Origin of the sequence: Microcoleus sp. T3_B1 (genome assembly GCF_036700445.1) — a bacterium.
Taxonomy (GTDB): domain Bacteria; phylum Cyanobacteriota; class Cyanobacteriia; order Cyanobacteriales; family Microcoleaceae; genus Microcoleus.
In genome coordinates, this window is record NZ_JAUBOX010000042.1 from 1 (window position 1) to 56120 (window position 56120).

Consider the following 56120-nt stretch of genomic DNA (forward strand, 5'->3'; position numbering starts at 1 on the left):
GAACCACATAGCACAGACGACCTCCGTTTTCAAAAAAACCGCGTACTGCATGAGCAAGGTAACTTCCAGATGACGCCTGAACAAAGAATTGCTCAAACTGGGGCCAAAGCTTTAATAGATTCGGTTGATTAGCATCTTCTTCTTTTTCTTTTTTTTCCGCATTTTTAACCTTCGTCACACCCAAGAATGCAGGGACTCCTGTGATTAAGTCGGGAGAAGGGGCAGGAAATATTTGCTCCAGGTAGACACCTGCTGTTGTACGTCGTTTTTGGTCTGTCAGCATTTTAAGTTCCCCTGGAAAATCGCTACTATTTACCTGGTTCAGACCACTGGCTAAGATTGAAGATGACAAACTCTGCCGGTTTGACTATAGCCACACCTATTTCAGTTATAACTTGGCCTTGTTCGCGCAATTCAGGTGGATTGGTTTCTTCATCGCATTTAACGTAGAAAGCTTGTTCTGGTGTACTGCCAAACAGAGCACCGCTCCGCCAAACGGTCATCAGAAAAGAAGTCACATTCCGACGGATTTTCGCCCAGAGTTCCGGAGAATTCGGCTCAAACACTGTCCACTGAGTCCCGTGGTCGATCGACTTTTTCAGATAGTTAAATAGGCGACGTACATTAATATATTTGAACTCGCCATTGGCATCGCCTCCAATGGTGCGCGCGCCCCACACCCGAATATTGCCGTTGAGATTGCGAATGCAGTTGATTCCTTTGGGATTTAGACCATCTTGTTGATTTTTGCTGAGATTTTGCTTGAGTCCCCGCGCTCCAAACACAATTTCATTTGCTGGTGCTTTATGAACCCCCCTTTCTGCATCTACGCGAGCGTAAATTCCAGCAATGTGACCGCTAGGCGGTACATATTTTTCCTTTTTGCTGTCCTCCGGATCGAAAACTTGAATCCAAGGGAAGTAGAATGCACCATACTCGGAGTCAGGCGGTTTATTTGTTGGTTTAAGAATATTGGTATGGTCAGCATCCTCTGTGCAATCTAGTATGGCAAAGCGATCGCGCATTTTTTTACAATGTTCAACAATCATTTGTCCTAGGCTGATATTGCAACCCGGTGCAGCGACAATGGCTATTTCATCGATCGCTTCAAATTTTTCCAAAGCATTATTAATATCGGTGTCACCGTTGACTTGTACTACATAGCAGCGCGTCCCCCCATTTCTAAAAAAACCATAAACGGCATGAGCCAAGTGAGGGGTTTCTGTCTTTGGTTTCTGAGTGTCGGAACTTGAAAGACTGCCAAAGAATTTCTCAAATTCACTGAAGTTCGTGCATAGTTTAACCTCATTTGGTGGTACTAATATGTTCTGAGTTGTTTTCTCTACTTCACCTGATCTTGAGGTTAAGGTGGCGGTTGTGCTTTGTGATGAACTCCTAGCAGACTTTGTTCGTGTAGAACTGCTAGTACCTGAAATGCCTTGGTCTGTTGATGTGGCTACCTCACCTCCTGGGAGTTGAGAACTTGTACTCTCTACATTCTCTCCGCTTCTCTTAGCTTCTAGTTGTGAATTAGCTGGCTCTTGTGGTGCAGAAGGCTGAGAAGAAGGAATGATACCAATAAACCCAGCAGTACTTGTCCCAACTCCTGTAATGGGGGCAGAACCAGAGGGAACTTCCTCAACATATACGCCTGGAGAAGAATAATTTGGCATTGCGCTTGATTCCTTTAAAAAAACTAAACAACTACCGTTTTGGCTTTGGAAAAGCCTGGCTAGATTTTGGATTGATAATTTTCTAAGAAGTATTTATTTTTGAGGTGGCTAAATTAGTTAAATTATTAGCTTGTAAACTTAAATTTATAGGTTCAAGGATCTGACCTTGACTTATCTCTACGCTTTGAGAAACTTCCTCGTATCCTCTGGCATAAACTTTAATAGTGATAGTTTTCTTTTGTTGTGGTTTGCATACTTCTAATCCATGTAGGAAATAGTCCCCGTCTTTATCGCTAAAGGCAGATTCAGAACTGCCGGCAACTTGCACTTTTGCCATAAAAATGGGGCAATTTTTACTATCCGTAATTCGCCCCTTGATTGCAGTGGGTGGTAGGCCGATAGGAGTCCAAGTAATTCTATCGTTGTTAAAATAGACTACTTTTATTGTTTCAGAGTTAGCTACACCGTAGCGCGTTCCTGCACTTGGCCGTGAAACAGTTAATGTATAGCATTCATCAGCATCAGGCAAGTCTACGAAGTAAAACCATCCGTCAATAGCAGTTAGAGTTCGGTCAGGACGCTTAACCATTTTTTCCCAACTCTTAGCATACTGGAGAGCGTGTAAATCGAGCCAATTTTTGAATTTGCCTTGTTTTTGGCTAACTTCCACTAAGGCCCCAGCAATCGCTAACTTAGTTTCAGCATCTATAACTCGCCCTGCGATCGCCACCCGATTTTTTGTCTGTTCCTTTGCTGACATGATTTTATTCTCTTAATTGAGAATAATTTATTATCGACTCCTGCACAAGCTTTCCAGCTTCTACAGGTTCATGGACATCTACCGCAATGGTAACAGTGTAGCTCAGAATTGCTTTGGGCTTGCCTCCCATCACTTGCCAGAATTCAGACCAATTTTGGGATTGAGGTGGACGCAAAGCCATTGTTCGCAAGGGAGGTTCTTTTCCCTGGAGACTACCACGCAAAAACTCAGTGGGAATTTTGGGGTAGCGCATCAGTATCTTCATAACTTCACCTAAAAATCGGTGTTCATCTCGCTCACTTTGATCTTTTTGAACGCTCTCGCTTTTTTTCACCCAAACTGTAATTAAATAGGAACAATCAACTCTGACTGGAGGGGGATATTTGAGCGCGCTTCCATTAGTTTGACGCTCTACGATCCACTCATTGCTACGCAATTCTAGGTTTTCTCGAATGTCATAGAGAAATAAGTTAATCGTAGTAGCAACTGCATCTGTGCTGCTAGCCACCTCCTTATCAGGGGCAGCAAAGCTAATTCCAAAATCAGTAGACCTCCATTTTTTAGAAAGTTCTTGACTGAGTAATTCTTGCAGAGTTTCATCTAAGTCTTGAATCATTGATTTAAGCGATGTCTCGCACAGGTGTCACTACCGACCACTAGAACAAATTAAACAATTTAATTTTTTTCCGAATCGCCAAGAATAATATCTGACGATCGATCGCAGCCTTATGAAAAAATAGATGCGTGACAATTCAATTTTTTATCCTCAACCTGGTAATGATGCAACACCTGTTGACAGAGGTAATACTTTTTCTCGTTTAGTTGGGAACCAACTAGCTGTCTTCTATCTTTCGATAGACCAACTCTATTTTTTTAGATTGATGCTTGTCAAGGGGGTAAGACCCCTTTTTTTGGTTATTTATATTAAGAAAATCTACAGACTGTAAAAATTTAACGCCTAGTCGCAAACAATACCGTCTGAAGCGTCTTGCGATCGCTTACCGCAGGAAGTAAAAACGCCAGTTCCAGAATTCGGGGTGCATTTAAGTGGTGACAGAGGTACGATCGCTTTATGCCCCCAACGGCTGCACGCTACAGGTCGTTTTCTGCAAGCTCACTCAACAAGCGATCGCCCTCCTGACGGCCCGCACCCCAACTGTTGCCCTAAACGGGTATCCCCAAATCTTGCCCTAGTAATGGAATAGTTTTTTGAGAGTATCACATAAATGAGGCGGTGGGGACTCAGCCGTTTCCACCGACACGACTGAGGCATCATTAATCCTCGCCGATCACATAACTGGCGATCGCCACCATCACCCACAGAAATTGGTGAAGCTATCGCGCCGACTGAGAATCACCACCGATACACTCATAGGTTTCCCCAAGCCCTAAATCGCATCTGGTAATTCGCGTTCCACAAACCGCACGCGCGGATGTCGGTAAACTGCAACTGTCACCCCTATGGCTAGAATTTCCATCGTAATAAATAGCAAGCCAATACCGCGGCCCGGCCCCACGCCAATGATTTGACCGATGCTTCCAGCTAATAAACCATCAGTCGCCATTAGAGGTTCAAAGATTCGTTCAGTTAGAGGGCCAGCCACAACATAGGCGAGGGGGATGCACGAGAAACAAATCATATTAATTGTGGCAAAGACTCGGCCTTGAATATTGGGAGCCACTTTTCGGAGTAAGATGGCATCGCACCAGCCATTGATGAGCGGTAAGCTGAAGAAAAACAAGAAGAAAGCCAGAGCAAAAAGGGCGGCATCGGCGCGTAATCCCAATGCTAAAATGCACAGTTGACTGAGAAAGGCAAAACCAAATACGCCACGAATTAAAGTTCTGGGACCTCCCCAAATACTCATAACTACACTACCCAGCAGCATCCCGGCACCGCCGAGGGATTGAATGGTTCCGAGAACGGTAACAGAAGTAAAAGAAAGTACCAGTGGCGGGAATAAAACTTCAATCAGTCCAAAAACAAAATTATTGATAGCGAAAACAATTAGCAAAGCTAAAAGTCCGGGTCTAACAGTAATATAAGTCCAACCTTCAAGTGCCTCGCGCCAGAGAGAGGCTTTTCCATTAACTGGAACCGCAGCAGTCTTAGCGTCAGGAAAGCGAACCAGCAATAGGGTGGTGAGGGCAAACAGGAAGGGGGCAAAGTCAATTAAAATGACACCTTCAAGTTGGACGATTCCCAGCAAGAATCCTGCTAGCAGCGGTGAAATTAGCTGGGCGCACGCTTCTCCTGATTGAACCATACCGCTAGTACGCGGCAAGTGTTCCTTCGGTACTAATAAAGAGGTCGAAGCAGTGTAAGCTGGCAACTGAAACGCTTTGCAGAGGGAACTGAGGCTGACGGCGATGTAGATGTGCCAAATTTCCAGCCTGCCAGCGACCAGTAAGAGAGCGATCACCACTGTACTTAGACCTGCCCCGGAGTCAGACAGAATCATGCAATTGCGTCGATTCCATCGGTCAACTAAGGCACCTGCAACCGAAGAAATTAAAATACTGGGTAGGAGAGCAAATAGCAAAATTAGAGAGAATTGGGTGACTGAACCTGTACGCTGATAGACCCAAACTCCTAAAGCAAAGCTCGTCAGACCAGATCCCATCAGGGAGATCAGTTGTCCGAACCAGACGAGAAGAAAAACGCGTATCTTATGGAACGGAGGGAGTTTCGTCATTCAGCATCTTCTCTACAGTTTTTATGGAATCGTTAAAAAGCGGACATATAGCAGGTAACAGGTAACAGTGCTAAAAGCCTTTTGTTGTCTAAGTTCTAGCATTGGTTCATGTCCTAACCGCCTGATCTGTTGCTATATGTCTTATTTTTGTGAGTATTGCTGAAAAATAAGCTCTTATTTCTCAAGCCTGACTAAAAGCTCCCAATTATAAACATCAGGTTCGTCAACGCCAAAAATATCCTTGAGATTGGAGATTGCAATATCAGAATCGTCAAAAGAAACTTCAAAGCTGAGTCGTTTAAAGCCTGCTTCCTTGAAAATTCGATTCAACCGTAAGGGGGTGTAATATATCTGGCGAGAATTCCACCTGTTGTCATAGCAGGCACTATGGGCTAAATTAATTTGCCCATCAGTTAACCAATGAGCTTTAGATTGAACTAGATAAGCAATCTCCAAGTCACAAAAAATACTGGGGAAAAAACCGTAAAGCCTACCACCTGGTTTGAGAATTTTATAAAACTCATCAATCATCTGACGATTTTGATCGTCTTCCCCCGCAACAACTGAATTAACAACAAGGACATAATCAAATTTTTCTTGCCAATCTGGGTATTCTTCCACTAATTTGGTAGAATCAGCAACTTGAAAATTTAATTGTTGATTTTTTAATTTTGTATCTCCATTTGTCTCTTGCCAATTATTTTTGGCTCTTTCTATCGCATTTTCAGCAAAGTCAGTACAGTAAACTTGTCCAATCTGAGGACAGAGAGTTAGCAAGGTTTTCTGAAGTCCTATTTCCGAACCACAACCCGGAATTAGAACTTTTATGTCGGGAGAATTTGGGATTTTAAAATTAGGGGATTGAAGAGGATTGATGAGATTTTCGCAAATTTGAGGATCTTTTGTCAGGCTGTAAGTATGATTAGAATAATTTTGGTGAACTTTATTCCAAGTATCTTTTTCGTCTTCTGAAGGAGAAGAATAAGAGGGAATGAGCCATTTGTGTTCGTTAGCATTCATAATTGATTCACTTGCAAAATAGTTAGTAGAGGATGAACTTGACTTTATATTTGGGAGTAAAGCCTTTTAATTATAGCTCTTCTGAATGAGATTGTGCTACATCCAAACTAATTTTTAGTTGTGCAGCTAATTCCTGTACGTGAGGTTTTTGCATCATGGTCATGTGGTTTCCCGAAATCAGATAATTTTCGGTAGTTGTAGAAAATTTGCTCCAGCCTAATGTTGGATTTTTTAGCAAATCAGTTAGCCCCTCCATAGCCACATCAATTGCATCTATTTCGCTGGCGCGGAAAACAGAAATCCGATTGGGGAGTACCTGTTCTGGGTAATAATTACGATGGGCTTTAGTATTAGCCTTGTAAACTTCCACTAAACCCCTAAATGACTTACTTGCTACATCTTTAGGTAAGGAATTCAACTCGATCCATTTTTCTTTTAGATAATCCAATTGTTCCTCTTGGTTCAGGGAAGCAAAAGTCTCTTTGGATAACTTCCATTGAGGATAAAACATATATTCCATATAATTGGCAAACTCGGTATAATCTAGATCATTTTCATGAACTGAAATTGACTTTTTACTAAAAATTGGCGCTACAGCATCGATAATTGCCACAAGAGCGACTTCATGCCCCTGTTTCTGCAACTGCTGGGCTATCTCAAAAACAACTAAACCTCCAAACGAATGCCCTCCCAGGAGGTAGGGTCCCTGGCTTTGAACGGTCTGTATTGCCTGAATATAGTAGGCAGCCATATCTTCCACCTGTGTGAGAGGTTCTGATTCTCCGTCAAGACCTCGTGCTTGTAGACCGTAAAACGGTTGATCTGAACCCAGATGACGTGCTAGATCGTAAAAGTAAAGAACATTTCCGCCAATGCCAGGTACGCAGAAGAAAGGTTTCTTGGAACCGCTAGAGTGAATCGGGATCAAAGGAGACCATCTGCCAGAATCTCTTGACGAACGAATATGAATGGCTAACTGTTCGATAGTTGGACTGGAGAAAAGGGTTGCTAAAGGTAGATTTGTTCCAAATTGCTGTTCAAGACGCGCCATTAGCCGTACAGCTAAAAGAGAATGACCTCCCATCGTAAAAAAGTTGCCTCTAACTCCTACGGGATATACACCGAGAACTTCTGACCAAATTTGTGAAAGCTGTAATTCTAGTGTGTCGTGGGGGTCAACAAAACAGGTTTCATTCCAAAAGTGAGAACTATCTGGCGCTATTAGGGCGCGACGGTCTAGTTTCCCGTTAGGGGTAAGGGGTATTGCTTCCAAAAGGACAAACGCAGACGGGATCATGTAATCAGGCAGCTTTTGTTTGAGGTAATCGCGCAGTCTATCTGTGATTGTGTGCTGCAACGTTTTCAATAACCCCTGTTCTTCTGGGAGTTTTTTTACACTTACACACTCGGTTTGATAAAAAACGCGCTCTGGGATGAGATTAGAGACAATATAAGCAACAAGACGCTTATTACCAGGAATGTCTTCACGGGCAACAACTACTGCTTCTTGCACATCTGGGTATTGAGCTAGTACCTGTTCAATTTCTCCGATTTCAATGCGGAAGCCACGAATCTTTACCTGGTTATCAATGCGACCGAGATATTCGATATTACCATCGGGCAAGTAGCGAACCAAATCTCCAGTTTTGTAGAGACGCGAAGTGGGAGAGTCACTAAAGGAATTGCGAATGAAACGCTCATCGGTCAAATTGGGCTGATTGAGGTATCCCCGTGCCAAACCAGCACCACCGATGTGCAACTCACCGGGAACGCCAACAGGTACAGGTTGTCCATTCCGATCTAAAATATAGGTCTGGACATTACCAAGGGGACGACCGATCGGCAACTCCTTTAATGTCGTGTCCGCTACCGATAAATCATATATCGTTGCCCCCACAGTAGCTTCTGTCGGGCCGTAATTATTCACCAGACGAACTCGCTGTTCCACACACTCAAGCCAAGTTTTCAGTCGTTCGGGCAGTGCTTTTTCTCCGCCAATGATTATTAAGCGCAATGATGAGGGTAATACCACCGTTTCTTGAGTCAAGAAAGCAGTCAGTTCGTGCCAGTAGGCTGTCGGCAAAGCCATGACAGTGATTTCCCAATTCTTGCAATTTTGCAAAAATCCCTCAATGGAGTCCAGCATGGAATCAGTACGCAAGACAAGCGTCGCACCAGAAATCAGGCTGGTATAGATTTCTTCGGCACTGACATCAAAACTAATCGAGGAGAATTGCAGAATCCGATCTGCGCTTCTCCCAAAGGGAGAAGCCAAGGGCGAACGCAGCAGCGCTTCGCTATCACACTGGTCTATTTCATATTCAGCACTCGCAACCGTTGTGTAATTGACTAGCGATTCATGTTGGATTAAAACACCTTTGGGTTTTCCTGTAGACCCTGATGTGTAGATAACATAAGCCAAGTTTTCTGGCTTTACTCCGCTTGACAGGTTTTCTTCGCTGTGGGAAGCAATTTCTTTCCAGTCTGAGTCTAAGCAGATAACACGCGCTGAGTGTGCAGGAAGTTTCTCCACTAATTTCTCTTGGGTAAGCAGAACGGGTAATGACGAGTCTTCCACCATGAAAGCTAACCGCTCTTTCGGATATGCAGGGTCGAGAGGAACGTAAGCACCCCCAGTTTTGAGGATGCCCAACAAACCGATTACCATTTCCAGAGAGCGCTCTACACAAATCCCTACTAACACTTCTGGTTTCAGGCCCAAGCTTTGCAGGTAGTGCGCCAACTGATTGGCTTTTACATTCAACTCTCGATAGGTGAGTTGTTTTTCTTCAAACACCACTGCTACGGCATCGGGTGTCCGTTCCACCTGTTCTTCAAACAACTGATGGATGCACTTTTCTTGGGGATAGTCTTTAGCAGTGTTGTTCCACTCTACTAATAGCTGCTGTCGCTCTCCTGGTGTCAGTAGGGGCAATTCTGAAATCGCCTGTTTGGAATTGGCGACGATTCCTTCCAACAAGGTCTGGAAATGTTCCGCCATCCGCACGATGGTAGTCTCATCAAACAGATCCGAGTTGTATTCCCATTCTGCTACCAATCCATCAGCCGTATTCTCCATTGATAGCGTCAAATCAAACTTGGCTGTGCCGAGTTCCACGGAATACGAGCTTACCGCTAAATCAAGCAGTTCCATAGAAGGTACTGTTCCGTCGTCAAGAGCAAACATCACCTGGAATAGAGGCGTGTAGCTTAAATTGCGTGTTGGTTGCAATGCTTCTACCAACTGCTCGAATGGCAGGTCTTGATGCGTGTAACCTTGCAGCGCCACTTCCCGAACTCGATTGAGTAACTGCTCAAAACTAGGGTTGCCGCCGAGGTTGGTACGCAGCACTAAAGTATTGACAAAAAAGCCGATTAGCCTTTCAAGTTCCCGTCGGTTGCGACCAGCTACAGGCGTCCCTACTACGATGTCATCTTCCCCTGAGTATCGGTAGAGAAATGTCTGAAACGCTGCCAAAAGCGTCATAAACATAGTGACTCCCGCTCGCTTACTCAACGTGGCAAGTTCCGCGCTCAATTCTTTGGAAAGGGCTGCATAGTAATATCCTCCACGGAAGGTTTGAACAGCCGATCGCGCTCTGTCTGTGGGCAATTCTAATAAATTCGGAGCGTTCTTGAGTTGTTCCTTCCAGTAGTGAAGTTGGGTTTCTAGTATTTCTCCAGTTAGCCACTGTCGTTGCCAAAGAGCAAAGTCGGCATATTGTACTGGTAACTCTGGTAAAACTGGAGGCTTTCCTGTACAGAAAGCTTGGTAAAGTTCTGTTAGTTCTCGCACGAATACGCCCAGCGACCAACCATCAGAAATAATGTGGTGCATGGTGAGCAGCAAGAGGTACTCTGTTTCACCTAGCTGTAGCACCGTACCTCGGAGTAAAGGCTCTTGCTCCAGGTTAAAAGGTCGATTCGCTTCAACCGTAGCTAATCGTTTCGCTTCAATTTCTCGTTCGCTCTCAGAGAGGTGCAACAAGTTCACAATTGGTAGTTGAAAACTAAGAGTTGAGGCAATAACTTGAACGGGTTGATCTCCTACTATTGCAAAGTTGGTGCGTAAGGCTTCATGCCGCCGGATAATTTCGTTGATAGCCTTCTGTAGCGACGCTATATTAAGCTGACCGCTCAGATGCAACGCGAGTGGGATGTTATAAAATGCACTTTCTGGTTGTAATTGGTCGAGGAACCACAATCTCGCTTGAGCAAAGGATAAGGGGATGGACTCTGACCTGGGAATTGGTAGAAGAGGCAGAGCTTCTACAGATTTTCCGTTTTTGAGCGCTATCTCAACCCGTGAAGCGAATTCGGCAATCGTGGGAGCTTCAAACAAACTGCGTAATGGTAATTCGATGGATATCGTGTCGCGCACTCTTGAAATTACTTGGGTTGCTAATAAGGAATGTCCGCCCAAGGTAAAGAAATTGTCATGAACGCCTACAGAGTCAATTAAGAGGATGTTACTCCAAATGCTGGCTAACATTTCCTCAATCGGAGTGCGTGGGGCGACAAAAAACTCTTCCAGTTCGGGACGCAAATCTGGTGCGGGTAAGGCGCGACGATCCACTTTACCATTGGGTGTTAGTGGTAGTGCCTCCAGAACGATAAAAGCACCCGGCATCATGTAATCAGGCAGTTTTTGTTTGAGGAAGTGGCGCAGGTCAGTAATTGTGGGTGTTCCTTCTTGATACGGAACAACATAAGCCACTAATTGCTTATCACCTGCAACGAAATCTTTGGCGATAACTGCTGTCTCTCTTACACCGGAATGCTGGTTCAATATTGCTTCAATTTCGCCTAATTCGATGCGGAAGCCGCGAATTTTTACCTGATTGTCAATGCGACCGAGAAATTCAATGTTGCCATCTGGGAGGTAACGACCTAAGTCGCCAGTTTTGTAGAGTCGAGAACCTGGTTCATTGCTAAAAGTGTTGGGAATAAATTTCTCTTGAGTTAAATCGGGCCGATTGAGGTATCCTCGCGCTAACCCCACACTGGCAATGTAGAGTTCCCCAGGAACACCAATAGGAACTGGTTGGAGATGGCGATCGAGAAGATAAACTTGGATGTTGTCTATGGGACGACCGATGTGAGGCAACGTATTCTGTATGGCATCGCTTTCGACTAATCCAGAAGTCGTGACCACAGTGTTCTCGGTTGGCCCGTAGTTATTGACTACTTTAAAAGGAATTGAAGCTGATGGATGCTGATGAAGTTTATCTCCACCCGTTAACATAATTCGTAAGGCTCCGTCAGAGGGCCATTGAAGAGACAACAACTTTTCTGCTATTGGGGTGGGGACAAAAGTAATTGTTATCTCTTTGGTCAAAAGCCAGTCGCGCAGTTTTTCTGTAGACAGAAGAATCTCTGGCTTGACTAAATAAATACTCGCTCCCGATGCTAAATAAGGCCACACTTCCCACACGGAAGCATCAAACGCGGTTCCGGCTAGCTGGGTAGCTCGGTCTGATGATGTTACCTCAAAGGTTCGTTGATGCCAGAAAACTAGATTTAGCAAACCAGAGTGGGGAATCAAAACCCCTTTGGGCTTGCCGGTTGAACCAGAGGTGTAAATGACATAAGCCAAGTTTTCCGGTGTCACACCAGTGATAAGAAAAAGTTCGCGTTGAGCCGAGATTTCTTGCCACTCAGAATCCAAGCAGACTACCCGTGCTTGATGTTCTGGTAACGAGACAACCAGTTTTTGTTGAGTTAGTAAAACTGGCAATCGTGAATCATCGAGCATATAACTGATGCGATCTGTTGGATAGGCGGGGTCTATAGGGACATAAGCACCACCGGCTTTGAGTACACCTAACAGTCCTATAATCATGTCACTTGAACGTTCTACACAGATGCCCACCAAAACTTCTGGCCCTACACCCAACGTTTGGAGGTAATGTGCTAGCTGATTTGCCCTTATGTTCAGCTCTCGATAGGTCAGTTGTTCTCCTTCAAATACCACTGCTACAGCATCGGGAGATCGCTCTACCTGTTCTTCAAACAACTGATGGATGCACTTATCAAAGGGATACTGAGCTTCTGTGTTATTCCACTCCACTAATAGCTGGTAACGATCTGTTTGTGTTAGGAGAGACAATTTTGAAATCGGCTGATCTGAATTGACTGCGAGCGCCTCCAGCAAAGTTTGGTAATGTCCCGCCATCCGAGCGATCGTACTAGCCTCAAACAAATCAGTGTTATACTCAAACTGACCAATAATCCCCTCTAATCTTTCCTCTACATCCAAAGTCAGATCGAACTTAGCCGTATCAGTATTCACATTTGGGTAACTTAAAGTCCAACCCTCATCCAAAAATGACATTGAAGGTTGTGCAGTAAATGCTACTTGGAATAAAGGGTTTTGGCTGAGGTTTCGTTCTGGTTGAAGTATCTCTACCAACTTTTCAAACGGCAAATCTTCATGGGCATAAGCTGCCAAAGTTACTTCCTGTACCCTAGAAAGTAGCTCTTGGAAACTAGGATTCCCCGACAAATTAGTACGCAACACCAGGGTATTGACAAAAAAACCAATCAGTCCTTCAATTTCTGGTTTGTTGCGACCTGCACTAACAGTTCCCACCACAATATCTTCTTGCCCTGAGTATCGATAGAGCAAGGTTTTAAATGCTGTCAGCAGCGTCGTGTAGAGAGTGACCCCTTCTTGTCGCGAGAGAGCTTTGAGTGTTTCTGTTAAGTTTTTAGATAGAGCGAAACATTGCCTCGCACCCCGGAAAGTTTGAACAGGGGGTCGTGGACGGTCTAACGGTAGTTGTAGTACGGGTAAATCGGCTAGCTGTTGCTTCCAGTAATTTAATCGACTTTCCAGAATTTCCTTTGTAAACCACTGCCTCTGCCAAACAGCAAAGTCAGCATATTGTATGGGCAATTCTGCCAGAGGTGATGGCTGACTATTAGAAAAAGCTTTGTAGAGTGTTGCTAATTCTTTTAGGAATACATCGTAAAGCGAAACAGCATCGGTAATAATGTGGTGAAAAGTCAGAAATAACCTGTAGTCTTCATCTGAGAGTTGCATCAATGCAGCCCGCAGCAGTAGACCAGAACTAAAGTCAAATGGCTGTATAGCTTCTCTTTTCGCCAACCGCAAAGCTTCTGCCTCCCGTTCCTGTTCTGGCAGTTGCCTTAAATCCATTACTGCTAAATTAAAAGTAGAGAATGGATCGATAACCATCGCTGGCTGTCCGTCTACCGTCATAAAGCGCGTTCTCAAACTTTCGTGACGGTTGATAATTGCGTTCAGAGCTTTTTCTAAAGCATTTACATCAATAGCACCTGGAAAACGAATAGTGCAAGGTTCGTTATATACCGGAATATTTGGTTCTACTTGTGCCAAAAACCACAATTGTTCCTGAGAAAAACTAAGTGGAATCCTTTGGTTTCTCGAAATAGGTTGTAAAGCTATGCCTATTGGTCGTTGTTCTTGCTGAAGAACTTCCTCTACTATTAGAGCTAAACCTGCTACAGTAGGAGATTCTAGGATTCGGCTAAAAGGTAACTCTACTTTCAGGCGATCGCGTATTCGAGCGATAATTTGGGCCGCTAACAGCGAATGCCCCCCCAATTCAAAGAAGTTATCGTCAACTCCTACGCGCTCAACTCTCAAAATTTCAGCCCATATCCCTGCTAATATCTCCTCAATAGCAGTGCGAGGTGCAACAAAAGTAGATAACTCTGCTGGGTTGATTTCTGGTTTGGGCAACGCTCGACGATTTACTTTACCATTTGGATTCAATGGCAAGCTTTCCAATACTACAAAATGCGAGGGAATCATGTAGTCGGGAAGTTGTTGTTGGAGGAACTGGCGCAACTCTCGTATAAAATTTGACTCTGACTCTGGCGATGAGTGGAGTACAAGATATGCGACTAATCGTTTATCACCGGGTACATCTTCCCTAGCAGTAATAGCAGCTTGCTTAACAGATGGATGTTTGCTCAGTTTTTCTTCAATTTCTCCCAATTCAATCCGAAAACCGCGAATTTTTACTTGATGGTCAATGCGACCGAGAATTTCAATTGTGTCATCACCGAGATAGCGAACTAAATCTCCAGTTCTATAAAATCGTTCTTGTGAGTTTTCCTGAAAAGGATTGGAAATAAATTTTTGCGTCGTTAATTCTGGACGATTGAGATATCCTCTTGCTAGTCCCCATCCCCCAACTAATAACTCTCCTTTTTCTCCTTCGGGAACAGGTTGCAACTCTTCGTCAACGACATAAATTGACAGGTTGGGAAATAGGCGACCTTGAGGGCAGCCAGATAAATTTTCTTCTGACTTGCAAAGCCAGTAGGCCACTACAATATTTTCTGTAGCGCCAAAAAGGTCGTAAAGTCTGCAATTAGGAAATTGGTTAAAAAATCGTTTTTTTAATGCCGCAGTTACAGGCTCTCCCCCTGTAAATACCATTCGGATATTTCGGCAATTCTCCAATCCCTCTTCGGAAAGAAATACTTGCAATACAGAAGGGACAAAAACAAGGACACTGATTTCTTGTTGAGCGATCAGCCTAACTAAATAAGCGGGATCTTTTTCACAGCCTGGTTTGGCAAGCACAACCCTAGCCCCAGTCATTAAAGGCCAGAATAGCTCCCAGAATGAAAAATCAAATGTTAAAGGTAATTTTTGCAAAATCCGGTCTTGCTGCGTGATGGGAAAAATTTCTTGCATCCACAAAAAGCCTTGACAAATTGCTCGGTGGCTTACCATCACACCTTTTGGTTGTCCTGTAGAACCCGAAGTATAGATTGTGTAAGCTAAGTTCTTAGGCTGAACACCACTCACAGGATTACTCTTGCTTTTTGCAGAAATATTCTCCTCTTCAGCATCCAAGCAAACAAAATGACCTGGAGGTAATGGAATTCCTGCTACCAGTTTCTTGAGAGTTAGCAATACCTCAACTTTTGTATCCGCTAGAATGAACGCCAAGCGCTCTTGAGGCTGCGATGGGTCGAGCGGAACAAATGCAGCACCTGCCTTGAGGATACCCAGCATTCCCACTATCATCTCAATAGAACGCTCAAGACAAATGCCTACCAACATTTCTGAAGCGACATTTAAAGAGCTTAAATAATGTGCCAGTTGGTTGGCTTTCTCATTGAGTTCGCGATAGGTCAATTGCTCTGAATCCAAAACAAGAGCGATTGCTTCTGGGATTTTCTCTACCTGTGCTTCAAATAACCCATGTAGAGTAAGACTTTTATCGGAAACGAATTCTGGTATTGACATGACAAGCTTCAAATGATATTGGCACGAAAGGTGGCTTGAGAAAGGTAAAACCTTTCTCATAAATTTTTCCCACGCAAGTTTATAAAGTCACATCCATGTAAATTGGTCTAGTCATACATCTAGGGCCACCAGTACCTTTTACTAACTCTTGACCCTTCACCTTAATGACTTCCACATCGGATTTCTTTAATAAATCCTGCACTCTTTCACAGAGGTCGTAAGCAAAGATTCTTCGCCCTCCCAAACAAAAACAGTTACAAGCTTGCTTGTATAGAGATTCTTCCTGTGTGACTTCAATGAAATTGAAACCTATATCTTTAAAAAAGTTAATAGGATTGATTGCTGTTTCACTCCCATCTAAAAGCACGCCACTTATTAGGCTCTCGGGATGGGCTATAATGCAATCTTCAGCTACAGGAACCATCCCACCGTCAAGGTTTATACGCCATTGGGCCAGTTCAATGCCAATAATGCCGTCTATAATTCCCTTTGGCAACAACTCTGAAATCAAGAAATCTAAGGTTTCTCTGGTTGTTCTTCTGCCATACCCGATTGCTAAATATTTTTTCTCTTGGTAATAAATAGGGATGACATCTCCACCTTCTAGAAATAAACCTTCGGGAATTTCCAGGATTGGTTTGAGTCCCAGCAATTTGGCTACGCTCGACATAAATTCCGGCTCTTTCTGCCGAATTTTTTTGACCATCCTTCCTACTATATATCCGTCTGGAATCCAGGGCAGAGTGATGATCGCATCGCGAGTGTAAACTAAATTAGGGTTGGTGGATAGGTAGCTGCTAAATTGCTGGTAAATCTCTTCACCTTTCAATCTCAGTATGTCTGATACATAGAAAGTTTTTAGTTCCTGATTGAGAGAATTTGCAAAATTCTGATGAGCTTCCCGAAACTGTTGAGCATCAGGAAGCGCTCTGAACAGATAGTTTTCTTGAAGTTCCTGACTTGACAAGTTCTTCAAATGACTAAATACGTGATAGTCGGTTGGGTCGTGAACGACAACTGCTTTCGGTGTTAAAGAAAACTCGCTAAGTTGAAAATTAGACAGTTCAGGCATACTTGAAAAGCTATTGGTATTTTGGATAGAAGGGCGATCGTTGATCGTTTAAAATAGAGAAAAGTCTGATGGCTATTATGATGTAGACATTTAATCAGAGTTCTCAGATGTTTTAGGAGTTAGGGTTTTACGATCTGCCAACCCCTAACTTATATTTTTTACTTCGACTCGATCTTTCCTGATTCAGAGCGATATTTATTAACCGTTAATTACGAAATAACCGTCCACAGGATGTCCATCTTTTTTACATTTTGCACCAACAATAATAGGGAGCCTCTATCGGTGTTACAGTGCCTTTAGCTTCGTTGTCTCCCACTAAAGGGCATGACATTTCAAGCTTGACAGTGACCTTTTGAGAATTAACAATTCCTTGAAATTCCCCGTAACCTTTAGCTCCCCTTGATGTTCCTCCTTTATCATTTAAATCAAACCGATAAGTAACTCCAGAAACTACATCCTTTTTTTCGAGCTACTACCCTCTGTAGATTCAATTTAATTTGTCGCTCATCCTTTTTCCTCGGTTTGTTTATTTGTCATCTATCTCTAGACATACTTAGTTTAATTTTTTGGAGAGATGCCTGTCAAGGGAAATCAATAAAATTTGTGTAAAGGAAACGTCATGGAAGGTAAAAATTCAACATTTCCTGGTTTGGACGTGAGTAACGTAGAAAAAGCTTGAGAAGAAATGCCCCAATTTACATTCACTTCGAGAGCAAATAGTTCTGGAGATAATTGGTACATCCTTATATCCCTCCATCCATAGGGAATTTACTGATATAAAAATGATGGACGCACTATTCTGTAAATTACGAGCTAAACAATAGCCGTAATTTCACGCTCGACGTGCGATCGCCCACACTCAGAACAATAGGTCAGTAATTAAGTAGAAGTCCCTTTTGTAGCGTTAAACCCTGATTATAACTGTATCGTTCAAAAGCTATGAAAGTCTATTAATTGCTTCCACAGGTTGTGAAACGGCATCTTATCTCTATAATACTTCCTCTCCCCCATCTTTGTAAGTCGGAAAAGTCGGATCGTAAAGTCGGAAAAGTCGGATCTTGCATAATCTAGTGACAATGCGCTGGGAGTGACAACCCGCCTGAAACCCTTATGGGATAAAGATTTAGCCCACTTGCTGAAGCTTTGAGAACAGCTATATCTTATAGATTTGTGCGCTGGCTGCAATAAAATATAAACGCCCAAGCGGCATATAAAGCCAGTTTTGGCTTGGTTTGGGCGTGAAACGCAGTTTTTGTCGCGTTAAGGCAATCATTTCTGGGACGCAAGAAACTCTAGAACTGCTAGAGAAACAGCCAGAGTATCAGGCGATGGCTTACGCCTACGGACAAAGTAACGATTTTGCGATTCCCAACGATTTGGTTTTGGCAAACGCAATTCAAGCTTTACGGGAAATTTATCACGCAATAGTTGAATCAGAATGCTATTTTCCTGGTTGTGAACGTGAAATACCCTCAACTCACGAAAATATTAACGTCTTTGATTTACTGGGCAGTTAAAAGATATCACTTAAAGCGTCTTACCGTAGTGCTTCGCTTTTGGGCAATGATGTTTTTTCTCCATAACTATGACTATCTCTCATCAATCACATCTAAATCTAATGAGCAAAATAGCCAAAATAACTAAAAATCACATCGAATGGTTTAAGGAACCGAAGGACTGCTTTTTCTACTACGGCAGCAATTGGTGTCCGGGTTGGGCGATCGCGCTACGCGCCCCGCAAGCTACGGTAAAATTGAACTTTCGTTGGCGCAGCCCTCGCAGAGGATCGTTCCTCAATGTTTCTATCTGGTAAGAAATGCTTCCGGTGACTGTCATTGGCTTCCTGCTAACAAAGCTTCTTGTCGTGGGGAAGGTCAAAGTCATCTGTTTGACAGTAGTTATATGGTCAATTCCTTTGATAGGCTTAAAATCAAGAAATTCAAGCCTATCTCCTGAAATTTTATGCACTTTCTCGCCACTAATAGCGTTGAACCAGTTCGCTACTGGTTTTTCTTATCCTCAAGTTTGTTGTGTGTTTCGCTTACTATTTTGTTGACCCGCTACAGAAAATGGTCAAATTGTTTTCTTAGGTGACAAAAACAGTGATAAATGGGTAAGCAATTTTGAAAGTGCCTAGTTTTTTGATACTCAAAAGAGTGCAAATATTAAAACAACAGTTTTAAACACTAATTCTGTAGCTTGTGGGTTTTTTGCTGATTCTATGTTTGTTATTGCCGTTTTCTGGTTAGAACCCCATTAGTCAATTTTAATTTTTGCTCATATCTTATTTGTAAACAAAAGTCAAATTTTTGCCGTCAAAAAGAGAAATAAAATTGAGATGATATACTAAAAAAATAATTTATCGATCGATACCCAGCTCGATTACCACCATGACAATAACAGCAGGATTCGCAACAAAAATGCTGCGGGCAACACTCGCTGACTACAACTTCTGGCCCCAATCTGAAAGCGATTCACCGCTTTCAATTAAAAGAGCTAAACTGCCATTGGATGAAGCAGCAATTCTTAGCAGAGATGCTTCAATGCGGAGAGCTGCAATCAAGGCGATGAATCCCCTCGCTCCTAGTTACAAAGCTCCGGCGACACGACGCATTGAATACAAAACTTTAGATGAGCTGTTTCAACCTTTGATCAGAAACTCTTTGACAGAGTTAGTAGGGATGGCAACCCAAAGTTTGGCGATGGAAGAGCCTGTTTTACCAGAGACAGTATTTAGCATTTTGATGCCGATCGAACAGGTTGAATATCTAACTGAGCTTTACCAAACATTCACTCAGTTGCAAAATACTAAAGTCATCATGGTTCACGACGATGACGGTGACAACACAAGCCCTGATGCTTACACAACTCTGATGATTACTGGAGAATCAGTGGAATCAGAAGTTATCGTGGCTCAGGCTCTGCTGATTCAAACCTGATAAGCGCCAAAGTTCTTTCTCTCTCTTGTTTTTAATCTCTTCTCTGGTAGTGACTACAGAGAAGAGATTAATTCTCGTGTATTCACAAATTAAATAAATAATCATGGCTATTAGAATAACCGCTCCAAGTCAGCCAAGTATTCAAGTAAACTCTTTGCCTTATTCTCTAGCAGTAACAGCGATCGCAGACAGTAACACAAATACTGACGTTCGATTTAAACTCAACGGCACAGTGGTTGGGACAGATACATCCGCAACTAATGTCGGCACGACGGCAGCACCTCAATATCAATTTGGGCTAGTTATTCCTATTAATAGTGCTGGCGTTCACGTCATTGAAGTCGAAGATATCACCGGCACAATGCCTCCGGTAGTTCGATCGACAGCTCAAGTCACTTTTGAAGTCAAGGTCAACTCACCAACAATTGCGCTACGAAATCCTATTCTTTATTCAGGGCAAACTGTAGTAGTTGCTGATGTAGAATATCCGCCAACCAACTCTTTTGTCCGCTTCACTCTCAACGGCTCAATTATTAAAGAAAGTCCGTGGATTCCTTATGAAACAGCCATCACCCAAAATGGAACTCTACGCGCTGATTTGATGGTTGGCACGAGTGTTGTTGCGACCGCTTCTCGTGAGGTTTCTCTTATTCCTCCAGAGCCGGCAATCGTTGGGCCACAAGGTCCGATCGGCTTAACCGGCCCGGCTGGCCCGATCGGACCTCAAGGCGTTCCCGGCGAAAAAGGCGATCGTGGTGATGTTGGTCAGTCAGGAACTCCCGGCGCAACAGGCGCTCAAGGAGCAACTGGAGCTGCTGGTAGTCCTGGCGCTCAAGGAATTCAGGGAAATCCCGGCGCGACTGGTGCGGATGGTATGCCCGGTGCAGCAGGTACACCCGGTGCTACCGGCCCGGCTGGTGCTACCGGTCCGCAGGGTATTAAAGGTGATCCAGGAAATCCCGGCACTCCCGGTGAACCCGGTACAGCAGGTGCGATCGGGCCCGCTGGTGAAACAGGAGCACCAGGTCAGAAAGGCGATCAAGGAATTGCCGGTGCTGCTGGCGCGACTGGTGCGATCGGTCCGATCGGCCCGAAAGGTGATCAAGGAAATCCCGGTGTTGATGGCGTAGCAGGTTCTCCCGGTGTAGCCGGTGAAAAAGGCGAAGCAGGCAGTCAAGGAATTCAAGGCATTCAAGGTTTGACGGGCCCGGCTGGCAATCCTGGCCCTCAAGGAAATCCAGGCATTCAAGGTGAACCGGGCGAACGTGGTTTACCAGGAACTCCCGGCGCAACTGGTGCTGAAGGTTTACAGGGTCAGCCTGGGATTGCCGGCCCGCAAGGCGAGAAAGGCGATATTGGTAATCCAGGAATGCAAGGCGTTCCCGGTGAGAAAGGCGATCGAGGCGATCAAGGTCTAGTTGGCGCTACTGGCTCTCAAGGAAATCCAGGTTTAACCGGTCCACAAGGCAGTCCCGGAATAAAAGGCGATCGTGGCGACCAAGGCATTCCCGGTGATATGGGCGCAACCGGCCCGGCAGGTTTAACCGGCCCGCAAGGCGCTCCCGGCATAAAAGGCGATCGAGGTGATCAAGGAATTCCCGGCACGGTCGGCCCGACTGGCGATCAAGGTTTAACCGGCCCGCAGGGTGCTAAAGGCGATCGTGGAGATCAAGGTTTAGTTGGTGAAGCTGGCGCAACGGGCCCGATCGGTTTAACCGGCCCTCAAGGTTCTAAAGGTGATCGGGGCGATCAAGGTATCGCTGGCGATCTCGGCCCTGTTGGTCCGATCGGTTTAACCGGCCCGCAAGGTTCTAAAGGCGATCGTGGCGATCAAGGCATCGCTGGCGACATGGGTTCTGTCGGCCCGATTGGTTTGACAGGGCCACAGGGTTCTAAAGGCGATCGTGGCGATCAAGGAATTGCTGGCGATATGGGCGCTACTGGCGCTACTGGCCCGATCGGCTTAACCGGCCCCGCAGGTCAAAAAGGCGATCGCGGTGATCAAGGAATTCCAGGCGAAATGGGTTCGCAAGGTTTGCAAGGTAATCCCGGCACTCCCGGCGAACGTGGAGAGCAAGGGATTCAAGGCACACCGGGTGATATCGGCCCGACTGGTCAAATGGGGCCGGCTGGTGCAATAGGGCCACAAGGTGGAACAGGGCCACAAGGTCCTCAAGGACGACCCGGCTTGATTTGGCGTGGAAATTGGAGCCCAACATTCCAGTACGCCATGTTTGATGCTGTTGCCTACAACGGAAGCAGTTATATTGCCACCGGCCCGAGTTTGAATAATCCACCGCCGTCGATGTTCTGGACTTTGGGAGCTAAACAAGGCGATCAAGGTTTGCAAGGACTTCCGGGAGCTAAAGGTGACACAGGAGCGATCGGCCCAACTGGTTCAACTGGCGCTGCCGGAATTCAAGGTGCAACTGGTCCCGCTGGAACACAAGGGCCTCAAGGTTTGAAAGGTGATACTGGTTCAACAGGTGCAACTGGAGCTACTGGTGCAACTGGTGCGATCGGTGCAACTGGAGCGCAAGGAAATCCAGGTGTCGCTGGTGCAACTGGTGCGATCGGTCCTAAAGGTGATGTTGGGGCGGCTGGTGCGACTGGTACTCAGGGAATCAAAGGTGATACTGGCGCTCAAGGAATTCCCGGCGCTGCGGGTGCAACTGGCGCTAAAGGTGAGGCAGGAGCTACTGGTGCAACTGGCGCAGCGGGAGCTACTGGTGCTCAGGGTGTTATGGGTCCGAAAGGTGCAACTGGTGATACTGGTGCAGCGGGCGCTCAAGGAATTCAAGGCGTTGCTGGACCAACTGGACCAACTGGAGCTACAGGAGCTACGGGTGCAACTGGCGCTACTGGTCCGGCTGGACCAGCAGGAATTGTTTGGTCAGCACCAATTTCTTTGCCTTTATCGTGGAACGTAACAGGCAATGTAACCTATCAAACCTGTGGCAAATTAGTTCGAGTTAACGTAGATGTGCTTATCCAATATGCCAACATTTCCGGCATGATTATCTGTGGAAATATGCCAGCTACTGTCTTTAACACCTGGTTCCATTCCACAGCATTGATTTTCAAGCCTGACTTAACAATTGCTGCTACTGGTCAATGGGGATTGATGAGATTCCAACCAAATAACCGAGAGATTGCTCTTATGTTTGACAAAATCGTGAACGAACAAATCCGATGCGTCAGCAATTTCATCATGGCGGTTAACTAATTTCTGAGTTCTGTAGTTTCATAGCTCTGTTTTCTGATAAAGCAGGGCTGTGAAGCTAAGACTATTGAATTACCACAAAAATTAAAATGCTTCCACAATTACCAAACACTTACAGTCCAGCAAAGGAATATCCTACAGGTTTCTGGTTTAGCAGTCCTAAGCTCAACGGAATTAGGTGTATTTATCACAGATTTGGTGCTATAAAGGGATTAAGAAGCCAGACTTTGACTACGCGATTCGTTGGTATCGATCGGCTTGAGTTAGCTTGTCAAGGTATCTGTGATGCTAACAATCTCTCCTTTATGGATGGTGAGTTATTTATTCCCGGCAAAACACTGGATGAACTTACGGTATTGGTACGCGATCGAACCAACTATGACCTTGCTGATAAGTTTGCTGTAGAGTTTAGAGTTTCTGCTGTTGTTGAAACAACAAATCCTAATCTGACAGGGCATCAAATGATTACTTTGATGCGACAAAACTTCCCTCCGCTGGGAATGGTGAGCTTTATACCTCAAGAATTGATTCGCAGTACACCGCTCGGAATTCTTGATGAATATACAAAAATAGTGAATTCTGGGATTTCTGATGAAATATTTCTCAGAAATCCTGATTCAGTTTATTCAGAAGTGCGATCGGATAACTATCTGAAAGTGAAGGGCATCACAAGCGGAATTTTTACTGTTGTTGGATTCACTCAAAATCCTGTAGTAAATTTCGTAAGTTATATGTCAGTTGAAGGCATGGTGAATGGAGTTAATAAAATTACTCGTGTTTACGGCTTGAACGAGGAAGAGGAACAGGATTTGTGGATAAATAGAGATTCCTATATGGGTAAACAAGTCCAAATCGTTTATATGGGGTTAAGTGCTACAGGGAATTTACGAACCCCTGCTTTGGGTCGATTCGTTTAAGGAGCAAGTTTGAATTATGTTGCCACAATTAGCAAATACTTACAGCCCAGCGAAAAACTATGGTGTTGCTGAATGGTTTAGCAGCCCTAAACTAGATGGAGTCCGCTGCTTATATGAAAATATGACGAGTGGATTGAGAAGCCGATCGGGATTGACTCGATATTCAGGACTGACTGAGATTGAGGAAATATGCGAAAGTATCCGAGCGAGTAATAATTTATCTTTTATAGACGGTGAGTTGTACATCCCTGGAACTCTTTTTGATGTTATCTCAGGAATTGTCCGCAGTAGAAAAACTGTAGAATCTGTAGTAGCAAATAAACACAAAGTTCAGTTTCGCATCTTTGCGATCGGGTTCAATCAATTTCCGACAATGGAGACAGTTCATGAAGTAGATCAGGTCAAGCAAATTTTCCCGACAATGGGGAAAGTTAGCTACGTCCCTCAGAAATTGATTGAAAATAATCCTTTGGTAATCCAAACTGAAGCTGAATTGGTCAAAAGTTCTGGACTCTCAGATGAAGGGATAATGCTGCGGAATCCGAACTCTGTTTACTCCGGGGTTCGATCGAACAATCTCCTAAAAGTGAAAAACTTTGTTAAGAACAACTTTACGGTGGTTGGGTTTACCAAAGGTAGTGGCAAATATGCCAAGTCTCTGGGTAATTTACTGATTCGGGGAATGATTAACGGTCAAATTATCAATAGTCGAGTCGGCACAGGATTTACTGACCTGGAGCGATCGACAATATTTGCAAACCAAGCTGATTATTTAGGCAGAACGCTGGAAGTAGTTTATCTTGGCGTGACCGCTACAGGCTCTTTACGGCATCCAGTATTCTCGACATTTGTGTGAGCCAAAATAGACGCAGAAAAAAGCTTGAGTAGTGTACATCTACTCAAGCTTTTTTCTGTCTGGTTCAAAACTATTTGACGATTCCTACCAGTTCCGGGATTTTCCCCGCTAATTTCCAGCCTGTGCTAGGCGAGTAAACCGGAGTGCTAGCGTTAACTCCCCAGCCCGCTAGTTCACTTGTTGGTACTTCAACGAAGGAACTATCAGGGGCTTTGATTTGCCAGGTTTGCTCAGGATGACTCAAGGTTTTTTGCGGTAGCAATTCGGCTGGAATAGGAGGAGGCTGAATAGCAGCAACAGGAGCAACAGGAGCGACTGATTGAGCAGTAGATTCAGCAGCAGGTGCAGGCTGTGGTTGGCTTGGATCTGGCTGAACTAAAGTCAAAAAGTTTTTGCTGAAAGTCAACTTAGGTCTGCGAGAAGCTTTAAAAGTGGTAGCTTCTCCAGTCCGAGGGTTGCGCCCTTGACGTTCAGGTCGATCGCTAGCTTTTAAAATCCCTAACCCTTCCAACGGTAATTTTTCACCGTTGCGGAGAGTGAGTGACATGAAGGCTACGGCTGAATCCCATACCGCGCTGATGGTACTTTCAGCAAATCCAGTTGACGCTTTTACGTGGTCAGTTAAGGCAGACATAACTAATCTGTTCGGATGACTAATGAATATTTTAATTATGCACCATCAAATGATTAATTTGGTGGTAAACCAAAATCTTCTGGCTTATAAAGACCTGCTGGGAACTTGCCTTCTAAGAAATCAATTTGTTCTTGAGAGAGCGATCGGTTATAGAGCCGAACTGTTTTGGTGATGATTTGTCCGCTATCTTCCATATACTTGCCGTTGGTGTAACAGCGCATCTCACGAGTTTCCCCGATCGCAACTTTACTTTGGTACTCTTTCGGTATCCATCCAAGGGGGAAGTATCCGACATTTCTGGTACTTTCAGGAAAGCTCATATCTACCGCAAGTTCCATTCGTGCTGCGACTTCTCCGGCAGCAGGCTTCATTCGTTGGACAACGCGAACAAGTACATTTTGCCCTTTCCATTCACCTCGACTCCAGACACTTGGAGTTTGTCTGTGAACGTTGTATGCGTTGAAATAAGGCAAGGTGTCGGGGTTTTCTTGTAAATCTGTCACGATTTCTTCCCTGAATAAGTTGAATACAAGTGATCCGGTGCTGAGCTCAGTAGCATTAGTATGAACAGCTCGCCAATATGCAGCAGCCCAACTTTTTGCGCTGAAAGCCTCACCGTTGGCATCAGCTAATTGTTCAAGAGCAGAGTTTTTGAGAGCTTGAAATTTTGCCGACACCTCACGGATTTTGGTAGTATCCCCATCATTTTGGTTTTTCCATTCGATCGCAATGCTCATTTCTGCTCGATATGCAAAGCGTTGTTCAAAAGCAAAGTCTGTTTGCTTTTGATCGACTACAACACCGACAAAAAGCGCATTCTCAAAGGAGTTGATGTCGATGTTGGTTTCCAATTGAGCTGGTCGCCAGTAGGTATTGACAACTCTGACCAGGCGGGAAATAGTATCGATCGCATCGTCGGCAACGGCACAGGGGCGAGACAGATAAACCGCATCCTCTTTAAAATCTTTGAGCCACGGAATTTTGCCCGCGTCTCCGAGAGTGTTGAGATAGTCAGTAACAGCCTGCAAACCCTTGTCATTATTCGGATATGCCGATTTTAATGAGTCAACCGCAATTTGTAATTCCTGACTGAGAAAGTCAATGATTGACATTTCAGTGGGAGCTGTCTGCATCCCACCAGGAGGAATCAGCAGCACTATTCCTTCAACTCCCGCACCTCGCGCCCGACCGAGAAGTGAGGCAACAATTCCAGTGCTATCGTTCATGCTGTTGATGGCGACTTCCTGAAGAGTTCCAGGCAGTGCCATTTTTGGAAGCTTGTCAACCGATGGAGGTTTGTCAAAGTTGGCGATCGCATCTCTCAGAGCTGGATACTCTCTGGATGCGATGAGCTGAACAAAGTCGCCGTCAAAGTCTCTGCCCAAATTCAGCATGAGTTTTGTCGAGGCTGCCATCAATCCATAGCCTTTGGCATAAGTGCCTTCATGACGGTTGATCCAGAGCTGACAATCTCCCCAATGCCTCATAGGATTGCAAAATACGATGTATTCGCCGATCGCCATCCCCGGTGCACAGAAAACTTTTTCCGTAAAAGTGGTTACGTTGTTCTCATCCGTACTTTCGTACTTTTGGAAATACTCATCAGGTTGGGACATGAGTGACCAGAAACGAACTCCGGCTGCTTTGGCTAAGTTGAGCCAAACTGCGCGAAGTCTTTCTGCTACCTTGCCAGTTATGTACGGATGCAGTAACAGTCTGCCTTTTATGTCATATTTGATAATCTCCATTGCAGTATTGATATATTCAGCTTCGGACTGAATACTATCGCCTTGTTCACGTTCTTGTGCTGCTTCTTCTTGATGGATTCGGAGTTCTTTAGCCAAGGCTTGAATTGAGTTAGTAGCAGCAGCTAATTTCTGACATTTCTCTCGTAGCTTGGTAATAATATTGTCTTGTTCCAGAGTTTCAAATTTAAACCATTGAAACAGCATCCAGCCTGCTTTTGCGGTGCGCTTTTCTGCTTCAAATACCAGCCCGCATAGCAGTTTATCGGTATAGTTTCCGAGTGCTGGTTTTTTGCCTTTTAACGAACTCCAAGGAATGACCAAATCATAGCCTGATTCATCTAACAGAGGATTGTAGGCGATCGTCCCTTTTGCTACCCATTTTTTAAATGCAGCTATCCTAAACTGAATAGGAATATCAGCATCAATTTCATCAGTGTCAAATTCTACTGTTCCTGCGCCTAATATCTCCATAAATTCTCTGGAAGCTTTGGCGTGACTGTCTCCGCTGTTCCAATGCCGTTTATTTACTGGATCATCTTGAGGATTGCCATTAGCATCTCTGGCTGTATCATCAACAATCACATAATTGAATTCTCGACCTATTAAATGTTTGCATCCTGTGTGAAGAATACTGCCGTAAATGATTCGTTTCCATTGTTCTGTTACTAATCCTCCATAGTAATCACTCCCGATCGGAGCTAGATTGAATGTAAACCTACCATGATTGCGAGAGTTACTAGCTAAATCCAGTTGATATCGATCAGTTTTATCCACAATAAATGGATTCAGCAGTGTAGGACTTTTTGTATTTTCTGGGATTTCACCAATACAAAATCTATCTTTGCCAACATCTTTGTGTAACCCTGAAAGCAGAGTATTTCGCAAAGTTACTTTGGGAGTATTTGACCATTCTTTTGCAACACAGTCCCACACTGACCAAACAGCAGTTGTTGCTACTTTTGCCAGTGTTTCGTCTGCGCCGTACCAGTCGTAATTTAGCTCATAAATTGTTGGCATCTGTTTAAATGAAGTCCATAAAATTGAGTCTACCTGTTGCTATTCTAGCAACTTTGTCAGGTCCTAATAATGCTGCAATTTCTTCTTTTCCAGTGACTTGAATTGGATTATCAGGATTAGTTAAATTATAACAAATTGCATACTCATTTTTTGGATCTAATCCGAGTCCTATGATTTGGCTCATAGCAAGTTTGGCATTGTCGCGCATATTTTTAGCTGAGAGTTTGAACTGATCCAATATTTCGATCGCATTAGTTTCGTACATGGTAGCTACTCTCAGATTGAATCTGTTAGGATTATCCACTAAATCTCCAAAGACATAGAGAGTTTTCGACAAAGCAGTTTTATTTCGCATCGCTAAAATGATAATGATTGAGACAATTAAAATCGGCCCTGCCATTGCAATCAGAAACATCCAGGCAGTAACATTCATATTACTGGTTCCAAAAACAGTCATCAACAAAGCTTCGTTAATTTTCAAAGCAGAAGCAGCAAAAAATCTTAGTGCTTCAGCCCCTGAACTGCCAGAGACTTTGAGAACGATCGAAGTTACGCAATGAATAAGAGCTGTAATTAAACTTGCTGGAATTCCTGCCAAATTCATGCAAGTCGTTAAAAACCAACTTGCTATGCTAGAAATTATGCCTGCTGTAATTCCTACTGTCGCTAAACCACTTCCTACAGCAACGATCGGCGCTATCACCGGGACAATTATCAAAGCACTCGCATTTACTTTGATACTTCGCATTGATAAGATTTGATCGTTGTAAATTGAGTTGATCTCGTAGTTGCTATTACCTATTACTGTACCTGTACCTGTACCTGTACCTGTTCCTGTTCCTGTACCTGTTCCTGTACCTGTCGTAGAGCGTACAATTCTTGGAGAAGGGATAGGTGCATCACCCATAGCAACTAAACTTCTAGCCACATTGTTGTATTTAGATCGCGTTCTACGTCGATCGTCTAATTTTAGTCGTTCATCTTGCAATTCTTGGTAATATTTATCTCGTAATCTTCTAGCTTCTTCCTGCATTAGAAGCTTTTTTTGATTAATTGATCTCCAAGCCTCATCCATAGCGTAGTTAATTTTTACCCCGGTTTTGGACAATTCTGGGAGATTTAAGCTATTGTTGAAAGCATTTATGACATCACCATAGATACCTTTCTCTGTACTTGTAGAAATTAATCCAGCCAACGCTCTTTCACCAGCACCCGCTAAATTGGGATAAAGTTTGCTGTTGTAGGCACGGTTGATGCCGTGGGATGTTTCCAAAAATGCTGTTCCACATTGAGCTATCAGAAGAGGAAATGCTGCTACATTCTGCGATGACTGAAGCCAACCTAAAAGAACTTTAGCCGTTGGATGAGCCAACAATCCCTGAGTCAGCGGTTGCTCCAGGAGCCATTGCTGAGGAGCCTCCATTATCTTTTTGACTTCACTAACTCCTTTTAGTGATTGAAAATTAGCCCAAACATCATCGAGTGGATTGGTAGGCATAGTAAGTGTGGTTTGAGATATTTTTAACAATATTATAATTCAATTCACACACTTAATGCCTACCGTCATTAGCTAATTTTAAGAATTAGACTTTTTCAAACTTTCTAGTTTAGCAACTCTATCGCATTCAGTCAGTTCAGGAGTAGAGTTTCGGGCTAGCCAGATCCATGTCACCTCATGAACTTTTGCTAATTTATCAAGTTCTTCCCACAAGTCTTGATTAGCGTTACGTTTCCAACCTTTAGCCATTGTGTTTACGACGTAGCTTGAATCCGAAAACAGTGTCACCTTACAAGGCTTCTTGAGAGCTTTCAACGCTTCAATCGCTGCTGTCAATTCCATTCGATTATTGGTAGTGGTTGTATCAGATTGACCACTAATCATTTTCTTGTTAGTTTTGTCTGGAATTGTGAGTAATGCAGCCCAACCACCTGGCCCTGGATTCCCTGAGCAAGCACCATCACAATGAATATTAACCACACTTTTTGTTTCAGTTACAGTTGTCATTACTTTTAACCAAAAAGAACATCAAAATCTAAAAGCGAAGCTACCTAAAACCTGAATTATTGCTATAATATAACAAAGAATTGGGTGGATTTATGTCAGAATACACAGATTTGTTGAGAGAATATGCGCGTTTATCGGTTATCAATTCTGGATTGTCGATCGAGAATTCGGAATTATTGAGCGAGAATTCTGAACTGTTAATAGAAAGTTTGAGGGTAAAAGCAGAAAATCTAAGACTGACTGAGCGGTTGGAACAAATGAACTATTTAGCAAGAGCAATGTATAACGATTTCAAACTCGATCAACCACATGGAAACTTGACAGAAAATAATAGAGAATCCTTAGAGTTGGAGAGTGGCGGGACTATCTATTTAGTTCAGTATCTCGATCGAAATGGAAAATCCTACATATCAACAGAAGGTTTTACACCAGAAGGTGACATAGCCCCTAAGCTTTATTATTTCGGCTATGCGGTCTTTTTCATGGTAGAAGAACTGGTACGACAAGAATTTAATAGTCTGCCTGAGAGATTTTCAACGTTGTTCGATCGAAACCCAAAGTTTATGAACTATGTAGTCAAAGAATTTGAACGGGTGATGGCATATTATTTATAAGTCCAGCGAAGAAGTTCAGCAGTCAAAGAACAAAAATTTGATATTCATTTAGAAACTAAGGAAGTTTTACTTATGGACGATCGTACCAAACAACGGTTTGAAACAACTTGACGACCAATCGCTTTCATAGATAACCCCTGACTCCGCAAACTACGAATGCGTTCTCTCAAAGCTTCAATTTCAGCGGTCGATGGCGCTACGCCCTTCGACTACGCTCAGTGCAAGGCCCCGCAAGCTACGAGTAGATGGTTCGACTTGCTTAGGCTGTAAGTCCCATGCTCTGATACTGCGCTGTACCTTTCCTGCTGTCGTGTGGGTATGTTTGGCTATCTCGGAATAAGATAGCCCTAGACGGTACAAACGGATTTGTTCTTCTAGATTGCTCATCTCTTTCGCAGAATTATTAATATTGAAGTAGAGAAGCTAGAAACTGGAGACGCATCAAAGGAACAGTCGCTTGGGGAACGCAGATCGACAGACCTGCTAAGTTGATTGCTTCTGCCCTGCCTGGAGTTCTCCGTTTTACTCCTGGCTCGGCTGGCGGGGGATTGAATCGCCACCAGTGGTCATAATGCAATCCAGCCATGTACTCGGGAACGCCATCATCCAAAGGCATAGTTCTGGGTTTAGTTTCTGGGTAGCTGGTAAACGATTTTGCGATTTCAATCTGTGTTCCAATGTGTTTTGACCAGCCCTCCCACCTTTTCCGTTGCTGGATGCCAAAGTGGTTGGCGTAGGCAATGATAAAGACTCTTTGCCTCTCATGTACCGCACCGCACTCCGACGCGCTGATAACTTCAACTTCTGTTTCGTAACCGCCCATTCTGAGTCCGGCAATAATTGTTCGTAGCCCTCGATCGATAAGCCCGACAGGATTCTCCACCAATACAAAACTTGGTCTACCGAGTATGACGCATCGGAGTGCTTGGAACCATAAACTTGATTCGATGTGAACGAGTCCGGTTTTTGTTCCGGCTCTGGATGTACCTGTGCAAGGGAACGAGATTGTATAGACATCGGCTTTATTTTTGATTGGTAGGTAATCACAAATATCGGAATGGATTGGAATATTAGGGAAGTGAGTTTGTAGAACTTTTTGAGAATATGGGTTTTTTTCTACGAATTCGATCGTCTCTAATTTAATCTGAGAATTGGCGTTAACTAAACTCCCTGCTAATTCCCAAGCTCCTATTCCCGCAAACAAATCAACGCATTTCAGTTTCATTTTAGTAACTTTATTTTAATTCTATCATTTTCACTTCGTGTTTGGGAAGTAGTTTCTAATCAACAACTGTGACTAATATGACTAAAATTGTAATGATTTCTGGCAGTCGCTCAATCAAAGATATCACCGCTGGATTACCATCAATTGATCGAATAATGGAGCTAAAGTTTTCGATAATAGTTGGTGATGCGGGAGGCGTAGACAAGTTAGTTCAAGAATATCTGCGTCGATCGAATTACCTGAACGTTAAGGTTTACTTTGCTTTGTGGAACGGCAACGGAAAACCGAGAAATACGACGGGGTATGAAACGGTTGGAGTTGCAGGGAACTATGTCGATCGAGACAAGATGATGTGCTCAGTTTGCGATTACGGTTTGGCTCTCTGGGATGGCAACAGTCGTGGAACCAAGGATAACATCGATCGAACTGAAAGGAAAACCAAAATTATCAGAATTTGAGGCAATTGAGGTTGGTTGGTGAGGGTCGCTTCGCGATAAGGGAGTGACCTATCACTTGTAACTATCATGACTATTGCTGTAGAACAATTTGATTTCGATAAATTCACGACTGAGAAAGTTAAATTTGCGATCGATATTGACCGCGAAGTTTTCAATGTTAGTGAAGGTCTAACCGATCATTATGACCAACTTGACAATTCTCCGCTTTGGCGAGGCAAGTTTTCTGTTGAGGAATATCGGCAAATGTTATGGCAACAAATCCAGCAGCATTTACCCAGATATTTCAAAGTCAGATTAAAAGGTTTCTATGAGCCTAATTTAGTTCCTGATTCAGATATCTTTCGATCGGTCATGGAATTAGCTCATGCTTATCGGGATACAGGTCGGCTCAAGCTGATTTATATTTCCGATCGCTCTCATGCTGAACTTGTCGCCAGATGCGTTGATTATTTGGCAAATCAGGTTCTAAATTAGATCGGCTGTACCAGGAAAGGAATTTATGTCTTTTCCTGGTAAGAAGCCGAGGTTTTCAGCGATACCGGAAATTAATCTTGGGTAAGAAGCTGTTATCTGACTATTCTACCACGCAACATCACAACCACAATTCTAATATTAAGAAAATCATGTCAGACATTCACATCAATCCAATGAACCTTTTTCCTTATGATGTCAACAGACGACAAGGAACTTACTTCGATCGAAACGGCAAGCGAGTTAGCGATGAGTGTTTGAAATGGCATTATGCTATTGCTTATGAAGGCACAGACATTCGCTTGGCAACTTGGGCTTGTAAACAGCGGAAAGAATTGACCAATTTAGCTACTTATTTTGATGGAGCAACAGTCGAAGAAAAACGTCAAATTATTTGGCACAAAATTCACACTCAAACAGTTAATAGACATTTCCTTCGTTTCTGTGAGAGACATAGAAATGAACCTTTATTTCTTTGGTATGTGAGTTCTTACGACTTACCTACTGCTCAATTCATCAAAAGATTTCTGGAATGGTATTGGTCAGAATACCCGATAATCAACGCTTAATCGAACTGTGGCTTCTTGCACGCTCGCGGAGTCGAAGGGCGCTTCGCGATAGAGACAAGAGTTTTTATTGCGGAGTTTGCCATGAGTTTAGTTACAGTTAAACCAACAGGAAAGAAAGTAGTTACCCTGATTTCCCGCCCTCGCCCTGACCAGTCTCAGTTTGATTTGTCGGTTAACGAGAATTTGGTTTGGCGAGGCGGTGTCTATGTTTGCGTAGATGGTAGGAAGGAATATCCTTTCTCTTGCGAACTCCCGTTATCTGTCAATGGCGATCGCATCCAGGTAGGTAGCCTTTATTCGACTGTCTGCGGGGTAGTTACGGTTAAGTCGATCGTCCGTTCAGTAACAGTCAGTCAATATTTTGAGTATATTGTCGAAACTGAAGAAGGAACTGAAGAAAAACTTCTGTCCTGGGAATTCGATAGCGCTGTCTAACTTTCATTTCAAGAATCTTAAGATGTTTATCCAGACAGTTTGAGGTTCTTGAATGCTTCGCTGAGGAGTGCAAATTTGAGGCAACTATTATGACAGTAATCGCAATTGATAGACTACAATCTGCTAATTTTGGTATCTCTGACACAATTGGCAGACATTGTAAATGGCGCGATGGTGTGTTTATTTACAAGAACAGTGACGGGGAAATGTATTTTCAATGTGAATTGCCGTTGTGTCAGAATGGCGATCGAATTGAAATCGGTAGTTTATACAATACCTCTGTTGGAATTGTCCAGGTTCTAGCTATGAATTTAACTAGCCACGTCAATCAAGCTTTCATCTACATAGTTCTTGATGAAAATGGCGATCGCACTGAAACTCTTCATGGTGATGAGTTTATCAGTATTTTCTGGTAATTCTAACTAGGGGAACAGGAATTCAAACTGTTTCTGTTTCCCTCATGTGATGCTCATGTCATGCTCATGTGACGGTCATGTGCGCTATGTACAGGTACATATAAGCAGATACAGGCTATGTGTAAGAGTTGAAGTGAAGAAAGAGAGATGAAAATACTTCGTTTTGGGGAAGTGATGTTGTTCCCCAAAATGAAATGCAAAACGTATCACTGTTTGACTGGATTGTGAAAAACAATTTGCCTGAAGCAGATTTCTGGTTAATCAACAAGGGTAGCAAACATAAGTTAGGGGAACCAGTTAAGAAATTTCAGCCTTACCTAACTGGCATCAAATGTCCAGTGTTGGTTTTCCCAGATTACGGCTTTTATCTGTGCCTGCACCTGCACCAGCAAGGATTCTGGCAACAGTATTCGCAAGGTTCATTAAATCTTCAGCATCTTCGCCTCAAGAATGTTAAAGAAGTTTTTCGATCGATCGGTAATCAGCACAGAATTCAACATCAAGCCTGTTTCAAGTCGTTTGTTCCATATCCTGTATCTGCTACTACAACAGAGACAGAAGAGGTGTATGCTTCGCTATAAAACGTTGACTTATTGAATTGTTCAATTACAGGATTAGTGAAATGGAAAGAATAAATTTCGGTGGAATTCAAGCTGAGGTGTTGGCGTTGTCTCCACACCACGGCTGTTTTATTTTCCGACTGTCCGATCGAATTGCTATCAAAGGCATTTACACAAGCCGATTTACTTGGGATGAAACAACAGATAATCTCGCAGGTTTTCTATCAGAGCGGTTTGTCTTGTATGTAGGGGCACATACCTACAACGAAGCTGAATTTATCAAAGACACAATCACCAAAGCTGGCGGAACTCCGAATGATGATGTCTCTTTTTCCAGGTTCGTCCGTGGCTATCCCCATGAAGTAAGAGCGATCGGACTACAACCTGAGTATCTTCTCCAAACTCTACAGCATTTTCCTCATCCTGCTTAGCTACAAAAACATTAACAATCCTAGAAACAATCCTAGAAACAATCACAGAAACAAAATCAAGAAACTGTTTCCAAGGTTTGTTAATGTTTTGCTTCGCTTTGAAGTGTTGAGTTATTTACTTAGTAAGGAATCTTGGTCATGGAAACAGTCAATTTTGCAGGTGTTGAAGGTAAAGTAGTGGAAACATCACCGCACGGCAGTTACGTTGTAGTAAGATTGAGCGATCGAATCACGATTGTCGGCACAACCAATAATCAATTCAATTGGGAAGAAATGCCCGATGCAGCTTCAGGATTTGAATCGTTCATCACGTACATAGGGATTCGATCGAAAACTGAGGCTACTACATATCTCAATCTCGTAGCTACAGTTGGCGGTTACACACTCCCGAAAGAAGCCGAACCGAGAAAAGCTAAGCGGATTAAAGATTTCCCGTTTGAAATTAAAATACGTGGGCTAAGTCCTGAGTTTGTTGCTGAAGTAATTCGCTGCAAGAAAAAGTAGCTGACTATTCAACTACCTAAAAGCTAAGACCTAAGTTTCTCTTTACTACTTCTGTAAGGAGAAACTTAGACTATCCACATTACCTAATTCACCCACAATTCTTATGTCGGACAAAATAGTTTACGATGTGATTAAACGATTTGAAGTTATTGACGGTGTACCTCAATTGATTTCTACTGACATTAAAACAATTCAAGGTGGAACAACTTTGTTTTCGTAGCTTGCGGGTCGCGTAGCGACATCGCAGAAACTTGGTTAGCAAAGAATACTCAGTTAGTCCGGTGCTACACAGAACAATACGTTGGCTACAAAAACAAACGTGACAAAAGATATCAACTGGTTCTCACTCCTAGAGCAACCTCTCTTCAAGTAGCATTTCCCGCATCTAATTTGAGTGGCAAAGTTAAGTTTCTTACCGAAAACGATGCGCTGTTTCCTTACGCATTGAAGGTGTCGATCGAGAACAAAGAAACTCTTTTCAAGCTTCTTAATGACCTTTTTCCACAACACCAACAACAGCAGTAACAAAAGATGTCTCTAAATGAACGTGAAGAACGTGAACGACAAGTCTTTGAATCTGAACGTGAGAAATCTGAAATTACTAAAAAGCTCAAGTTGGCTTTCAAATCGTTAGCTTGGCAACATTACCACGAACAGATGAGTGAAGACGAGTTTAACAAACGTTGGCAAATCCATCAAATTCATTCGATGGATTACTATCGAACTGTTTGGTATCTCATGGAGAAAGGCTTTTCTATCCAAGCATTACTAAACAGCCAGTCAGAAACCTAACCTACTTCTACTTCTACTACTACCATGATTCAGATTGATTCACAAACAGAACAGACAACTCTACGCCTACGTGATGCCTTCCGTGTACTCGCATGGGAGGTGTTTGAAACTAATCCTGAGATTCGTGAAGATTTAAACCAGCGTTACACCAGATTCTACAGTCGCTGGAGACAGTGCAAAATTCGATCGATGGATCTAACTGAACTTTCTCTCTTAGCAACAGAAAGAGGTTTCTCGATCGAACAACTGTTGACTATCAGAGAATGTTACTACTCCATCGCTCAACCTTATCCAGACACTTTTGCTGATGATTAACGGCTAACCTAAACAGTGATTGGTGATGGCAAGTTTATCTTTCCATCATCAATCGTAGGCGTAAACCGGGCTTGCACTGAGCGTAGTCGAAGGGCGTAGCCATCGAAAGAGAAGAAGCAACAGTAATTTTTCTGTAAGGGTCGCTTCGCGATAAGGAAGTGATTTTTAGTGATGGATAATTCCAATGAAACGACTAAAGAAAGAGATCCCTAACCTTGAGCTTTTTCGCGATTACTGCCGTAGCTTAGTAGAGCTAATGAAGCCTAGCCACTCAACGCTGACGACTCGACGACTAGAACTTTGGCTTTTTAACGAAGTGCATCTAGGCAACGGCACAGTAAAGCCAGCTTATTTTGACGATCGACTCTATAACTTCTGCCAACGAATCTATCCCGGCAGTAACATAGGCTTGCTCACCTATCACGGCACTGAGAGAGGAGGCAGTAGTGGCTTAATCCGACCTCACAAGGATCACGGCTACGCAATGCCTCACGCAGTAAGCATAAATCTTGGCGAGGCTGAATTTGCGATCAATGGCAAGCTTCATAAACTCAATGATGGCGACATCTGCGAATTTAACTGCAAGCTTACTCACTCAGTCCCACGAATCCTGACCCCTGAGCGCTTCTCCCTAGTCCTTTGGACTTTGAATGAGAAGAAAGGCTATAAATCACAAATGGTAGAACCGATCGAATGGTAGAGGAAAGGCTGCATAGTAACAAATTCTATGCAGCCTTTATTACTTATTCAACACCAATTGAAATGAAAGAACCTACAGTAGTTTTTCTGTCAGGTTCGCTTCGCGATAGGGAAATGAGATAGGTTTTCTGCTTATTTCCAAAATTACTGTACATTTATCAAAGGAATTTCATCATGGCTATTGTATTTATGTCCAAAACTGCCAAAAAGCGTAGTTTGTTGATTGATGCGCTTCGTATTCTTGCCTGGGAAGAGTACAAGTCTACCAACAAAGAAGCACTCAAGAATCTTCAGTATGGCGGTTATGCTGTCTTTGACAAAGAATGGCAAGTTGATGAAATTCATGGCAAAGGTTATGAGGATCTTCTCGCTTTTGCTAAGAGTCTAGAGTTTTCTGAGGCAGAATTGCTTTCGATTCGATCGAAATACTACGCCAAGAAAACTAATACTCCTAGTACGACTGCTTCTGTCAAGAATAACAGTTCGTCTAACGGTAATGGCAATGGTAACATTCCTGAAGATGTTAGTGCTGTTGAAGAAGAAGAATATGATGTTGGTGATGCCTTTTAGCCTTGACTAACAGAGATTGATGGTGGAGAGTTTCTACTTTTCATCATCAATCCTATCATCTATCGAAAGAGAAGAATCTACAGAGAGTTATCTGTTAGGGTCGCTTCGCGATAAGGAGGTGAGTGAAATATTGTCGTTTGGAGCATAGTATCATGGAAAAGATGAAGAAAGTTATCCCAAATCTCTCTGAATTTAAAGAGTATTTGAGAGGTTTAGTTGCAGAAATGGAATATAGCCATAGTAGTTTGACCAATAAAAGGTTAGAACTTTGGTTGTTTAATAAAGTCCATCTTGGCAACGGACAAGTCAGCCTTGGGTTTTATGACGAAAGGTTGTATCAGCTTTGTCAGAGGCTTTATCCAGGCTGTGACATAGGTTTGTTGACTTATCATGGCAAGAAAAGAGGTGGTAGTTGTGGATTGATTGCTGATCATCGCGATCATGGCTATGCACAACCGATCGCAGTTTCCCTAAATATTGGCATTGCAGAGTTTGTCGTTGATGGCAAAAGCTGTGTGTTAGATGACGGTGAAATTGTGAAGTTTAATTGTAAGCAAATCCATTCTGTCCCTCGGATCATGAGTGAGGAAAGATTTAGTTTAGTTTTGTGGCAATTAAATCAAGCTAAAGGTTATCTATCGAAAATGGTTGAGTCGATTGAATGGTAAGATTAAGTTAAATATTTTGGATTCGATCCAAAGTGTTTAACTTAATCTACTAATCGGTCAATAAAAAAACAATGGTGAAGGTAAGCGTTTTGTAGGGCTTCGCCATAAGGAATTGAGTTAGATTTTCTGTACTTTACTTAGAGGTTTATCATGGCTATTCACATATTGACCAAATCTGAAAAAGAAGCATCCAATCTGAGAGATGCTATTCGGATAATGGCTTGGTCACAGTTCAAGGCTGACAATGATACCGATCTCAAAGGTTTAGATTTGTACGAAATTTTCAAAAAGGACTGGGAAACCTATGAGATTCATAAAATGGATCTGGCAGGAATTCGTACATTTGTCGGCAAGTTGGGATACACATCCGACGAATTGATGCAAATTCGATCGGAATATTATGCCAACAAGAAAGAATACAACAACAATAGAACCGATGAATTTTAGTTCTAGCGATCGATAGCAAAGAAAAGCCTCAGTATCTGTAAAGGATATTGGGGCTTTAAAATTAAGAGAAAGAGTAAGTGAAGATTTTTTGTGAGGGCGCTTCGCGATAAGAGAATGAGTTGTAAATTTACAACTCATTAACCCTTATCTAGGTATTTCTCATGGCTAATTTAACTGAGACTTTGGTATCGATCGTAATTGCTGGTGAATTAGCAGCAATTGGATTATTAGCAGGAACCGGATTAATCGGTTATGCAAAAGTTACAGCAGCTCACGTTCAGTTAGTTCAAACAGCAAAGCAAAGCAGATATGATGCAATCGTAAATTATGGCGAAGTTAGAAGTGTAGCCATCTATACGGGTGATAAGCCAGCAATTGCAGAGTGTTTGAGCGGAGTTTGTGGAGCTAAAGTTCCATTACCCAGCGGTTTAAACATCAAATCAACCTTTAGAGGTATTGATGCGAAAGTTGCAGGTAAAGCAGGTAGCAATTTAGCAACCTTGATTAGTTGGAGTAGTGAAACCAATAGCGGAATTGGTGGTAGTTACGGCCAGCATGGAACGATAACCATTAGCCATCCCTGGACTAGAAAGAAATTTTGTTTAGTTAGGGGTGGAGCTAATGGCAATCTCGGTGAAGTTGTAATCAAGCAAGATAAGGAGTGTAAATAGCCATGTTGAATCAGAAAGGAAATCTCTAGCTAATGCTAGAGATTTTTTTTTAGACCTACTTAACTATCATCCATTACCCAAAAATTACTCATCATGAACAAGAAAATCGTTGCTTTAGCAGTTTTGATTCTCGCTGGTTTCGCTTCCTGTCAGCTCATGAAACCAAAAGCAGTTGAAGAAATTCCCGCAGCTCCAGTTGTCAAAGCTTTGCCTCAAGATCCATCACTTCAGGTTTATTTCAATCAGTCTCAGACTTCTAGCTATACTGAGCCATATCGTCAGGTCACTCGATCGGGACATGATTTAGAACAGCTCATGGTCTATTCCATCAACAGCGCTCGTGAAAGTGTCGATGTCGCAGTTCAAGAGTTACGTTTGCCTCGGATAGCGCAAGCTCTAGCGCATCGTCATCGCTCAGGTATTAAAGTTCGCGTCATTATCGAAAATCTCTACAATCGTCCCATCGCTCTTTCTGCCTCACAGATAGCATCATTGCCCAAACGGGAACGCGATCGATATGCCGAACTGGTTAACCTCGCAGATATTGATAAAGATGGTTCGCTGTCAGATGCGGAAATCTCCAGCGGTGATGCTCTTGCGATCGTCCGTGAAGCAGGAATCCCCATGATTGACGATACCGCTGACGGCAGCAAAGGCAGCGGATTGATGCACCACAAGTTCATCATCATTGATGGCAAAACCGTTATCGCCACTTCTGCCAATTTCACTACCAGCGATATTCATGGCGATTTCAAGAGCGCTGAAAGTCGCGGAAATCCCAACAATTTGCTGAAAATGCAAAGTCCAGAGCTAGCCAAAGTTTTCACAGAAGAGTTCAGCCTCATGTGGGGTGACGGCCCCGGTGGGAAACCAGACAGCAAGTTTGGTGTAAAGAAGTCGATTCGCCCGATCGCCAGAGTTCAAGTCGGCGGTGCAACCGTCGCGGTTCAGTTCTCGCCGGCGACAAGCAAAACTCCCTGGCAGCAGACACCGAATGGATTAATCGATCGGACTTTAGCCACCGCATCCAAGTCCGTCAATCTGGCGCTGTTTGTCTTCTCTGCTCAGCAGTTGGCTGACACACTCGAAACCAAATCTCGAACCGGAGTCGGCATCCGAGCTTTGGTTGATTCCAGTTTCGTCTACCGCCCCTACAGCGAGGCGATGGACATGATGGGTGCTAGCCTACTGGACGGTTGCAAATTGGAAGTCGAAAACCGTCCCTGGAGTCAGCCACTGGCGACGGTCGGAATGCCAAAACTTCCCGTAGGCGATCGACTGCACCACAAGTTCGGTGTTGTTGATGGAACCAAAGTCATCACCGGTTCTCACAATTGGAGTGAAGCCGCCAACCGAGCAAATGATGAAACGCTGTTGGTTGTGGAAAGTGCCACGGTCGGCGCTCACTTCGAGCAAGAGTTCGATCGACTCTATCAAGGCGCAATTCTCGGTCTGCCACAGCGCATCAAGCAGAAGATGGATTCTCGCAAATCTGAATGTAAGTAGATAATTCTCCAGCCCTCGCTGGAGATTTTCTGTTACCTAGCGCTTCGCGTTAATGAGTTGATTTCTAACTAAAAACTATGCTGCACCTCAAAAGCTATTTCTCTGTTTCTGAACAACAAGCTTTAGTTGAGCTTATCCGAAATATAGCCAGAGCCAACGGCGGGGTAACAATTTCTGTGATGCCCAGTGGCCAGAAATTCAACTGTAGCCAAACCAGTTGCGGAATAGTTGGTTGGCTATCCGATCGAAATGGCTACCGTTACTCATCCATCAATCCAGTAAATAATCAGCCATTCGCAGCAATGCCAACAGAGTTAATAGACATTGCTCAAAGTTTAGCCAAATTAGTTGGTGAATTTGATTATCAGCCCGAAACTTGCCTAATCAACTTTTACCCAGCCACCGGGAAAAGTAAGTTAGGTTTGCATCAAGATAACACCGAGAGCAACCTCAAACCCTGCATCATTTCGATATCTCTCGGTGATGATTGCAGTTTTGTCATCGGCAGCAACCGCAGTCGGAAAGATCCATTAGAAGGCATCCTCTTACGATCGGGCGATGTCGTTATCTTGCACGGTGACAGCCGTTTAGCCTATCACGGCGTCCAAAGAATTCTTCCCAAAACCTCGGACTTATTGAAGAACCACGGCAGATTAAACTTAACCATTCGCCAAGTTTATTAGCCAAGAAATAACACATAAATAAGTAATGCTTCGCCATGAGTTGTTGATTCTTTTTCAGAGAAACAACTCATGGCAGCAAGCAATATTCCTGCTTTACAACAACGAGTCAATCGAAGTCTTAACCGCGAGACTCAATACAATTTTCATGAACCGTTTGATGTGAAAGAGTACCACACGGCGATGATTACTGGACATCGCTGGTTCGATTACAACATTCCGATCGATAAACTTATCAAAATGGCAGTGAAGCAAGGCGTGACTAAATTCTTGTGTGGTATGGCGCTCGGCACTGACCAAGTTGCAGCAGAGATTTTAGTTCGGCGTAAACTCAAATGGACAGCCGTGATTCCTTGCGCTGATCAACATCTTCTCTGGAAACCTCGTGAGCAAAGTCATTACAAAAAGTTGCTGGAGCAAGCAACTGATCAAGTCTGCCTTTACAAGAATTACAGTCCAGGTGTCATGCAGGCTCGGAATGCTTGGATGGTGAAACGATCGGACATTTGCCTAGCAGTTTTTTCCGGCGATCCTCACGGCGTTGGGGGTGGAACTGCCACAACTTTTGAGATGGCCCGCAATCATAATCTGCTCATTTATCAGTACGTCCCGGCTGAATCTCAGTTCTTAATTGTTGAACCTGCTCACCGTCAGTTACGCCTCTTCTAGCTGTTTTTCCTCACATCCCCCCTTATTAAGGGGGACATCTGACCAACCGCAAACTTAACCAAAAACTCAACCAGAAACTCAAAATGAAGAAAAAAGCAGTTATAGCGCATATTCACAGTCGCATCACCAAACTTGCGAAGGGTGCGATCGAACGCGGAGACATTCTCACTTGCGATCGCATCTCCGACAGCTCTTACTTAATCAAGCGTTCTGTTCCTGATAAAAATGACGGCAAACCACAGACTACCAAATATACTACCGTCGCTGCTGCTAGCCTGCTTTATCTTCTCAATTCCTACGCTTTAGCTAATTCCATAGACACAGAAACAAAAACAAAATAATGCTTCGCTGTAAGGGAGTGTTCTGTTTTTGTTTCTGTGTCTAAATGCAAAACCATTCAGCTACCTTCAGAGCACCGCAAACTTGGTCAGAAGAAGACATCGACTATCTTTTACTAATTGAAAAGATAGTCGATGTTGATGCGATCGTAGAAACGCTTAAATTTCGCTGCATCTGTGACTGTCAGATGGACAACGATTCTGATGTCAAATTAGCGTTTGTGCGTTGGTTTAAAGCCAAAGTCGAACACATGAGCAACGATATTTACAATGTCGTTGAATCTGAAGCTAAAGTTTTCCGAATTAATTTACCTTCGCTCTGACAAACGCTCTGACAAGAAAACCCCGGCGACGCTTCGTGAAGGCTTCGCCGGGGGGTACTGATTTCTCTATCACTCTGTCAAACAATCTATCAAAGGTAAAATATGTCCATCCAATTTTCAACTACTTTAGCACAAACTCTTCAACAATCAGCAATCGATTCTAATCTTGATTGTGAAACTGTTGAGATATTAGTTCCTGAGAAAGCTTATGACCGGATGCTTCTAGAAGCGATCGGCAAACTGATTGATCTGGATCAAATTGTTGAAAGACTTCTGGCTTTGGATTGTCAGCAGTGCAGTTTATTTACACCTGACCAAGTTAAGTTTGCCTTCCTCAAATGGATTGAGAATCATGTTGAGTCGATCGAACTGCAACCTGAATGGTATCTTCACAAGGATTTCAAGCATTTCGATCGACATCTGCCGTTTGACGAACTGCAAGAAGCGGTTGAACAAGAGTTTGATGTTGAAGCCGTTTATGATGAAATCGGCGCTGCTCATGAAGCTGGATTATTCGATAATTCTAGTCTTGAAGATCAGTTTAGTGGTACTGCACAACAAGCAGCAGCAGATGCTTTAACTTGGTAGCTAAATAGTCAACAAAAAAAGCGGTTAGCGTAGGACTAACCGCTTTTGAATTCAGTTTCAGGTATTTTCCACACAACAATTCTATCATGGAACATCTCAAAAGACTTGCCGAAATTCGCAATCAAATTGAAAGATTAAAAGTTGAAGCTGAAGCGATCGAACCTGATGCTATTCTTGAATCTTTCGAGATTATTGAGTCTAACAAAGCTCGCAAAAACGTAGTCTTTAACGATGACAATGCCAAAATCGTTATCCAACTTCGCACTCGCTACGATAACGAAAATCTTAGTGTCGCTCGACTTGATGAGGATATCAGCCGTGAATACGATAATTTATGTCGATCGAATGCAATCCCTCTCGCTAACAGTCAAGCTTACATTAACGATTTGAAGGAAATGCTTGCAGAAGCAGAAACAAAACACGAAGCGCTTCTCAGTTCTGTCTACTTACAAAACTTAGAGAAACAGCGGGCGAGCGCACTTAAGAAAACTGAACATAAAGTGCCAGCATTAGCCGTTTATGTTCACTACTTGAAGCATTAAAATAAACCTAAAGCGATTGTACTCTCTTATTGTGCTTCGCTTTAGGATGTTGATTTCAACAACTATTTTGTACAATGACAATAATCACTGTCAATCAATCCAGTTTTCAGGTAGAGCGATTTCTTCGTTACAAAGAAAATCGAGTCAAAGGACACTTCACCTTAGAAGGTCTAGAATTTCCATCGCTCAATATGGCGATCGTAAAAATCAATAGCCGAATCTTAAAGATTAATTCTGTACTTGGTGTGCTGCCAGTAACAGAAGTCTGGGGATTTGTCATCAATGATTCTGGCGGAACTCTCTCAACTTTCCTCACTGCACAGAGAGAAATTCCCCCGATAGAACCTGAGAAAATCTATGAATTAGACTTTCTCCCGTTTAAGTCTCAGCTAGGGAAAGGCTTCATATTAAACACTTTTCCTCGTAATCCGAGCAATGATCATGAGAAATTCGGACTAGAAACAGCTCAGGATATTCTCAATTCTGCAATAGATTACTGTCGTGATGAAAGATTGAATGAAATCCAATTGAATTAACTTAGTAATTTTGATTGCTGTTAGCCGAGCGATCGCCCACAGCAATCAAAAATTACGGTAAATTTAATAGATAAAGCTAAAGCAATTGTAGTGCTTCGCTTTTAAGTATTGAGTTTATTTTTTACAGAAACTTAACCAGAAACAAAAACAGAAACAGAAACAAATCCCAAAATCAACCAGAAACAAAATCATGAAAAACCCAATCATTGTTGACGGATTCGCTTTTCACATTCCTACAATCCCCAGCCGTTACAGAGCGAACTGTTCCAAAGAATTTTCGGTGATGCTATGACTACTCGCGGTTTGACAGTCAAGCAACGAATCGAGCTTCACATCATTTCAAAGGACGGCTGCTGGATAACTGACTACCATAGTGCAGGCAGCAGACCCAAGATTATCATCAACGGTAAGTCATATCAACTTTCCCGTGCAGCTTATGAAGCTTACAAAGGTGCAATTCCTGAAAAGATGTGCGTTTGTCATACTTGCGACAATGGACTCTGCATCAATCCTGACCATCTTTTCTTAGCTTCTCAGGTTGATAATATAGCCGATCGACAGCAGAAGAACCGTCAAGCAAAAGGCTCGGTTGTAGGTATTTCTAAGCTTATGGAATCTCAAGTTGAAGAAATTCGAGATTTGTTAGCTGAAGGTAAACTTACAACCCGAGAAATTGCTGAAAAGTTTGGGGTTTATTCTTCTGTAATTTCTGCTATTAACACAGGCAAAATCTGGAGTCATGTCGAAGGAATTGGAGCTAAAATAAACACAAGAAGAGTTAACGCAAAGCTTGATGAATCCAAAGTAAAACACATCAAAAAGTTACTTTCTGAAGGAATGAGTGCCAGTAAAATCGGTAAATTATACGGTGTCGGGAAATCGACGATCGCAGCTATTAAGCAAAATAAAACTTGGACTCATGTAAATCCAGAGTGATAGTAATGCTTCGCTGTTAAGTTTTGAGTTCCTTTGATTTTCTTAGTCAAAGGAACTTCAATGAAACAAAACCTGAAACTAAACCACAAACTCAACTAGAAACTAAAACTAAAATGCAAAACCCAATTGTCATAGACGGATTCGCTTTTCGTATTCCCACTATTCCTAGCCGTTACAGAGCAAATTGTTCGCGCGAGTTCGGAATGTTCGTCACTGGCGAAACCAAAGGAATGAACAGCAGTAAAGCAGAGAAAGCAGGACTGACCCGTGGTGAATTTGTTGAGATGGCGATTTGTGCGATCGGACAGAAAACTCTCACTTTCAAACCTCACTACGAAAATGAGCAATTCACCGAAATCTGGGGCATTCCAGTAGGCGGGGGAATCAAGACTCACTTTCATGAAAAATGTTCTGAATTAAGTACCTTTCTCATCCACCGTCAAAGTCAGGACAAAATGAAAGGCTTAGTTGAATGTTTTGGGCGAGAAGCGTTCAATTCTTGGGTTGCTGAAGGTATGCAAGGCGATCACAGTCAATATGCACTCAACAAAGCATCAGATGCTTATTTCGCAAACATTTTCCGATTCGAGATGGTACAAAGTGAAGGCAATTACGGCCCTTACTACTACTTAGCCATCACCACTCGTCCGATCGGAAATCCTTTTGAAGAGGCTGCCGTAAAAGCTGCTCGTATGATTTTTGAAGATGAGAAAAACGGTATCCGTCATTGCAGCGATCCTCGACTGATTGAGAATCAGGCAATGTGTTTGGGTTCTGCTTCTGATTCAGGTTTAGCTCTTGCAGCGGCTAACGGCGCTGAAGTTGTTGAAGCTGAACAACAACCTGTCAAGCAACTCAAAGGCAAATAATTCAACATTCAGGGGAGTAATCCTCTGAATCTCTGTTCAGTTCGATCGTCCTTATTTATGGCGATCGAACTGACTCCACTATTCACTCAATCTCTGTCAAAGAAAGGTAATCTCATGCTCAAAACAATCAAAGTAACTAGCGCAACAGGCAATCAACAACACATTCTCAAACTCTTCAAAGAGTATGTGATAGATTTTCTCAAAAAAGCTGTTGCTGTTGCCGAAGAAAACGGTCAACGGTTTTTACCTCAATTTTACAATTCTGACTGGCAATGGGTAACAGATTCCTCTCCCGCTGAATTACTGGAAACAGTGTCTTGGGCATGGCACAGTCGATGCGCTACGCGCCCGCAAGCTACGAACGGCAACGGAACCGATGGCGATTGCACTATCTACCTCAAGTCCGAACAAGCGATCCGAAGCCACACCACAGAAAGATTGCTTGAAGGTAATGCCGTCTATGACCTGGATATCACTGTAACCAGCTAGTCTCCCATTTCTCTACATATATAGGCGCGCGTTAATTAACACGCGCGCGTGATTACCCCAACATCTAAAACACATGAGTAATATTCAGTGGACTGGCATCACGGCTAATCCCATCCATTTGGTCAAAGCCGATGGCAAACACGGCGGACACTGGTGTCATAAAATCAGTCCAGGATGCCTTCATTGTTATGCCGAAACAATGAATCTAAGCAACTACTTCGTCTTTGCCAGTGGCTTAGCCTACAGCGGGACAGCCCCTGTCAACATGGTTTTCTCCTCAATCATCATGGAGAAACTGGTGAAAATGAAGAAAGGTGAGAGAATTTTCATCTTCTCCATGACTGACTGCTTCGGGCATTGGGTCAGTAATGATATGTTGGATTTAGCTTTTGCTTATATGGTGATAGCGTCCCAGCATACCTTTCAAGTTTTGACAAAAAGACCGGAGCGGATGCCGGACTATTTTCGATCGGCAAAAGAACCCATCAGAAAACACGTTGAGGATTTGAGACGACAACTCAAGCTACCCCCGGCAGAGTTTGTCTGGCCGATTCCGAATCTATGGCTTGGCACGACGATCGAGAACCAAGATTCTACTAAAAGAATCCCTTACCTTTTAGAAACAGAATCAGTAGTTTGGTTTCTGAGCTGTGAGCCTTTATTAGAACGGGTAACGATTAAGAAAGAATGGCTAGATCAAATCGACCAAGTAATTATCGGTGGTGAATCCGGGCCCGGTGCGCGTCCCTGTGACCTCGACTGGATTCGATTCATGATCAACCAATGTCAAAGTGCTGAAGACGTGGCGATATTTGTCAAACAACTTGGCTCAAACCCCATTCTCAGCGCCTGCTATATCGACGGAGTAGCAACTACTTACCAAAAACTGAAGCTTAAAGATAAAAAGGGCGGGACGATCGAAGAATTTCCCGAAGATGTGAGATTTCGTCAGTTTCCTGTTCCGAGACAAATGTTGCCGTCTTCTCTCTCTCTCTAATCCTGCTTGAGAAAAAACCTCTGACAAACTATTCGCATAGGTCAGAGGTTTTTCTTTTAGTTACTACCTATATCAACAAATATGGCACTCACAAAAATCGGCGGACAAAAAATCGCTGCTGCCAAGATTGGAATTTCTGTTGAAGAATATCAGCAAAATGTTAAGTCTGGTCTGAAATGGTGTTTCTCTTGCAAATCCTGGTTAAAGCTGAACTTGTTTAATGACAGCAAAAATGCCCGCGACGGCAAAGACAACCGTTGCAGAAGCTGTCGTAGAGCCTTCGATGCGCTACGTGCCCGCAAGCTACGAAAAAGGTATCAGCCTATTCCGATCGACATACGCAAATCCCGAGGCTTTCCCCCGGTTCCTGGCAGAGATGGCGACAAAACCCAAGCCCGGAACCGCGTAAATTACGCAGTCAGACGTGATAAATTACTCCATGCCCGTAATATCCCGTGCGTGGATTGTGGTCATTTAGGGCCCGATGGCGTACCGCCCCGCAAGCTACGACAGCATGAATATGACCACTACAAGGGGTACGATGCCGTCAACCATTTAGAAGTTGAATGCGTTTGCGTTCCTTGCCATGTCGATCGGGAACGCCAACGGAAACAGGAACGGCAATATCATAATCACACTCGGCGTTCTAATGGTAATGGTTAGTAGAAAATTAGTTGGTTTTGCTTCGCTGTAAAGCTGTGAAATTGTAAGTTTGGAGAATTAATATGCCGATTCACATTCCCAAGAAAAATGAAAAGTTCCCTGAGCCTCAATCTGAGCGTGAACCTAAACCTGAATCTAAACCTGTTGCTAAATTTGATGCAGACTTAGCATTTCAGGAATTAACTGCAAAACTTCGTTGGGAAAAGAAACATATTAAGCCCGTATTGGGTGAACTGTTCCCTTCCTATGACGATCGATGTTATATCTTTCTAACATTTGGATGTGATGAAGGATATGTAGGAGAAGGTTATGGTTTTTACCACTCTCGCATAGAAGAATATGATGAGATTGGTCGGCGTTTGGCTAAACTGTGGTCGATCGAACAAGAAACAGAAGAGAGAAAAGTAAATCACTACAGTCGTGGTGCCAAGTAGCCAAGTAAATAGTAATAGTGCTTCGCTGTAGGGTAGTGACTTTTTGGAACAATAATATGTCACTGCCCTATCTCCTCAAAATCAACAATTCAGGCGATCGAACTGATTCTTATCGGTTCATCGATCCTTCAGCTATTCCCGACGATCGACCAGCTCTGAGATTAGCTAACCGACTACAGTGGGATAGACTCAATATCGCACCAGAGTTAGATAAACTGTTCCGATATTACCGCAACACCTGTTCGATCCTCGATAAAACCCAGGGCTTTGAGGCTGCTAAGTCTCCCGAAACTTACGATGAAATAGGTCAATTGTTAGTCAAGATGTGGTCGATTGATCAACTTACAGAAGTGAAGCTATTGAATTATTACAATCGTGGAGCTTCGCTATAGAGTAGTGTCTTTAAGCTAACCACTGACCCCATGTACACTCAGACTTTAGAACTGTTGGGACAAAACAGCCAGCAACAGTATGAAAAACTAACAGCGAAAGCTTTGTTTGAAACGGAATATATTGAGCCATATTTAGGCTCAATATTATTCCCTTATTACAGTCACTACTGCATCATCTCGGTATTGGGCATCAACTATTCTGATAAACAGTTTGGAATTTTTGATAACGGTTGTCATGCCGATCGGTACGATCGAATTGCCATGCTTCTCAAAAGGATTTAGCAAAGTTGTCAGAAAAAGTGACTGTTACATCGCGCTTGTAACAGTCAATTAGATCAGTAAAAACCAAATCAATTATACCCTAAGTCAATGCAAGTATTTCTCACGGGAACCGAAAGACTTGAGAAAATGAACGCGGAAATGTGGACGCGAATTCATAATATCACAAAGCTAAATGCTACCATCTTAATCGGGAACTATCGGGGTTTCGATCAACTAGCTTTAGCATTCCTAAATGTTCTGGAATATCGCAACGTTAAAGTTTATGAAACAGGAAGCGGTCTAAGTTTCGGTCATCAAATCATTGATGTAGGTCGATATCCACGTCAAGATATTGAAATGAGTCGATCGGCAGATTATATGTTGGCAGTTTATGACGGTCTAAGTTATGGAGTTAAAGCCAACTTGAGACGGATGCCAGCGGAGAGAACTCGAATCATTTACGTTAACATTTGAAGCCAAATCATGAAAGTAAAATCAATCATCTTTGACGAAAACAATCCTAATCGCGATCGCAGCCTGAAAATGTTTGAGAATATCTACAAAGGTTTACTCAAAGAAATTAGGGGCGATCGGGCTTACAAAATGCCTCCGAACTACATCAATTGGCAGACTTTAAGCGGAATTATTTCAGTAGCTTTGTCAAGTTGCACAGTTGAATATTTCAGAGTTGATTTATCTGCATTCATCCATAGCTACCGAACAGCTCTCTGGTTTATCAAAGATGCTCCTATTTATTGCTTGACTGAGCAGCTAATTACAGCATTCGATCAGACAGATGTACTTGCTAAACCTGGTATCCTGAGAGGTTGGCAACCATCCTTACCTAGTTTCCTGCTAGCCATACCCAAAGGCTTAATTCACACGCCCGATGGTGCTGAAGTGGATTATCTGACGGTTTCGTGTAGTGATTGTGATTATCCAAGCTGGAATTATGGCAAGTGGAGTAACATCGAAATTAAACCATTTGCCTTGAAACACGGTCGATATTTTCAGATTTGCACAGTTGATTCTTATGAAACTGTGTGGCCTTCAGGAACTGGTGTTAAAAGTGATGGTACTTTGATTTAGGATGAAAACGCAAACTTCGGTAAACCTACTCTTTCGATCGATGATAAAGTTTTTCTTCAACCCATTCGCAATTTGGTAATTAATATACTCTTGATTTGGGAATTGACACCAGCGTTATTAATGCCTGTAACTGACTCCAAAATAAAAATTAAAAGTAAGAAATTATGCCGAGGGATCGGAGTTTTTTTAATGTCAGATTTCCCCGATGTCTGGGTGAAAACTATCAAACTTTCTCGGTATTATCCGCAGAAAAAGGAACTCATTTGTCTCCGTGTAGCCACTGGAGACAAGGGCATTAGAGGGTGTTAGAATCAGGTCATGGTAAGCGCTGGAGAGATAGTAAACGGCTTTGGATTCAACCTATTTGGGTTCAATTCTAATACCAGTTCATCAGCCTAAAAAGTAAATTACAATAAATAAAATACTTCTGAGGCTGAGCCCATGATTACTCCAGGAACTGCATATAACTGTTTTTCAAAATTTATATTTGATGGTGATACTTTAACCCTAGACTTTCGAGGTGCTGATTTACGAGTTCGACTCCGCTGGATAGATACTCCTGAAGCTCAAAGACCGGGAGTAACTAGCACAGACCCCAGAGTTCTTAAACATTGGGAATGGGCGCAAACGGCAAAAACTGCATTGATGAATATGGTGGCAAATAAACCAATTATTGCCATTCCGATCGAGAAAGACCAGTTCGATCGCTGGATATGCGACTGTTACTTTGACAAAATTTCAGCAGCAACAAATATCCAGATTCTTCAATGCAAGAGCGGAATGGGGGTAAGTTTCCTCCCATATAACCGCTTTGCTTACAACACCAGAGAGTTGACTGTACTCCGAGGAATTATTACTGAAACTGCCAGTGCTAACCGTAAGAAATTAGGTCTTTGGTCAGAGCCTGACCTAATTCTTCCTAACGAGTTCAAAAAATTAACCTTATCCTGAAAAACTATGAACTTAGCTGAACGAATTGTCAGATACATGGAAGCCAAGAAATATAGCTTGGCTCGGAAAGAGGGAGAAAAAAACATTATTTATGTGGAAGGGATGAACCCGGACGGAACCCTTAACGCTGATACTCCCAACCATTTCAACGATGCCCGAATTCTTTTAATATTTCGGGATGGGTTGCCGGTGATCGAAGCTGCTTGGGAAGCGACAACCGAACCAGGCTTCTATTACACCGACAACCCCATGAACCCCAAGGGTGCTGCCAGAATAGCTTTTGGACAGTATCGAGCATGGCAAGTCGGCATCCACGGCTACTCTGAACCGCACGAGTCTCTTATCCAGGTCGGGCTAGTCAAAGTGCATCGCGACTGGAACCGGGACATGATGAGAACCGGTGATTCGATCGATGAGGGTTACTTCGGCATCAATCAACACCACGGTTTCGATCATCCAGTAAATGATATTCATACAGCCGGAGCTGGCTGCTTCGTTGGGAGACTTAGACGGGAGCACTTTGACTTCATGAAGAGGCTTTTGACTGACCCTCGCTATGTTGCTGATCAAGAGTATATTTTTACGACAACTATCATTCCAGGTAATAAACTTTAATTTATGGGGAAATGAAACAAGAAACTTTGGATTATATTGCTGCTTCGATCGGAACTGTTGCTATCATTTCTACCTATATTTTCTGGTTAGCTTCTCGGCAAATTAAAGATAGTTTAGTGCGTAGAATTGATCAGTTTGCCTATGATTTAACTAAAAAACAAGAGAGTGACACGATTACTGCCGGGTACAAAATGCGACGCTGGCAAGATATAAATAGACTTCGAGACATTACTTTGGAATGCAGAATCGAAGCTATTGAACACAAACTACAAATCGCTGCCTGCACTATTATTGAATCGATCGAAAGTCATTTTGACGATGATAAAGACTGATACTTTTAAACTCAATCAAAAACGATGAACTTAAGATTTAGAAAGCCTACTATTGATCAATTAGACCTTATTTCTAGTATTTTAGGAACGATCGCTGGTGTTGCAGAATTACTTGTGGCTACTGGCAAGATTAGTAATGAAGATGGTCAGTTAGTCGCTGGCTTTGCATTAATTGCCTGGGGATTTTTTAGTAATAAAGCACCTCGGACTCCCAAAATTAGACAGCAACAACAGCAACCATATTTACGGTCAGAGCGCCATGAATTATTAGTGAATGAGCTGGGAGAGTAATAGTATCAGTAAAACTCCGATTAATCCGCACAAAATACCGAATAGAAAAATCGTCAACTGATTCATAAATCTCACTCAGAATCTCATAGTAAAATCAACTTAACATGATTTTACTATGAGATTTCTTTTTTTGGTTATGGATTACGGATTACGGATTATTCATCTTTTCCGCGATAACCTTCAGAGTTACTGCTGAACCAGCTACTATACCGAGAATTGCTCCAGCGGTAAAACTATCTACTGGATGTATCAACTTTTGCTCGGCGTACAGTTGAGCTGTTTTTTGTGCATCTTCTGCTAATTCTTTGGCAATATCTGGAACAATTTCGACTGTTGCTAATACAGATGCTGTCAATGTTCCCGCAAAAAATACCGATTCGGTTGCTGTTGGTTTACGCATTTTGTCTCCTAATTCTCTCTTAGTTTTGGTTGACTGATTGTTAAGATTGATTATCGATCGAATAAATGATCGATTTGGCTTAGCTCTTTTCCAAGTAATCCTTGAATTTAGCTATTAGTGAAGGTGTCCCATGTTTCATTACAAGGTATTGAAAACATCTTTTACCTACATCTGAATAACTTTTTGGCTTCCTCCTTCCTTGGGTGAAACCCAAACCGACTTGAATGAGTTTACTTGGACTTGTATATTTATCGGATAATTTCAAAATGCGCTCAAAAAGGGCTGTTTCTGACTCATTTGGCAGTAATCGTGAGAAATCTTCGGCATTCCAGATAACTGGATAATCCTCTCTGGGTAAGGGTTTTGGAGTTATCTCGCTTTTGATAAGGTTATCGGACTTGGATAATTCTTCACCTGAGTTATCTGCCGAATTATCTGGTAAATTATCTGAGTTTTGACCAGCTTGCGAGCGATGTAACTCTATTTTTTGATCGAGTTCTTCAGTGGTTGATTCGGCTAACCAATAATCCCACGATACTGACTGATTTAATGCCCGATTTAGTTTGTCTATATCCGATTCTATTTCAGGTTATGTTTGAAATTCTGTTTGAGATTCTGTTTGAAATTCTGCTTCAGGTTCTGTATTTTGCAAGCTAAGATTTACATTCTGGTCAACTGCTGAATTACTAATAACTTCATTGTCAGGTTCTACACTAAAGCCATTAAATAACTCGTAAACCCATTCAGGACGTATCCAGTTCGGCAGAATAGAAATAGGTAAATCTTTGATGCACTCTCCCTCTTCATCTTTGATACCCGAAATAGTTCCTTTGAAAAGTGGCTGATATTTGCTGTCCGATCGTAATTGAAGTTTGATAACTCCTGAGTTGACAGATTTACTGAAACCGTCACCCCCGCCGAAAGCAGCGTTAGTATCATTGTGAGCAATGAAGATAGGCGCTTCTTTGCCTTTGCGAGGGTCGCCAACAACTTTTCGGGTTAGTTTGCTGGCAGGTTCCACCGTACCTTCTTCAAAGCCATATTGTGTCATTTCATCAAAGATAGAGGTCAGCCAATCATCTTTCAAAGTTCGGACTTTGAATCGATCGTACATAGCGTTAAGTTGTGCGCCAACCTCCTCAAAGTTTTGATTTGCGCCGTAGCCGGGAACGCCTAACTTAACCAGAGTTTTCCAGCATTCATCATAATTTTGGTGAAAGTGAGGGTCAGCGATCGAGATGATTTTGTGACCATACAAATAATGCCGACACAGTGCTAAAAAAGCTCCGAAGTAACTTTTAAAGCTACCCATATCCCCATAAATTAGGAGGGGTTTGTGCATCAGTTGTGCAATCCATCCGCCTTCATGCTCCTCAATCAATTTCAACAGCTTCGATCGGGCAGCAGCTATATACTCCGCTCTCTTCTCTTCTACTGTTTTCTCTCTTGCCACACCGCCCGGAACACTATCAACAACAGAATCAGAAATAGAATCTGTTTCTGTTTCTGATTGAGAATCAAAAACTGTTTTTGTTTCTGGTATTGGGGGCTGTGAAGTTTTGAGAAGATGCTCAAGAATGGTGGGGTGATCGTGAGCCATGACCCGGACATAATTCTGCTGAGTCTCGGCTTTGTAGACCTCAACAGAGGCATTAGCCCGAAGCTTCTCTTTGACCACTACCTCCTCAACTAGAACCTCAGTGAGGGCGGAGTTAACAGCAGCATCAAGAGCTAGTTGTTTCAGTCGCTGCTCAAATTCCCAGAGCTCTTGCCGTTCAAGCTGCTCCTTTTTTTTCTGGCTGTCGTGCCAGCCAAAATATCCGCAGCCGATCGCAGCGATCGAGCTGGCTTGCCGAACTCCCACCCAGCGATCGAACGGAAGCGGCATCAATGCCAAACCGAGACAGCAAAATGCTCCGAAAAATGACCCGACCGTTACCCTGTTACCCATGACTGATGACTCCTATCCTTTACCCAGTCCCCAATACCCAAAATCCAATGCCCGATGCCCGATGCGCGCGATTTCCAATCTGATGCGCGAGATACCCGCGCGATTTCCGATGCCCGATGACTGATGACCAATGACTAATGACTGATGAGTGAGGAGTGATGCCAAGACTTAAATCTCCCTGCTGCTGACTCAAATCAGTACAGCCGTAGCAACAGGGAGGTAAGTATTATTTACTACCAGCACCAATGATCCACATGGCGACGATGATAAAGATTGCGATCGCCAAACCATGCTGCCAGGTCAGGAGATAATACAAATCCCAGAAGCAGAGAATGCCTCCGATCGCCAGTGCTGCACCGCCAGTCCGCCAGAGTCCGACATAAGCGCGATCGGCTGGCGACATGAAAAACAGACTGAGAGAGCCGATGACGATCGCCACGATTCCTAAGAAAATATGTGACGGAAAGAACCGAAACACATTTGCTATGCCGATGCCTATCGCAAAATTCACTACCAAAAAATGCCAGTTGTTGACATTCTTAAGGCGTTTCAGTTCGGCTGAGGGCTTATAAACGATCGACTCTACCTGTGGCTGTTGTTGCACAGCAGG

The 56120-nt window shown here is 43.1% G+C and carries 63 protein-coding genes and 1 pseudogene (1 of these 64 running past the window's edge); 45 read left to right on the forward strand and 19 right to left on the reverse strand.

Annotated elements, in window-relative coordinates:
• The 4 genes and pseudogenes from QT990_RS21110 to QT990_RS21125 all read right to left on the reverse strand — a co-directional run.
• A pseudogene (locus QT990_RS21110) lies at positions 1–283 on the reverse strand (hypothetical protein); the annotation flags it as partial.
• A 25-nt stretch (positions 284–308) separates the two neighbouring features.
• Positions 309–1673: a phage tail sheath subtilisin-like domain-containing protein gene (locus QT990_RS21115; protein ID WP_333142302.1), complete on the reverse strand. Its 1365-nt coding sequence runs from the start codon at positions 1671–1673 to the stop codon at positions 309–311.
• An 82-nt stretch (positions 1674–1755) separates the two neighbouring features.
• Entirely contained in the window at positions 1756–2433 is a 678-nt protein-coding gene (locus QT990_RS21120) for a carboxypeptidase regulatory-like domain-containing protein (RefSeq protein ID WP_333142301.1), read from the reverse strand.
• Between the two features lie 4 nt (positions 2434–2437).
• Positions 2438–3049, reverse strand: coding sequence for a DUF4255 domain-containing protein (locus tag QT990_RS21125; RefSeq protein ID WP_333142300.1), 612 nt, complete (start codon positions 3047–3049; stop codon positions 2438–2440).
• A gap of 431 nt (positions 3050–3480) precedes the next feature.
• On the opposite strand from QT990_RS21125, the gene QT990_RS21130 reads away from it, so the two are divergent.
• Positions 3481–3627: a hypothetical protein gene (locus QT990_RS21130; protein ID WP_333142299.1), complete on the forward strand. Its 147-nt coding sequence runs from the start codon at positions 3481–3483 to the stop codon at positions 3625–3627.
• A gap of 194 nt (positions 3628–3821) precedes the next feature.
• On the opposite strand, the gene QT990_RS21135 is transcribed toward QT990_RS21130, so the two are convergent.
• From QT990_RS21135 to QT990_RS21155, 5 genes are all read right to left on the reverse strand, one after another.
• The gene (locus QT990_RS21135) at positions 3822–5129 is read right to left on the reverse strand and encodes an MFS transporter (protein WP_333142298.1); all 1308 of its coding nucleotides are present in this window, start codon (positions 5127–5129) and stop codon (positions 3822–3824) included.
• Positions 5130–5303: 174 nt separating this feature from the next.
• Positions 5304–6149: a methyltransferase domain-containing protein gene (locus tag QT990_RS21140; RefSeq protein ID WP_333142297.1), complete on the reverse strand. Its 846-nt coding sequence runs from the start codon at positions 6147–6149 to the stop codon at positions 5304–5306.
• 70 nt (positions 6150–6219) lie between these two features.
• A complete protein-coding gene (locus QT990_RS21145; RefSeq protein WP_333142296.1) occupies positions 6220–15402 on the reverse strand; it encodes an amino acid adenylation domain-containing protein in 9183 nt (3060 codons plus the stop codon).
• A gap of 79 nt (positions 15403–15481) precedes the next feature.
• Positions 15482–16474: an arginine deiminase family protein gene (locus QT990_RS21150; RefSeq protein ID WP_333465721.1), complete on the reverse strand. Its 993-nt coding sequence runs from the start codon at positions 16472–16474 to the stop codon at positions 15482–15484.
• A 591-nt stretch (positions 16475–17065) separates the two neighbouring features.
• Positions 17066–17215 (reverse strand): hypothetical protein, encoded by a 150-nt coding sequence (locus QT990_RS21155; RefSeq protein ID WP_333142294.1) that lies wholly within the window; start codon positions 17213–17215, stop codon positions 17066–17068.
• 497 nt (positions 17216–17712) lie between these two features.
• On the opposite strand from QT990_RS21155, the gene QT990_RS21160 reads away from it, so the two are divergent.
• Positions 17713–17991 (forward strand): hypothetical protein, encoded by a 279-nt coding sequence (locus QT990_RS21160; protein WP_333142293.1) that lies wholly within the window; start codon positions 17713–17715, stop codon positions 17989–17991.
• A 172-nt stretch (positions 17992–18163) separates the two neighbouring features.
• Here QT990_RS21160 and QT990_RS21165 read toward each other — a convergent pair whose 3' ends face one another.
• Complete coding sequence (locus QT990_RS21165; RefSeq protein ID WP_333142292.1) at positions 18164–18310, reverse strand: hypothetical protein; 147 nt, start codon at positions 18308–18310, stop codon at positions 18164–18166.
• A 554-nt stretch (positions 18311–18864) separates the two neighbouring features.
• Between QT990_RS21165 and QT990_RS21170 the strand changes: the two genes are divergently transcribed.
• From QT990_RS21170 to QT990_RS21185, 4 genes are all read left to right on the forward strand, one after another.
• The gene (locus QT990_RS21170) at positions 18865–19413 is read left to right on the forward strand and encodes a hypothetical protein (protein WP_333142291.1); all 549 of its coding nucleotides are present in this window, start codon (positions 18865–18867) and stop codon (positions 19411–19413) included.
• Positions 19414–19516: 103 nt separating this feature from the next.
• A complete protein-coding gene (locus QT990_RS21175) occupies positions 19517–22639 on the forward strand; it encodes a hypothetical protein (protein ID WP_333142290.1) in 3123 nt (1040 codons plus the stop codon).
• 86 nt (positions 22640–22725) lie between these two features.
• Entirely contained in the window at positions 22726–23553 is an 828-nt protein-coding gene (locus tag QT990_RS21180) for a hypothetical protein (protein ID WP_333142289.1), read from the forward strand.
• A 16-nt stretch (positions 23554–23569) separates the two neighbouring features.
• A complete protein-coding gene (locus QT990_RS21185; protein WP_333142288.1) occupies positions 23570–24409 on the forward strand; it encodes an ATP-dependent DNA ligase in 840 nt (279 codons plus the stop codon).
• 70 nt (positions 24410–24479) lie between these two features.
• On the opposite strand, the gene QT990_RS21190 is transcribed toward QT990_RS21185, so the two are convergent.
• Genes QT990_RS21190 through QT990_RS21205 form a run of 4 tightly spaced genes read right to left on the reverse strand, consistent with a single transcriptional unit; the run spans position 24480 to position 29813 of the window.
• Positions 24480–25043 carry an HU family DNA-binding protein gene (locus QT990_RS21190; protein WP_333142287.1) on the reverse strand — a complete coding sequence of 188 codons (564 nt, stop codon included), beginning with the start codon at positions 25041–25043 and terminating at the stop codon, positions 24480–24482.
• Positions 25044–25096: 53 nt separating this feature from the next.
• Positions 25097–27808 (reverse strand): hypothetical protein, encoded by a 2712-nt coding sequence (locus QT990_RS21195; protein ID WP_333142286.1) that lies wholly within the window; start codon positions 27806–27808, stop codon positions 25097–25099.
• Positions 27809–27812: 4 nt separating this feature from the next.
• On the reverse strand, positions 27813–29336 hold the full coding sequence (locus QT990_RS21200) for a hypothetical protein (protein WP_333142285.1): 1524 nt from the start codon (positions 29334–29336) through the stop codon (positions 27813–27815).
• 48 nt (positions 29337–29384) lie between these two features.
• On the reverse strand, positions 29385–29813 hold the full coding sequence (locus tag QT990_RS21205) for an RNase H family protein (RefSeq protein ID WP_333142284.1): 429 nt from the start codon (positions 29811–29813) through the stop codon (positions 29385–29387).
• Positions 29814–29905: 92 nt separating this feature from the next.
• On the opposite strand from QT990_RS21205, the gene QT990_RS21210 reads away from it, so the two are divergent.
• A complete protein-coding gene (locus QT990_RS21210) occupies positions 29906–30427 on the forward strand; it encodes a hypothetical protein (RefSeq protein WP_333142283.1) in 522 nt (173 codons plus the stop codon).
• A 180-nt stretch (positions 30428–30607) separates the two neighbouring features.
• Here QT990_RS21210 and QT990_RS21215 read toward each other — a convergent pair whose 3' ends face one another.
• Both QT990_RS21215 and QT990_RS21220 read right to left on the reverse strand, forming a co-directional pair.
• On the reverse strand, positions 30608–30814 hold the full coding sequence (locus tag QT990_RS21215; protein ID WP_333142282.1) for a hypothetical protein: 207 nt from the start codon (positions 30812–30814) through the stop codon (positions 30608–30610).
• A gap of 16 nt (positions 30815–30830) precedes the next feature.
• Positions 30831–31652, reverse strand: a complete 822-nt coding sequence (locus QT990_RS21220; RefSeq protein ID WP_333142281.1) for a DNA cytosine methyltransferase — start codon at positions 31650–31652, stop codon at positions 30831–30833.
• Positions 31653–31729: 77 nt separating this feature from the next.
• Here QT990_RS21220 and QT990_RS21225 point away from each other — a divergent pair, with 77 nt between their 5' ends.
• The 37 genes from QT990_RS21225 (at position 31730) to QT990_RS21405 (ending at position 53159) form a co-directional block, all read left to right on the forward strand.
• Positions 31730–32110, forward strand: a complete 381-nt coding sequence (locus QT990_RS21225; protein WP_333142280.1) for a hypothetical protein — start codon at positions 31730–31732, stop codon at positions 32108–32110.
• A 66-nt stretch (positions 32111–32176) separates the two neighbouring features.
• Entirely contained in the window at positions 32177–32584 is a 408-nt protein-coding gene (locus QT990_RS21230) for a hypothetical protein (protein WP_333142279.1), read from the forward strand.
• 77 nt (positions 32585–32661) lie between these two features.
• Positions 32662–33150: a hypothetical protein gene (locus QT990_RS21235; protein WP_333142278.1), complete on the forward strand. Its 489-nt coding sequence runs from the start codon at positions 32662–32664 to the stop codon at positions 33148–33150.
• 81 nt (positions 33151–33231) lie between these two features.
• On the forward strand, positions 33232–33585 hold the full coding sequence (locus tag QT990_RS21240; protein ID WP_333142277.1) for a hypothetical protein: 354 nt from the start codon (positions 33232–33234) through the stop codon (positions 33583–33585).
• An 89-nt stretch (positions 33586–33674) separates the two neighbouring features.
• Complete coding sequence (locus QT990_RS21245) at positions 33675–34001, forward strand: hypothetical protein (RefSeq protein ID WP_333142276.1); 327 nt, start codon at positions 33675–33677, stop codon at positions 33999–34001.
• 194 nt (positions 34002–34195) lie between these two features.
• Entirely contained in the window at positions 34196–34582 is a 387-nt protein-coding gene (locus QT990_RS21250) for a hypothetical protein (protein WP_333142275.1), read from the forward strand.
• A 41-nt stretch (positions 34583–34623) separates the two neighbouring features.
• Entirely contained in the window at positions 34624–34992 is a 369-nt protein-coding gene (locus tag QT990_RS21255) for a hypothetical protein (RefSeq protein WP_333142274.1), read from the forward strand.
• Between the two features lie 138 nt (positions 34993–35130).
• Positions 35131–35496, forward strand: coding sequence for a hypothetical protein (locus QT990_RS21260; protein ID WP_333142273.1), 366 nt, complete (start codon positions 35131–35133; stop codon positions 35494–35496).
• Positions 35497–36027: 531 nt separating this feature from the next.
• Positions 36028–36288 carry a hypothetical protein gene (locus tag QT990_RS21265; protein ID WP_333142272.1) on the forward strand — a complete coding sequence of 87 codons (261 nt, stop codon included), beginning with the start codon at positions 36028–36030 and terminating at the stop codon, positions 36286–36288.
• A gap of 24 nt (positions 36289–36312) precedes the next feature.
• Positions 36313–36603: a hypothetical protein gene (locus QT990_RS21270; RefSeq protein WP_333142271.1), complete on the forward strand. Its 291-nt coding sequence runs from the start codon at positions 36313–36315 to the stop codon at positions 36601–36603.
• Between the two features lie 256 nt (positions 36604–36859).
• Positions 36860–37303 (forward strand): hypothetical protein, encoded by a 444-nt coding sequence (locus tag QT990_RS21275; protein ID WP_333107486.1) that lies wholly within the window; start codon positions 36860–36862, stop codon positions 37301–37303.
• A gap of 173 nt (positions 37304–37476) precedes the next feature.
• Positions 37477–37872 (forward strand): hypothetical protein, encoded by a 396-nt coding sequence (locus QT990_RS21280; protein WP_333142270.1) that lies wholly within the window; start codon positions 37477–37479, stop codon positions 37870–37872.
• A 152-nt stretch (positions 37873–38024) separates the two neighbouring features.
• Positions 38025–38540, forward strand: coding sequence for a hypothetical protein (locus QT990_RS21285; RefSeq protein WP_333142269.1), 516 nt, complete (start codon positions 38025–38027; stop codon positions 38538–38540).
• A 150-nt stretch (positions 38541–38690) separates the two neighbouring features.
• Entirely contained in the window at positions 38691–38987 is a 297-nt protein-coding gene (locus QT990_RS21290) for a hypothetical protein (RefSeq protein WP_333142268.1), read from the forward strand.
• Positions 38988–39148: 161 nt separating this feature from the next.
• Complete coding sequence (locus QT990_RS21295) at positions 39149–39658, forward strand: hypothetical protein (RefSeq protein ID WP_333142267.1); 510 nt, start codon at positions 39149–39151, stop codon at positions 39656–39658.
• A gap of 93 nt (positions 39659–39751) precedes the next feature.
• On the forward strand, positions 39752–41164 hold the full coding sequence (locus tag QT990_RS21300; RefSeq protein ID WP_333142266.1) for a phospholipase D-like domain-containing protein: 1413 nt from the start codon (positions 39752–39754) through the stop codon (positions 41162–41164).
• Positions 41165–41241: 77 nt separating this feature from the next.
• Positions 41242–41847 carry an alpha-ketoglutarate-dependent dioxygenase AlkB gene (locus tag QT990_RS21305; protein ID WP_333142265.1) on the forward strand — a complete coding sequence of 202 codons (606 nt, stop codon included), beginning with the start codon at positions 41242–41244 and terminating at the stop codon, positions 41845–41847.
• 69 nt (positions 41848–41916) lie between these two features.
• Positions 41917–42513 (forward strand): SLOG family protein, encoded by a 597-nt coding sequence (locus QT990_RS21310; RefSeq protein WP_333142264.1) that lies wholly within the window; start codon positions 41917–41919, stop codon positions 42511–42513.
• Positions 42514–42596: 83 nt separating this feature from the next.
• Positions 42597–42854, forward strand: a complete 258-nt coding sequence (locus tag QT990_RS21315) for a hypothetical protein (RefSeq protein WP_333107496.1) — start codon at positions 42597–42599, stop codon at positions 42852–42854.
• Positions 42855–42898: 44 nt separating this feature from the next.
• Positions 42899–43174: a hypothetical protein gene (locus tag QT990_RS21320; RefSeq protein ID WP_333142263.1), complete on the forward strand. Its 276-nt coding sequence runs from the start codon at positions 42899–42901 to the stop codon at positions 43172–43174.
• Positions 43175–43276: 102 nt separating this feature from the next.
• Positions 43277–43762 carry a hypothetical protein gene (locus QT990_RS21325; RefSeq protein ID WP_333142262.1) on the forward strand — a complete coding sequence of 162 codons (486 nt, stop codon included), beginning with the start codon at positions 43277–43279 and terminating at the stop codon, positions 43760–43762.
• A gap of 86 nt (positions 43763–43848) precedes the next feature.
• On the forward strand, positions 43849–44304 hold the full coding sequence (locus QT990_RS21330; protein WP_333142261.1) for a hypothetical protein: 456 nt from the start codon (positions 43849–43851) through the stop codon (positions 44302–44304).
• 74 nt (positions 44305–44378) lie between these two features.
• Positions 44379–44840, forward strand: a complete 462-nt coding sequence (locus QT990_RS21335; RefSeq protein WP_333142260.1) for a hypothetical protein — start codon at positions 44379–44381, stop codon at positions 44838–44840.
• A 288-nt stretch (positions 44841–45128) separates the two neighbouring features.
• Positions 45129–45776 (forward strand): HNH endonuclease, encoded by a 648-nt coding sequence (locus QT990_RS21340; RefSeq protein WP_333142259.1) that lies wholly within the window; start codon positions 45129–45131, stop codon positions 45774–45776.
• Positions 45777–45889: 113 nt separating this feature from the next.
• Positions 45890–46645 carry a hypothetical protein gene (locus QT990_RS21345; protein WP_333142258.1) on the forward strand — a complete coding sequence of 252 codons (756 nt, stop codon included), beginning with the start codon at positions 45890–45892 and terminating at the stop codon, positions 46643–46645.
• A 114-nt stretch (positions 46646–46759) separates the two neighbouring features.
• Positions 46760–47134, forward strand: coding sequence for a hypothetical protein (locus QT990_RS21350; RefSeq protein WP_333142257.1), 375 nt, complete (start codon positions 46760–46762; stop codon positions 47132–47134).
• 73 nt (positions 47135–47207) lie between these two features.
• The gene (locus QT990_RS21355; protein WP_333142256.1) at positions 47208–48131 is read left to right on the forward strand and encodes a DUF5131 family protein; all 924 of its coding nucleotides are present in this window, start codon (positions 47208–47210) and stop codon (positions 48129–48131) included.
• Positions 48132–48212: 81 nt separating this feature from the next.
• Positions 48213–48794: a hypothetical protein gene (locus QT990_RS21360; RefSeq protein ID WP_333142255.1), complete on the forward strand. Its 582-nt coding sequence runs from the start codon at positions 48213–48215 to the stop codon at positions 48792–48794.
• Between the two features lie 62 nt (positions 48795–48856).
• Entirely contained in the window at positions 48857–49228 is a 372-nt protein-coding gene (locus tag QT990_RS21365) for a hypothetical protein (protein ID WP_333142254.1), read from the forward strand.
• 56 nt (positions 49229–49284) lie between these two features.
• Positions 49285–49620, forward strand: a complete 336-nt coding sequence (locus QT990_RS21370; protein ID WP_333142253.1) for a hypothetical protein — start codon at positions 49285–49287, stop codon at positions 49618–49620.
• A gap of 30 nt (positions 49621–49650) precedes the next feature.
• Entirely contained in the window at positions 49651–49902 is a 252-nt protein-coding gene (locus QT990_RS21375; protein ID WP_333142252.1) for a hypothetical protein, read from the forward strand.
• 87 nt (positions 49903–49989) lie between these two features.
• Positions 49990–50355 (forward strand): hypothetical protein, encoded by a 366-nt coding sequence (locus tag QT990_RS21380; protein ID WP_333142251.1) that lies wholly within the window; start codon positions 49990–49992, stop codon positions 50353–50355.
• Positions 50356–50364: 9 nt separating this feature from the next.
• On the forward strand, positions 50365–50970 hold the full coding sequence (locus QT990_RS21385; RefSeq protein ID WP_333142250.1) for a hypothetical protein: 606 nt from the start codon (positions 50365–50367) through the stop codon (positions 50968–50970).
• Positions 50971–51411: 441 nt separating this feature from the next.
• Positions 51412–51921, forward strand: coding sequence for a thermonuclease family protein (locus QT990_RS21390; protein WP_333142249.1), 510 nt, complete (start codon positions 51412–51414; stop codon positions 51919–51921).
• A gap of 6 nt (positions 51922–51927) precedes the next feature.
• Positions 51928–52536: a hypothetical protein gene (locus tag QT990_RS21395; protein WP_333142248.1), complete on the forward strand. Its 609-nt coding sequence runs from the start codon at positions 51928–51930 to the stop codon at positions 52534–52536.
• 11 nt (positions 52537–52547) lie between these two features.
• Entirely contained in the window at positions 52548–52868 is a 321-nt protein-coding gene (locus QT990_RS21400; protein ID WP_333142247.1) for a hypothetical protein, read from the forward strand.
• A 24-nt stretch (positions 52869–52892) separates the two neighbouring features.
• A complete protein-coding gene (locus QT990_RS21405) occupies positions 52893–53159 on the forward strand; it encodes a hypothetical protein (RefSeq protein ID WP_333142246.1) in 267 nt (88 codons plus the stop codon).
• A gap of 148 nt (positions 53160–53307) precedes the next feature.
• Here the strand turns inward: QT990_RS21405 and QT990_RS21410 are convergent, their stop codons facing one another.
• From QT990_RS21410 to QT990_RS21420, 3 genes are all read right to left on the reverse strand, one after another.
• Positions 53308–53559 carry a hypothetical protein gene (locus QT990_RS21410; protein ID WP_333142245.1) on the reverse strand — a complete coding sequence of 84 codons (252 nt, stop codon included), beginning with the start codon at positions 53557–53559 and terminating at the stop codon, positions 53308–53310.
• Between the two features lie 589 nt (positions 53560–54148).
• Entirely contained in the window at positions 54149–55510 is a 1362-nt protein-coding gene (locus QT990_RS21415; RefSeq protein WP_333465722.1) for a hypothetical protein, read from the reverse strand.
• Between the two features lie 226 nt (positions 55511–55736).
• Positions 55737–56114 (reverse strand): hypothetical protein, encoded by a 378-nt coding sequence (locus tag QT990_RS21420; RefSeq protein WP_333142243.1) that lies wholly within the window; start codon positions 56112–56114, stop codon positions 55737–55739.
• On the opposite strand from QT990_RS21420, the gene QT990_RS21425 reads away from it, so the two are divergent.
• Positions 56099–56120: the 5' portion of a hypothetical protein gene (locus tag QT990_RS21425; RefSeq protein WP_333300439.1), read on the forward strand. The gene runs 251 nt beyond the window's last position; the window shows 22 of its 273 coding nt (coding positions 1–22); its start codon is at positions 56099–56101; the stop codon falls past the right edge of the window. The genes QT990_RS21420 and QT990_RS21425 overlap by 16 nt on opposite strands.

What these genes read in the sequence shown, in the direction of transcription:
- QT990_RS21115 (WP_333142302.1), bottom strand. Translation starts at nt 1,673, where the DNA reads ATGCCAAATTATTCTTCTCCAGGCGTATATGTTGAGGAAGTTCCCTCT.
- QT990_RS21120 (WP_333142301.1), bottom strand. Translation starts at nt 2,433, where the DNA reads ATGTCAGCAAAGGAACAGACAAAAAATCGGGTGGCGATCGCAGGGCGA.
- QT990_RS21125 (WP_333142300.1), bottom strand. Translation starts at nt 3,049, where the DNA reads ATGATTCAAGACTTAGATGAAACTCTGCAAGAATTACTCAGTCAAGAA.
- QT990_RS21135 (WP_333142298.1), bottom strand. Translation starts at nt 5,129, where the DNA reads ATGACGAAACTCCCTCCGTTCCATAAGATACGCGTTTTTCTTCTCGTC.
- QT990_RS21140 (WP_333142297.1), bottom strand. Translation starts at nt 6,149, where the DNA reads ATGAATGCTAACGAACACAAATGGCTCATTCCCTCTTATTCTTCTCCT.
- QT990_RS21145 (WP_333142296.1), bottom strand. Translation starts at nt 15,402, where the DNA reads ATGTCAATACCAGAATTCGTTTCCGATAAAAGTCTTACTCTACATGGG.
- QT990_RS21150 (WP_333465721.1), bottom strand. Translation starts at nt 16,474, where the DNA reads ATGCCTGAACTGTCTAATTTTCAACTTAGCGAGTTTTCTTTAACACCG.
- QT990_RS21155 (WP_333142294.1), bottom strand. Translation starts at nt 17,215, where the DNA reads ATGTACCAATTATCTCCAGAACTATTTGCTCTCGAAGTGAATGTAAAT.
- QT990_RS21165 (WP_333142292.1), bottom strand. Translation starts at nt 18,310, where the DNA reads ATGACAGTCACCGGAAGCATTTCTTACCAGATAGAAACATTGAGGAAC.
- QT990_RS21170 (WP_333142291.1), top strand. Translation starts at nt 18,865, where the DNA reads ATGACAATAACAGCAGGATTCGCAACAAAAATGCTGCGGGCAACACTC.
- QT990_RS21175 (WP_333142290.1), top strand. Translation starts at nt 19,517, where the DNA reads ATGGCTATTAGAATAACCGCTCCAAGTCAGCCAAGTATTCAAGTAAAC.
- QT990_RS21180 (WP_333142289.1), top strand. Translation starts at nt 22,726, where the DNA reads ATGCTTCCACAATTACCAAACACTTACAGTCCAGCAAAGGAATATCCT.
- QT990_RS21185 (WP_333142288.1), top strand. Translation starts at nt 23,570, where the DNA reads ATGTTGCCACAATTAGCAAATACTTACAGCCCAGCGAAAAACTATGGT.
- QT990_RS21190 (WP_333142287.1), bottom strand. Translation starts at nt 25,043, where the DNA reads ATGTCTGCCTTAACTGACCACGTAAAAGCGTCAACTGGATTTGCTGAA.
- QT990_RS21195 (WP_333142286.1), bottom strand. Translation starts at nt 27,808, where the DNA reads ATGCCAACAATTTATGAGCTAAATTACGACTGGTACGGCGCAGACGAA.
- QT990_RS21205 (WP_333142284.1), bottom strand. Translation starts at nt 29,813, where the DNA reads ATGACAACTGTAACTGAAACAAAAAGTGTGGTTAATATTCATTGTGAT.
- QT990_RS21210 (WP_333142283.1), top strand. Translation starts at nt 29,906, where the DNA reads ATGTCAGAATACACAGATTTGTTGAGAGAATATGCGCGTTTATCGGTT.
- QT990_RS21215 (WP_333142282.1), bottom strand. Translation starts at nt 30,814, where the DNA reads ATGAGCAATCTAGAAGAACAAATCCGTTTGTACCGTCTAGGGCTATCT.
- QT990_RS21220 (WP_333142281.1), bottom strand. Translation starts at nt 31,652, where the DNA reads ATGAAACTGAAATGCGTTGATTTGTTTGCGGGAATAGGAGCTTGGGAA.
- QT990_RS21225 (WP_333142280.1), top strand. Translation starts at nt 31,730, where the DNA reads ATGACTAAAATTGTAATGATTTCTGGCAGTCGCTCAATCAAAGATATC.
- QT990_RS21230 (WP_333142279.1), top strand. Translation starts at nt 32,177, where the DNA reads ATGACTATTGCTGTAGAACAATTTGATTTCGATAAATTCACGACTGAG.
- QT990_RS21240 (WP_333142277.1), top strand. Translation starts at nt 33,232, where the DNA reads ATGAGTTTAGTTACAGTTAAACCAACAGGAAAGAAAGTAGTTACCCTG.
- QT990_RS21245 (WP_333142276.1), top strand. Translation starts at nt 33,675, where the DNA reads ATGACAGTAATCGCAATTGATAGACTACAATCTGCTAATTTTGGTATC.
- QT990_RS21250 (WP_333142275.1), top strand. Translation starts at nt 34,196, where the DNA reads ATGCAAAACGTATCACTGTTTGACTGGATTGTGAAAAACAATTTGCCT.
- QT990_RS21255 (WP_333142274.1), top strand. Translation starts at nt 34,624, where the DNA reads ATGGAAAGAATAAATTTCGGTGGAATTCAAGCTGAGGTGTTGGCGTTG.
- QT990_RS21260 (WP_333142273.1), top strand. Translation starts at nt 35,131, where the DNA reads ATGGAAACAGTCAATTTTGCAGGTGTTGAAGGTAAAGTAGTGGAAACA.
- QT990_RS21265 (WP_333142272.1), top strand. Translation starts at nt 36,028, where the DNA reads ATGTCTCTAAATGAACGTGAAGAACGTGAACGACAAGTCTTTGAATCT.
- QT990_RS21270 (WP_333142271.1), top strand. Translation starts at nt 36,313, where the DNA reads ATGATTCAGATTGATTCACAAACAGAACAGACAACTCTACGCCTACGT.
- QT990_RS21275 (WP_333107486.1), top strand. Translation starts at nt 36,860, where the DNA reads ATGAAGCCTAGCCACTCAACGCTGACGACTCGACGACTAGAACTTTGG.
- QT990_RS21280 (WP_333142270.1), top strand. Translation starts at nt 37,477, where the DNA reads ATGGCTATTGTATTTATGTCCAAAACTGCCAAAAAGCGTAGTTTGTTG.
- QT990_RS21285 (WP_333142269.1), top strand. Translation starts at nt 38,025, where the DNA reads ATGGAAAAGATGAAGAAAGTTATCCCAAATCTCTCTGAATTTAAAGAG.
- QT990_RS21290 (WP_333142268.1), top strand. Translation starts at nt 38,691, where the DNA reads ATGGCTATTCACATATTGACCAAATCTGAAAAAGAAGCATCCAATCTG.
- QT990_RS21295 (WP_333142267.1), top strand. Translation starts at nt 39,149, where the DNA reads ATGGCTAATTTAACTGAGACTTTGGTATCGATCGTAATTGCTGGTGAA.
- QT990_RS21300 (WP_333142266.1), top strand. Translation starts at nt 39,752, where the DNA reads ATGAACAAGAAAATCGTTGCTTTAGCAGTTTTGATTCTCGCTGGTTTC.
- QT990_RS21305 (WP_333142265.1), top strand. Translation starts at nt 41,242, where the DNA reads ATGCTGCACCTCAAAAGCTATTTCTCTGTTTCTGAACAACAAGCTTTA.
- QT990_RS21310 (WP_333142264.1), top strand. Translation starts at nt 41,917, where the DNA reads ATGGCAGCAAGCAATATTCCTGCTTTACAACAACGAGTCAATCGAAGT.
- QT990_RS21315 (WP_333107496.1), top strand. Translation starts at nt 42,597, where the DNA reads ATGAAGAAAAAAGCAGTTATAGCGCATATTCACAGTCGCATCACCAAA.
- QT990_RS21320 (WP_333142263.1), top strand. Translation starts at nt 42,899, where the DNA reads ATGCAAAACCATTCAGCTACCTTCAGAGCACCGCAAACTTGGTCAGAA.
- QT990_RS21325 (WP_333142262.1), top strand. Translation starts at nt 43,277, where the DNA reads ATGTCCATCCAATTTTCAACTACTTTAGCACAAACTCTTCAACAATCA.
- QT990_RS21330 (WP_333142261.1), top strand. Translation starts at nt 43,849, where the DNA reads ATGGAACATCTCAAAAGACTTGCCGAAATTCGCAATCAAATTGAAAGA.
- QT990_RS21335 (WP_333142260.1), top strand. Translation starts at nt 44,379, where the DNA reads ATGACAATAATCACTGTCAATCAATCCAGTTTTCAGGTAGAGCGATTT.
- QT990_RS21340 (WP_333142259.1), top strand. Translation starts at nt 45,129, where the DNA reads ATGACTACTCGCGGTTTGACAGTCAAGCAACGAATCGAGCTTCACATC.
- QT990_RS21345 (WP_333142258.1), top strand. Translation starts at nt 45,890, where the DNA reads ATGCAAAACCCAATTGTCATAGACGGATTCGCTTTTCGTATTCCCACT.
- QT990_RS21350 (WP_333142257.1), top strand. Translation starts at nt 46,760, where the DNA reads ATGCTCAAAACAATCAAAGTAACTAGCGCAACAGGCAATCAACAACAC.
- QT990_RS21355 (WP_333142256.1), top strand. Translation starts at nt 47,208, where the DNA reads ATGAGTAATATTCAGTGGACTGGCATCACGGCTAATCCCATCCATTTG.
- QT990_RS21360 (WP_333142255.1), top strand. Translation starts at nt 48,213, where the DNA reads ATGGCACTCACAAAAATCGGCGGACAAAAAATCGCTGCTGCCAAGATT.
- QT990_RS21365 (WP_333142254.1), top strand. Translation starts at nt 48,857, where the DNA reads ATGCCGATTCACATTCCCAAGAAAAATGAAAAGTTCCCTGAGCCTCAA.
- QT990_RS21370 (WP_333142253.1), top strand. Translation starts at nt 49,285, where the DNA reads ATGTCACTGCCCTATCTCCTCAAAATCAACAATTCAGGCGATCGAACT.
- QT990_RS21375 (WP_333142252.1), top strand. Translation starts at nt 49,651, where the DNA reads ATGTACACTCAGACTTTAGAACTGTTGGGACAAAACAGCCAGCAACAG.
- QT990_RS21380 (WP_333142251.1), top strand. Translation starts at nt 49,990, where the DNA reads ATGCAAGTATTTCTCACGGGAACCGAAAGACTTGAGAAAATGAACGCG.
- QT990_RS21385 (WP_333142250.1), top strand. Translation starts at nt 50,365, where the DNA reads ATGAAAGTAAAATCAATCATCTTTGACGAAAACAATCCTAATCGCGAT.
- QT990_RS21390 (WP_333142249.1), top strand. Translation starts at nt 51,412, where the DNA reads ATGATTACTCCAGGAACTGCATATAACTGTTTTTCAAAATTTATATTT.
- QT990_RS21395 (WP_333142248.1), top strand. Translation starts at nt 51,928, where the DNA reads ATGAACTTAGCTGAACGAATTGTCAGATACATGGAAGCCAAGAAATAT.
- QT990_RS21400 (WP_333142247.1), top strand. Translation starts at nt 52,548, where the DNA reads ATGAAACAAGAAACTTTGGATTATATTGCTGCTTCGATCGGAACTGTT.
- QT990_RS21405 (WP_333142246.1), top strand. Translation starts at nt 52,893, where the DNA reads ATGAACTTAAGATTTAGAAAGCCTACTATTGATCAATTAGACCTTATT.
- QT990_RS21410 (WP_333142245.1), bottom strand. Translation starts at nt 53,559, where the DNA reads ATGCGTAAACCAACAGCAACCGAATCGGTATTTTTTGCGGGAACATTG.
- QT990_RS21415 (WP_333465722.1), bottom strand. Translation starts at nt 55,510, where the DNA reads ATGGGTAACAGGGTAACGGTCGGGTCATTTTTCGGAGCATTTTGCTGT.